The organism is Lichenicola cladoniae (assembly GCF_013201075.1).
Lineage (GTDB): Bacteria > Pseudomonadota > Alphaproteobacteria > Acetobacterales > Acetobacteraceae > Lichenicola > Lichenicola cladoniae.
In genome coordinates, this window is the sequence record NZ_CP053710.1 from 115,343 (window position 1) to 171,518 (window position 56,176).

Below are 56,176 nucleotides of genomic sequence, written 5' to 3' on the forward strand. Positions count from 1 at the left end.
CTGCTTACCGACCTTGCTGGACTAACGGCTGCGGCGCTCTCAGGTCGATAGTAGTGCTTGAACAGCTGTTACCTTATGGCTATAAGGTTAGCACACGTGGTGGTCTCAGTCACCACGCCGGTCTCCCCGGGGATCTGATGGGGAGACTGCGTCTGCGTGGCTGTTCTGGCGAAGGAATCGCAATGACCATACCTGAAGTCTTATCGAATGATCAGGGGCGCGGGCGTTTGGATCAGCTGTGAAATCTACCAGACGGGTCATCCATAGCAGTCTCGTGCCTGAAACAGTTCAGCTTCTCGGCGTAGACTGCGACGTGTTCGACCTAATGCAGGAGAGCGTGATCGCTTTCGATGCCAACGGACGGATATCTTTCTGGAACGCGGCATCGGAGCGTATTTATGGATGGCAACGTGCCGACACTGTGGGTCGACTCTTTCAAGAGGTTTTAGGCGATCAACCGTGGCAAGTCGACGATACGTCCGGAAATGCAAGCGATAACGGCGCTTGCTCCAAAGAGATACATCGAAGAACCCTTTGCGGCCGGGAAGTGGTCATCCAGGCGAACCTCGCTATACAAAGCAAATCGGCCGGGCGAGCCCAGAGAATAATAGAGATCGGCCTGGATGTGACGGTTCAACGGCAAGCCGAGTTGGAGGCCAGGGTTGCCCAAAGGCAATATCGTAATGTCTTTCAGGCAGTTGCTGCTTCGGCCTGGGAGATCGACTTTACTGCCGTTCGAGTACTTGTGTTAGGTTGGCTAAAGTCTATCGATGAGGATCCGCGGCAATGGCTTAAAGCGCGGCCGGCTTTAGTCCGCGAGCTCATTCGCGCAACTATTGTCACGGACGTGAACGACCGAGGGATCCAGCTTTTCAGAGCGTCCAATCGAGAGCAATTGCTTGGCAGCATCGATCGATATTGGCCGGAGGCAAGCACTGACGATTTCTGCGAGTGGATCGCGTCGGCATTAGCTGGCGAGACCTTCTTTAGTCGTGAGACCAGACAACGTCGGCATGACGGTGTAGAATTCGATGCTCTCTTTACCGCAAGTTTTGCCCCAGGCGCAACGGAAGATGATCGCTTAGTTGTCACGATTGTCGATTATTCGGACATCAAACGTGGCCAAGCGGCCGTACGAGAAAGTGAAGCATTCTACACTGATATGTTTCATGGCGCCGCATTCTCTGCTTGGCATCTCGATGCAACAGAGACACAGGCTATCTACTCAGGCTTGAGAGCACGCGGCGTCACCGATTTCCGGGCTTACGTAGCAGAAAACCCTGAACTCGTGTTCCAGATCATGGAAGCGATAAAGGTCGTTGATGTAAATGAGACCAGCGTCAGGCTCTTCGGCGCCATAAGTCGCGGTCAAATGATCGGCCAATCGGTGACGCCTTACTGGCTGCCCGATCGCCTAGAGACGTTCATTGGAAGTTTAGACGCATCCTTCAGAGGCTGCCCGACTTTTGAAAGTCTGGGGCGGATGCGTACGCTTGCTGGCAATGAAATAGACGTGCTCTTTACACGTTCCGCATCCAGCACCCTTCGCAATGCCGGGCAGCTCCTTCTCGCAATCGTTGACATGACCGATAAGGTGAATGCGCAGAATGCTTTGGCAGAGATGCAAGCGACGTTTGCACATGCGGCGCGGGTCTCATCGCTTGGAGAACTTACGGCTTCCATTGCGCATGAAATAAATCAACCTCTAGCGGCAATTGCTGCAAACGGCGAGGCCGCCTCTCGATGGCTCGCTCATCCAGTCCCGGATCTCGGACGGTTGCGAGGCTTGTCAGAGGATATCATTGCGGATGCCCGGAGGGCTTCCGATGTAGTCGGCCACATCCGTTCAATGGCATCTCCTCAGGTAGGTCAATATCGGCCAGTGTCACTAAATAGCCTTGTTGGTGACGCCCTGACGCTGTTGTCATCTCAGCTCAACAAGGTTGGGGTCCAAGCAACATGCGACTTTCAGCCTGACCTTCCGAACGTACTCGGTGATCCCGTCCAGCTGCAACAGGTCATCGTCAACCTAATCCTAAACGCAATCCAGGCGATGGAGGCTACGCCGTGTCGCCGCTTATCGCTGAACACTGTTTTACAAGGTGACCATGTCAGTCTCACTGTTATTGACACAGGTCTCGGTATTCGCACGGAGAACCTAGGTAAGCTATTCGGTAGTTTCTTTACAACCAAAACGGATGGTATGGGGATCGGGTTAGCGATTTGCCGTACTATCGTTGAGGCTCATGGTGGTACTATTGTAGCGGTAAACTGTGCGCCAAGGGGAGCATCCTTTACTGTTCGATTACCCGCGCAATAGATTTGCCGGGCATGCCTTTACCTACCCTCTCTCCAGTCGATATAAAGTCCGATATTGGTCCTTAAATAAGACTACAAGCTATCTCTTGGTATGATGGCTGTTTTCGGACCCGTATATTACTGCTTCTGGCATAGGCACCGTTCACCAGGTGCCAATTTCCTGATCTGGAGAAGCATGATGAACGCCACCGGACTTTCAACCTGGACCGGAACGTGGAAAGACGGATCCGGTACGATCTCGACAAAAACGGATACCTTGCGCAACGCGCCTTACAGTTTCTCGAGCCGTTTTTCGGGAACACCTGGCGCCAGTCCGGAAGAATTGCTGGCTGCGGCTCATGCGGGGTGTTTCAACCAGGCGCTTGCCAACAATTTCGGCATGATTGGACTGGCAGCGGACGCCGTGGAGACGGCCGTCACAGTCGAGATGGGAAAGGACGAAGAGGGGCATCCAGCAATCACCCAGCTGTTTGTGACCGTCGAGGCCAAAGTCCCCGGTATCACGCAGGCACAGTTCGAGATGTGTGCCGAGCGAGCGAGGACCCGGTGCAGTATTGCTAAGGCACTGCGTTGTGAGATCGGGATGTCCGCCACTCTAGGATAGCTGTCCTTCTCATCCGGCTCCCCAGGTCCGTGGCGCTTTGCAGCTACCTAGGACATCGACAGAAGAGCCGGTCAAGCCTGTCATTAGGAAGCGCGCATGACCCGTCCCAGCCAAATCCTGCTGCAAACAACGATACAGGCAGTCAGCGATGATTGGAATATCGGCCGCTTCTCTATGCTCAGAGACTATTTGTCCGATCTGACTGACGAAAACGGGGAGGCCCTTTTTCAAGTAACCGCTCGCGACCGGGCTGCGCCCGGCGCGCCGGACCCAGTGTTGTCCACGCTTGACGCGTCAGACTTCGACGCACTGTGGTTGTTTGCGGTTGACACTGGAGACGGCTTGGATACTGCGGACTGCGACGGCATCTCGCGGTTTCGGCGGCGCGGCGGGGGCCTGATGGTTACCCGCGATCACATGGATCTCGGGTGCTCAGTCTGCGTCCTAGGGGGCGTGGGGGCAGCTCACGTTTTTCACACCCATAACGTCAACCGAAAGTCTGCGGTCCCTCCTCCGGATGACAAGGATACCCCCGAGATCCTCTGGCCGAACTTCCATTCCGGAGCAAATGGTGATTATCAACATATTGTGGTCGCTGGAGCTCTTCATCCTATCCTTCGTGATACCGATGCCGCCGACGGCATTGTCCGCTTTCTGCCAGCACATCCGCACGAGGGTGCGGTCGTTGTTCCTGAGGGCGATCTCTCCGCGCGGGTTATAGCAACAGGAGTCAGCCAGACTTCAGGTCTTATTTTTAATATTGCGGTAGCTTTCGAGCCTTCATCGGAAGGTGGGCCGGCAATCGCCGAGTCGACTTTCCATCATTTTGCCGATTACAACTGGGATAAAGGACGTGGCTGCCCAAGTTTTGTGTCTGAACTACCCGGTATAAGCCTTAAATCGAGTCCGCCAGCCATGGCCTCAGTGCATCGATACGTCCGTAATGTAGCGCTGTGGCTTGTCGGAAGATTGTAGGATTAAAGTTTGTAATGTAGTGGTAGACGCAGTCGGCTTTGACATCAGGCAAGAATTCTGCTGCATGTAGACTTCGGTAAAACCCGCTCTGTTTTATGGTGCTTGTTAAGGCGTCATAGGCAGTGGCTCAGGCAGGGGTTCGTGGCGATCGAACAAGGGCAAGCCGCAGTCGTTGAGCTGGTGACATAGATAAACGATCGATGCCGGCCTTGATCTGAGTAAACACTCCATTCTCTGCCGAGTAACACAAATTCCGTGTCGTCTTAGATTAAGTACGAAGGTCTCCTGTCCCGAAGACTTATTACTTAACTTCGAACCGCAAGAAACGTCTGAAGGAGTTGACGATGCCGTTCGTACGCATTGATCTCATCAAAGGAAAGTCGGTCGACTACCGTCGTCATATCGGCGAGATCGTCTACGCCGCAATGGTGGAAGTGCTAAAAGCACCAGAAAATGACCGATTTCAGGTGATTACCGAGTACGACGAGGCCAACTTCGTCTTCGATCCAAGCTTCTTCGGAATTGAGCGGTCTTCTGACCTCGTTTTTGTCCAGATGGCGCTAGCTGAGGGTCGAACGTTGGAACAAAAACGTGGCTTCTACAAACAGCTGGCCGATGAAATGCATGCCAAGTTGGGCCTGCGACGGGAGGACATTTTCGTCAGCCTGATTGGCACCGGCCGCGACGACTGGTCGTTCGGAAACGGTGAAGCCTCTCTAATGGGATTGTGATCACGTAGTACTTGATAATCACGTCTAGATCGAACATTTGATAACGCTATTAATAACCTGCATAATTAATGTTGTGTCCTTTTTAGTAAACGGCCAGAACCCCTTTTAGTCATGTACGACAAGATACATTATCAGGCATACGTATCCTAAAGTAGATCCAGCTCACCTGATCGCATTGGCATTCTCAGCGCTAGGAACCGTTTTTATCAGCCTTAAGCATGGCTTGCCCCAATTGCAGTGGGGGCGCAAACGGGTTGCGCGGTCAACGTGTTGGCAAGACGGGCAAATGGCGGTCGTAGAGCTGAATCAGGATTTCGATCCATCCGATGTGGTAACAGCCGCAGCTATCACGCCTGTCGAATTGACGGATGCAGCGCAGTCGGGTCTGCCCGCCCCGCACAGCGCGGTGACGCGGCGGCTTTATGCGGCCGATTGGGGTGCATTTGTGGCCTGGTGCCGCCAGGAACATCAGACCGCTCTGCCGGCGACGCCGAGCTCCGTCGCGGCCTACCTCAGCAGCCTTTCCGCGTCCCTGGCGCCCGGCGCGCTTGGCCGACGTACTGCCGCCATCGCTGACCGGCATCGTCGCGCCTGCCATGCGTCGCCATGCACCGACATGGTCGTGGGGGATGTACTGCGTGCAGCGCGCGCTGCACGCAAATCCGACTCTGCACCGGCAAGCTCCCCAAAGGGAGCGAGATCCAGATCGCGCCCGCGCCGCCGGCGCCCGCACAGCAACGCGCTGCTTGAGCGGATGGCCGCCCGCTGTCCCAGCGACCTGGCTGGTCTGCGCGATCGCAGCCTGCTGCTGTTAACTGCGGCCGGTGTCAGCGGCGAGCGTCTGCTGGCACTCGACCGGGAGCATGTCCGCCTCGGCAGCCACCAGGTCGAGTTGGTATTGGTGATGCCGGACGGCGGGGCAGGCGAGGTGGTGGTCATCCACCGCGGTGCCCTGTCGACCACCTGTCCGGTGCGCGCTTTGGATCATTGGCTGAGCAGCTCCGACACCCGCTTCGGACCGCTGTTCCGCAAAGTGGACCGGTGGGGCAACGTCGAGCATCAACGGCTGCGGGCCGACGGCCTGCGTCGCATCTTCCAGCGCCGCGGCGTTGTCGGGCGACGCGCACGGCCAAACGCGGCCGACACGCCATGAGCACTGGCCTCAAACAGGTCCTGTCGGATCCACCGCTCCGCCTGCCCAGCACCGACTGGCTGCATTACCGCCTTTCCGTCGGCGGTCCGGGAGACACCGTGGCCACCTTTGCCGCGTCGGCACGCGATGCGGGCACCATCCCATGGCGGCTGGATCCGGAACGGCTCGAGGAGGATCTGTTTCACCAGTTGATCGCGCCGCCGGCGCCGCAGAAGCGCAGCCTCAGTGTGGAAGGGGCCCGGGCGCTGGCGCGTCAGCTGACTGAGGCAAGTGTTGCACGTCACGCGGCCGCCGTGGCGCGCGTCGGCATCAGCCCGGCCTGCCCGTTCGACCTGCACGCCCTGGTGCCGGTGCCGCCCGAGATCCTGCTGCTGGGTTCGGATGATCCTGCAGCGATCGCCTGGCTGTGGGCGAACTGGGGCACCACCGACGCGCTGCGCCACGTTGACCTGGAACCGGCCCCGCTGCTGCGGACACCGCGTCCGGCCGACACGGCTGAGTTGTGCTTCAGCTTCTGGTCGGCGGATTGGACACCGTGGCAGGTCTTCGCCGTGCTGCGGGCGCGGTGGCCGACGCTGCGCTTCGAGGTGCGTCCTACCTACGACAAGTCATGACCAGTCCGGTCGCGGGCGATGCGATGGCGATCGCGGCCGTCGACTGTTTGCCAGCGGATGGCTGGGAGGATCCGCCGCGGCGGCTGCCAGAAACGACGGCACCGGTGCTGTCGGTGGAAGGCTTCGAAGGGCCGCTTGACTGGCTGCTGGAGATGGCCCGCACGCGCAAGCTCGACTTGGCGCGGCTGTCGATCCTGGCGCTGGTCGAGGCCTTTGGGGAGGCGATGGACCGGGCGCTGATCCCCGGTGCGCCGGTCGCAGCACTAACCCGTTGGGCGGCCTGGACGGTGATGGCGGCTCAGTTGGCCGAGTTGCGGTCGCGGCTGATGCTGCCGGCCGATGCACCGGGCGCCTAGGCGGCGCGCGATGAAGCGGAGGGGCTGCGCCGGCAGTGGATCAGCCATTCCGAGTTGTCGGTGGCGGCTGACTGGCTCGAGCAGCAACCGCAGCTGGGACGCGACGTGTTTGCGCGTGGGCAGGCGGAGGTGGCATGGGAAGGCCAGGGCGCAAGACGCGCACTTGGCCTCACTGCTGACGACGACGAGATGCTCGACGCAGAGCTTGCAGATGACGCCGGTCGCGACGATCTGACGGCCCTGCTTAGGGCGTGCCTGGTAGCGCTGCGGCTGCCATCGTATGCGGACGTCTTCCAGCTGCAACGGTTGCCGTTCTGGACTGTCGCCGATGCTCGTGCCCGAATCACCCGGCTGTTGCCGGCGCAGACCAAGCCAGTATTGCTGAACTGGTTCCTGCCTGAGGATCGCGTAGAAGAGGCTGGGTCGTCTCAACCATTGCGACGCAAGGCGGCACTGGCCGCAACGCTGATTGCCAGCCTGGAGCTTGCACGCAGCGGGAGCCTAACATTGCAGCAGCGAGCATTCCTGCAGCCGATCAAGGTTGGAGAGGCCGGCCTGACGAAGAACTGGCATCAAGGTTCCGACTAGCCCTAGAATCAGGTCGGAGCGCGTCGCAACAGGGTAACCGCTGCGAGAACACCACAAGGCAGGATACTGGATCAGCGGTCCTTGAGTCGCTTTGGCATCCAGTAGTTCCGGATTTGTGGGATCACCAGCGGAATGTCGTGGTAGGCATCTCGTAGGAAGTCCTTGGTCTCTGATCCTGCGCGAGCCGGACCCAGCATGGGACTGCCATGTTCATCGAGGCAGTGGAGCAGGATCGGGAGCAGGAGGCCGTGCTCTGTGCGTTCCAAATCGCATAAGGTTTGCCACGCGTTGAGTCGCAGACGCATTGCCGAGAGAAACCCCATGCACCACGGGGCGGCGAGGACAGTGCCGTCATCCTTTCTCTTAAAGATCGGCGCATTCCTCTCCGGAGCCTGGGACAGTGTTTCACCGATCGTGTTGAACCTGTCGGCTATGGCCATCATGGCGGCGAGATGTTGGCCGGACGCAGAGCCGACAATTCCGTTAATCCCGAGCAGGTCGACGAACCACACGTCAGGCTGGATCGAGCACGGGCCGATAGCGATTGCCGTGAGGTATCCATCGAGCATGGAAACGCCGTCGACTTTCGGTGGCGGCTCGAGTTGCCGCAGCCAAATATCGAGTGTCTCCAGGTGCATGGCTTTCGGCGCGGCTGGTTCGCGCTTCTGCTTCATGCGGCGGCCGTTCGCGTGGCCTGTGCTGCCTTCCAAACCCACGGCAGCAATTCCCGCACGGCGTTGTTCTTCGTCTGGCCGGAAACCATTCGGTCCAGCACGTCGGCCAGGTAGGCGTGTGGATCCAGATCGTGCAGCTTGGCTGTGTTGATCAACGACGCCAGCACCGCCCAGCTTTGGCCGCCGCTGGCCGCTCCGGCAAACAAGGCGTTTTTCCGCCCCAGGGCGATCGGCCTGATCGTCCTCTCGACGGTGTTGTTATCCACTTCAACCCGGCCATCTCTCAGGAACATCGTCAGCCCGTCCCAATGGCCAAGCGTGTAGCGGATGGCCCGCGCCAGCGGCGCCTTGACGGAGATCTCCGCCAGACGGTCCATCAGCCAAGGCTTGAGGATATCGAACAATAGCCTGGTTTCCGCCTGTCGGATCGCCACTCGTTCGCGGGCGCTGGTGCCGCGGATGCGTGCCTCGATCGCATAGATGGCTGCAAACCGCGCGAGTGCTGCCGCGGCCACCGGCGACCCCGTTGCCTTGTGCACCTCGAAAAACCGTCGGCGCGCGTGCGCCAGGCAGAACGCCAGCGTGATGGCGCCACCGCTACGCTCAGGCCGTGCCAGCGCGGCATAGCCGCCATAGGCGTCAACCTGCAGCACCCCGTTGAACCCGAGCAGATGCTCGGCGACATGGCGGCCTTTGCGATCCTCGGCAAACAGGTAGACCACGGCAGGCGGCGCCGGGCCCTGCCAGGGTCGATCGTCCGTGGCATATGACCAGAGCCGGGCGATCCGTGTCCGGGTCCGGTTACGATCCAGCACCGGCAGCGGCGTATCGTCGCAGAACACCTTCGGCGCAGCGAGCACTGTGGCGACCAGCAACTCGTGCAGCGGCTTGAGCCACCAGGCCGCGCGGCTCACCCAATGCACCAGCGTCGAGCGATCCAATTTGATGCCATGCCCGGCCAGCATCTGGGTCTGCCGATACAGTGGCAAATGCCAGGCAAACTTGGAGACCACGATGTGCGCCAGCAGGGCCGTGGTCGGCAGTCCGCCATCAAGTGGGCGTGGCGGTGCGCTGGCTTGCACGATGGCTCCGGCGCAAGCCCGGCAGCCATAACGTGGCCTGCGGATCCTGCGGACGCGGATCAGCGCCGGAACGATATCGAGCATCTCGCTGATATCCTCCCCGACCAGGTGAAGTTTGCCCTGACAACATGGACACGCCGTGACCGTCGGCTCGATGATGATCTCGTCGCGCGGCAGATGAGTAGGCAGGTGGCCGATATTGCGTGTGGACCTGGGCCGTGTCCACTGATCCAGACTCCGCGGCTGGATCAGCTTTGGCAGCTCGACCGGGGCCGTGGAGAGATCACCTAGACCCAGCAATAGCTGATCAGATACCGGTTCCAGCTTCTCTGACCGCGCACCATACAGCGCACGCTTGAGCGTCTCGACCAGCGCGCGCAGGCTGGTATTCTCCTCGCGCAGTCCCGTCACCAGCGCGATCAGCGCATCAGGTTCTCGTGTCAGGGTTTCAGCAGCGGGCACGCCTGCAGCGTACCAAACTTATACGCCATTTCGCGAGAACGATCATGCACTGGCCTGCAGATTTTCCATCGTCGCCGCTGGGCGCATGGCAATTTCTGTCCAGTCCAACCCGGCGAACAGCATGCTGAGCTGACCCGTGCTCAAGGTGATGGATCCGTCGCGAACCGGAGGCCAGGTGAAGTTCTTGGCCTCGAGGCGCTTGGTCACCAGACACAGGCCCGAGCCATCCCAGATCAGCAGCTTGATCCGGTCCGCACGCTTGGCCCGGAACACGAAAATATCGCCCGCAAACGCATCCATTGCCAGCGCCTGGGTCACCAGCACCGCCAGGCCGTCCATGCCCTTGCGGAAATCTACCGGTTTGGCAGCAACCACGATCCGCAACCCCGGACGGGTTGGAATGCCCAGGATCAACGGATCTGGCCGATGATGGTCAGGACCTGGCGTAACGCCTCGAAATCAACGGCGCCGCGGACCCGCACACGTGCTCGACCGATCTCGACCTCGATCCATCCTGGCGGATCGGACGGCGCCGAGGCCGCCGACCTGGTCGCTGATACAGGCGATACAGGTGCTGCGGGGTCGTCGCAGCGAACAGGAACGAACGTCGTCCCAACCTGCCCAGGCGATTGGTGCATGGCTTGCCGCCGCCACGTCTGCAGCAATCCCCGGTTCAGATCGTGACGTCGTGCAACCTCCGAGACCTGCGCACCAGGCGTCAGGCTCTCCATCAGGATCTGGGCTTTCTCCGCCGCTGTCCAACGCCGACGGCGAACAGTGCCGGTGATGACCTCGATCCGACGATAGACATCTCCCTGATGCCTGCTCTGATCACTGCCTTGATGCCTGTCACTATCCAACGAATTGCCCGCCCTCATGCCAGGACAGTGTCACTCATCTCAATGTCATACCGCGAGGTGGGGTCCTCGCATCGGTTACGCAACAGGAGTGGTTATGCAGATCTCCGAGGTCACGGATCATTCGAATGCCCAGACCCGGCCGCAGGGCAAAGTGCGTCTTCCCCGTAAGCTCGGGACGATCCCGGTGACGGTACGGCTGGATCCACCCCGCTACGACCGGTTAAAACGGCTGGTGCTGCGCTATACGACAACCGGACAGCACATCATCCAGACAGCGCTTGAGCGCAGCATGGTGACCCTGGAACGGGAGCAGACGCTCAGGGTCGAGATCGCCGGGCAGAGCATGCTGTTCGAGCCAGCGGTCGACAGCCAAGCCAGCATCGTCCGTAAGCCGCGACAGGACAGCTTCGCCTTCGTGCGACCGGAACCGACGGTGGCACTGACCTACCGGGCGAGCGTGCCGATGCATCGCTGGCTGCACCAGCGATCGGTCGAAACCGGCCAGACCATCCAGGAGATCATCAATGATGCGATGAAGGCAGCCAGAGGCGAGGGCTAGCTTTCATGTGCAGGCAGCTTGTCAAAATACCGAACTTTAATTCCCTTGAGGCAACGCTCCACCCGTCATTGAAAGTCTGCCTAAAGCATCAGGCTCGCGGATAACGGCGAGAACTGCTGCTGCAGTATCGTCACAGTCAGTAGGGTCGAGCCCCCCTGATTGTCATCGTGGAGATGAAAATCTCCTTCACGCTGGAGCTGCTGTTGCAGGCCAAAGACCGTTTGGCGCAGTCAGGTCGGGATCGGCAGTGTAGCGCACAGTTTTCGGTTGCCTACGCCACGCATAGCAGCCGCTGGCACTCACATACAGCGCTGTGCATATGAGATAAATCGGGTAGACCTGCCGGTTATCCCCAATGAAGCAGAACCTCCTCTCGCTGGGATCGAGCTTGTACCGCTGGCTCATTTAAGAGCGTTGCGTTTCATCAGCGCGTTCTTAAGCTCATGGGGAAGCCGACGGATATCCAGCTGATCGGCAGACGTTATGAACTCGGAAGATGCCATAGTGAACCCGAATGATATATTTACGAATCTATCTTAAGGCCCCCAAAACCTGCAATATCAATGATTAAGAAGCAAACCGGCCTCGACTTCGACTAGCGGAAGTCAAGTTGACGCCGTCAACCAAACCCTCTTCCGTTCGAAGTCGTATGTCAACAAACGGCGCATTCTGCCCGTCATTATCACACCATGCACTTTCAGAAAGGAATTTGAGACCTTCAATAAAGTTCAGAAAGATCATTTCAGAGAGAATAGTTTTCTGCATCTTAGGCGCTAGTGTTGTTGACTATCCTCGCTAGCTCGCTTTCGCAACGCCGTCTGGCATCATGGGTCAAGCGGTTCCATGATTTGATCCCGCCCTCTTGAACGTCGCCCGCCGCACCCACAGTTCGATATTTATTGAAACAGAAGGATGATCCCCATGGCACAGCTCTCGGGCAAGGTTGCGCTAGTCACCGGCGCGTCAAAGGGTATCGGCGCCGCCATAGCAGAGGCGCTTGCCGCCGCCGGTGCCGCGGTTGCAGTGAACTACTCTTCAAGCCGCGAGGGCGCTGAAGCAGTCGTTGCGCGCATTGAGGAGGCGGGCGGTCGCGCGGTTGCCGTCGGCGGTGACGTCGGAAAGCCGGGCGAAGCAAAGCGCCTTGTGTCTGAGGCGGCGTTGGCATTTGGCGGTCCAGTCACCGTCCTGGTGAACAATGCCGGGGTATACAAGATGGCACCGCTCGCCGAGATTGCCGAGGAGGAGTATCGGCGCCACTTCGACACCAACGTCTGGGGCCTGCTCGCTGCCAGCCAAGCTGTTGCAGCGCAGATCGACGGGCAAGCTGGAAGCATCATCAACATTTCTTCGGTGGTCGCCCGCGGCACTTTCCCCGGCACGGCAGTGTATGCCGGGACTAAAGGCGCGGTGAATACGATCAGTGGCGTGCTCGCAAAGGAGCTTGGCCCCCAGGGCATACGGGTGAACTCGCTCAGCCCTGGCCTAGTCGCCACCGAAGGCACTCGCACCGCCGGCATTATTGGCAGCGAAATGGAGCAGGGGGTCGTGGCTACCACGCCGCTTGGCCGTGTCGGCCAACCGGATGACATCGCCGCGGTTGCGGTATTCCTCGCGTCCGCCGAAGCACGCTGGGTGACCGGGCAAATCATTGAGGCATCCGGCGGCGCCTAATCTGTCTACACGCGGCGGCGAGATCCGCCGCCGCCTTCACTGCATCGGCAGCAGCTTAACGGGCTAAACGATTCAGCACAATCCTCGGTGCCTACACATGTAAGACTGTTGGCCATGTCTGAGGCGACGGAATGGTTTATGTGGTTGGTTCCGAGATGTGGTGAGGCCGATTAAATCCGAACATCTCAGGCTTTGTTGTTCATGCCCGGTAGACAGCCTCGGAAAGTGTTCTCCAGCAAAGAGCTTTCAGATGCTGGCCAGCAGTTTACAACGCAGCGCTCGTAGGGGTGCCCAGTTTCTATCGCGCGAGCGATACACAAGGTAGTAGGCAAACTTGCTCACTACCTTTGAGGCTTGGAAAGCCGGAACAAGGCGGCCTGACGCGTATAAGCCTCAACCAGCGCCTGTACGCCGATTGAAACGCCCATTCCAGCCGCAGCCGCCTCAAAAACGATCTGGGCATTGTCATGGCGTTGGTGCATGGACCGGTCGGCTGACGCGGCTCTCCTGGCCTGATAGAGGTCTGGGATGCCCTTCAAGCACAACGCGTTCCGCCGCCACCACATCCCGAAGGCCCGTCGCCGGGTCATGAACTGGGCAGCCTATGAGGCTGGTCTGCGGCAACGTGGTGATTTGACGTTGTGGCTGGACACGGCGGCCTTGTCTGGATGGCATGCCCCGCGCCGGACGACACCAGGCGGTCAACCGGTCTATGCCGAGGTGGCGATCGAGCTGGTGCTGACCCTGCGATTGGTCTTCCATCTGGCTCTACGCCAGGCAGAAGGTTTCGCGCGCTCGGTTCTGCGCCTGCTCGGACTGGATCTTTGCGTGCCTGATCATTCGACCTTGAGCCGTCGGGGGCGCGCCTTTGCCGGACGTCAACCGCGTGCCGCCCGGCGTGACGAGCCCGTTCATGTCGTGTTGGACAGCACGGGCCTGCAGGTCTTCGGGCAGGGCGAGTGGGATGCCGAGAAGCATGGCTGCACACCCAGGCAATGGCGAAAGCTGCATCTGGCCGTCAATGCCGAGACTGGCGAAATCGTGGCGCACAACCTGACGGACAAGGATACCGGCGACATATCAGAAGTCGCGGGGCTGCTGGCAACGGTGGAGGGGAAGATCGCCAGCGTGATCGCCGACGGCGCCTATGATGGCACGTCCGTGTATGACGCTGCTGCTGCACGCCAGCATAACCCGCCACCTCATATCGTCATCCCGCCAAGAGCATCTTCGGTCATCAAAGCTGACGCCGACACCGAGACCGTTCGCAATCGTCATGTCCGGGACATTACCGAGAAGGGACGCATGGCCTGGCAGAAAGCCAATGGTTACGGCAGACGCAGCATCGTGGAGACGACGATCGGTCGTTACAAACACATCATCGGTCCGAAGCTCAGAGCGCGGTCGACCGCCGGTCAGAACGCTGAGGTTGCCATCGCCATCTGTGCCCTCAACCAAATGATCCGGATCGCCAAGCCCATCTCCGTTCCCACCGTCTGAAGCGATCACCGGGTAGGGCAAGCTCTTGCCTCCCGCCCGGTCCACGCAACAACGCCTCGTAGGCCGGCGAGTTCATGACCCGGCAACAGGCCTTCGGGATGTGGTGGCGGCGGGCCGCGTTGTGCTTGAAGGGCATCCCAGCCATCTACTAGCTCACGAAAGTCGCGTCAGCCGGATGGTCCATGCACCAATGCCCCATGCTCAAGCATGCCGCAGTCGCCAGTTCACAATAGCCTTTAAACAGCTCGTGCGGCTCGACTGCCGGCAACCATCCCCGATTGGAGCGCACAATGTAGGTCAGCTGGATAGGCAAAGATCAATTGGTCGGCATTGCCTGAGGTCTTGATCGCCGCATCAAAGCCGACCAAAAAGGCCATTTCCTCGCGTTCTGAAATATAAACAGGTGACGGCGAGACTTTGACAACCCAGTTGATCCAGACGCGAACCGCCAGACCGTGCATCCAAGTGACGGACTGAAGGATTAGAGGAGTTTTGGTAGCCCGGGATGTTTTCATAAAGCTATTCTCTGATCGAGGGAATTCTACGTACTATTATTAGCTGCCTTCAAAATATAAAAGGAGTGACTTCAACCATATTGCGATGCTCCCGCTTCGATTCACTTTTCACTAGCGTTCTTTGGTCACGGCATTGATACTTCAACGCACTTCAGCTTGTCGGCGCGCTTCCAGCATTCGGCAGCGACAGTTCCATTGCTGGTGCCGGTAATCATGAAATATTGCAAGAATCGGCGCATCGCATCAATACCTCCTGTTTTCCTGATCTAAGTCCTACGCGCTGAGCTTTGTGTTTGGTCAAGTTGAGAGTTTTTAGGCTGGATTAGACATCCTCAGATGACTCAAACCTTTAGGCTTTTTGTTGATGATTCTGCTAGCACTCAAATAGTAAGGGCGCGCCGCTCAGCATCGGCCCTGGAGATCAACACAGGCTTTCGGCCTTATACACATGTCGTTTTAAACTCCGCGGCGACTGGACCTTCCGATGTGGAACACGACATATGCATCAGCGGTCAAGTTGTTAATTCCCAATCTTCAAGGTGTTTGCCAAGGCTGCGTTTGCCTATACGTCCAGCAATCCTTATCAGGATGCTTACAATAGTCATTCTCGTCCGTTACTTGCGTTAGGATCACTCAGAATTCTCTTGTATATCATGCTATGCTTTATAACGACAGACCGGCCAGCCTATAGTTTTAACCTAATACTCAGACGTTTAAATAGAGCCAGAGGCTAGACCACATGTTCGCCTGAGACAGGGCGACCCGTTTCACAATATGCAGGTTGTCGAGGGTTGTGCTGGATCGTTCAGCGCAGAGCCTCATGCGTAGGGAGACGGGTCTTGGAAAAGCTTATCACCTACGTCGGGCTTGATGTTCACAAAGAGACAATCGCCGTGGCGCTTGCAGACGAGGGCAAGCGGGGAGATGTGCGTGAGCATGGCACGATCGCCAACACCGCTGCTGCTCTGACAAAATTGGTGAACAAGCTTGCAAAAGATGGTCGTGAGCTGAAGTTCTGCTACGAGGCCGGGCCATGCGGTTACGGTATCCAGCGTCAGCTGAGTGTGGCCGGGCACGAATGTATTGTCGTTGCACCCTCGCTGATCCCGATCAAGGCAGGCGACCGGATCAAGACGGACCGGCGGGACGCGATCAACCTCGCCAAGTTGCACCGGGCTGGCGAGTTGACGCCGGTCTGGATCCCCGATCAGGCGCACGAAGCTGTCCGCGATCTCGTGCGTGCCCGTTTGGCGGCTGTGCGCAGCTTACGCCAGGCTCGTCAGCAGTTGTCCGGGTTTCTGCTACGGCACAGCCTGCATTATAGCCGCCCGGCCTGGACGCTGATGCACAGACGCTGGCTGGCGGAGCTGCGTTTCAAACAACCCGTGCATTATCTGGTCCTGGAAGATTGTCTTGCCGTCATCGAAGCAGCGACGGCACGGCGAGATCGTCTCGAGGCTCACATTCGGGCGGCATTGGCGGACTGGTCGCTCGGCCCGGTCGTGCGCGCCTTGCAGGCTCTGCGTGGCGTCGCCCTGGTGGCAGCGGCAACCTTGGTGGCCGAGCTTGGCGACATGACGCGCTTTACCAACCCGCGCCAGCTCATGGCCTACCTGGGTCTGGTGCCATCGGAACATTCGAGCGGCGGCAAACGGCGCCAGGGAGGGATAACCAAAGCGGGCAACGGTGCAGCACGACGGATGCTGATCGAGGCTGCATGGACCTACCGGTTCCCGGCCCGGATCAGCCGGGATCTGCTGTTGCGGCAGGAAGGCGTGTCCGGGCCCATCCGCGAAACGGCGTGGAAGGCCCAGACCCGACTATGCGGGCGCTATCGCAAACTCTCTCATACCGGCAAGTCGGCAAAGATCGTGACCACGGCAATCGCACGTGAATTGAGTGGTTTTGTTTGGGCGATTGCCAAGCATGTCGAGGCTGCCGCCGCCTGATCTGTTTTATCTGATTGAACACGACGGTAAGGAGAACAGCAGCACCTCGATGCATCCAAAGCTGGGCAGGGCTGGAGGCACGGTCACGGCCAGGAGAACCCTCGGAAACATCTACAGCCGGATTTTTGTCCGACGCTGGTTTTCTAGACAGAGGACGCTCCGCGACGTATCCCCGGTCCGGCGGTAACCAACCCGCGTATCAGAGCATGATCAACCGTCGTTTCATGATCGTGCCTCCTGCCTTACCCAGCTGCGGCTATGCTGAACAGCCTGTCATACGGGCGCAGATTCACCATGCCTGCAGCTTGAAGTGGCGAACATTAGAGGTGTTTAGTCCCGGAGTGTGGTGATACGGCTTGAGTTTGAAGCGTTCAGGCTCTTCGGTCCAGATGCGGCAAACGTATTCGTACGGCGTAAGGCCTTTCAGGGTCTTGAGCCGACGAGCGTGGTTGTAGGCGCTCAGGAACAGTTCAAGGTGCGCCAGCAGCTGCTGATGGTCGGCGTAGTAGTATCGCTTGACGGTCGCGTCCTTGATGGTGCGGTTCATCCGTTCGACCTGGCCGTTGGTCCAGGGGTGGTTCGGCATGGTGAGCCTGTGCTCGATGCCGTGCTGGCGGCAGAGCCTGTCGAACAGATGCATGCTGAACTGCGCCGTGGGCCCAGAGCGGTAGCGCGGCGGATGGCAGAACTGGATGCCGTTGTCGGTCAGAACGGTGTGGATGCGATACGGAACGGCGTCGATCACGGCATCCAGAAACGCCACTGCGCTTTGTCGGTCTGCTGTCTGCGCTAGATGCGCGATAGCGAACTTCGAGGTCCGGTCAATGGCAACGAACCGATACAGCTTGCCCTCGCCGGTACGTACCTCGGCAATATCGACGTGGAAAAAGCCGATCGGGTAGATCTTGAACTTCCGCTTGCCGGGTTTGTCGCCCTCAACGTCGGGCAGACGAGTTCAGCGGCAAGTGACCGCTGAACCATGGCGCTGCAGGCAGCGGTGCAGGCTGGATCGCGTCAGATGGGGTAGCGACGGCTGCAGGGCATTCAGACAGTCGTCGAGCGGCAGTAGGGTGTGGCGCCGAAACGCCACCACCGCAGCCTCCTCTCCCAGCGTCAGCGTCGACGACCGGATCTCCTTGGGGCCCATGGCGGCGTCATGCACGTGATCCCGCTTACGCCATTTCTGGATCGTCGTGGGGCTGACCCCGTAACGAGCCGCCAGCGTCCTTACGCTCTCTTCACCACCCTGGATCGCGAGACGTACCGCCGCTGTCGTGCGGGCGCAGCCGTGTAGAAACTGTCCCATATCTATCTCGTGCAGCCTGATGATCCGTATCACCACACTCCGGGACTAAACACCTCTAATGTTCGCCACTTCAAGCTGCAGGCATGGTGAATCTGCGCCCGTATGACAGGCTGTTCAGCATAGCCGCAGCTGGGTAAGGCAGGAGGCACGATCATGAAACGACGGTTGATCATGCTCTGATACGCGGGTTGGTTACCGCCGGACCGGGGATACGTCGCGGAGCGTCCTCTGTCTAGAAAACCAGCGTCGGACAAAAATCCGGCTGTAGATGTTTCCGAGGGTTCTCCTGGCCGTGACCGTGCCTCCAGCCCTGCCCAGCTTTGGATGCATCGAGGTGCTGCTGTTCTCCTTACCGTCGTGTTCAATCAGATAAAACAGATCAGGCGGCGGCAGCCTCGACATGCTTGGCAATCGCCCAAACAAAACCACTCAATTCACGTGCGATTGCCGTGGTCACGATCTTTGCCGACTTGCCGGTATGAGAGAGTTTGCGATAGCGCCCGCATAGTCGGGTCTGGGCCTTCCACGCCGTTTCGCGGATGGGCCCGGACACGCCTTCCTGCCGCAACAGCAGATCCCGGCTGATCCGGGCCGGGAACCGGTAGGTCCATGCAGCCTCGATCAGCATCCGTCGTGCTGCACCGTTGCCCGCTTTGGTTATCCCTCCCTGGCGCCGTTTGCCGCCGCTCGAATGTTCCGATGGCACCAGACCCAGGTAGGCCATGAGCTGGCGCGGGTTGGTAAAGCGCGTCATGTCGCCAAGCTCGGCCACCAAGGTTGCCGCTGCCACCAGGGCGACGCCACGCAGAGCCTGCAAGGCGCGCACGACCGGGCCGAGCGACCAGTCCGCCAATGCCGCCCGAATGTGAGCCTCGAGACGATCTCGCCGTGCCGTCGCTGCTTCGATGACGGCAAGACAATCTTCCAGGACCAGATAATGCACGGGTTGTTTGAAACGCAGCTCCGCCAGCCAGCGTCTGTGCATCAGCGTCCAGGCCGGGCGGCTATAATGCAGGCTGTGCCGTAGCAGAAACCCGGACAACTGCTGACGAGCCTGGCGTAAGCTGCGCACAGCCGCCAAACGGGCACGCACGAGATCGCGGACAGCTTCGTGCGCCTGATCGGGGATCCAGACCGGCGTCAACTCGCCAGCCCGGTGCAACTTGGCGAGGTTGATCGCGTCCCGCCGGTCCGTCTTGATCCGGTCGCCTGCCTTGATCGGGATCAGCGAGGGTGCAACGACAATACATTCGTGCCCGGCCACACTCAGCTGACGCTGGATACCGTAACCGCATGGCCCGGCCTCGTAGCAGAACTTCAGCTCACGACCATCTTTTGCAAGCTTGTTCACCAATTTTGTCAGAGCAGCAGCGGTGTTGGCGATCGTGCCATGCTCACGCACATCTCCCCGCTTGCCCTCGTCTGCAAGCGCCACGGCGATTGTCTGCGTGTTCCGGCTGATCCTGATCACTGATTCCGTTTGATGGTGATCATTGAATCCGTTCGATCTCGATCATGCATTCCGTTTGATGGCGATCATCGGTTCCGGTGATCCTGATCATGCTGGAGATGACGATGCCGGTCGGCTGCCGCTGACAGTCTTCAACCGAGGGTAGTGTCGACCTGTTGCCGGGGAGCAAGGGGTCGGGATGCCAGGCGAGAGAGTGTCGATGCGCAAGATACGCGAGCTTCTGCGGCTGCGGTTGGAACAGCGGCTGCCGCAGCGAACGATCGGACTGAGCCTGCGGCTGGGCCAGGGAACGATCAGTGATTACCTGGGCCGGGCCCATCGTGCTGGCCTGGATTGGCCATTACCGGATGACATGGACGACACGCAGCTTGAGGCGCTGCTGTTTCCGCCACTGCCGGATGTGCCGCTGGATCAGCGGCCGGTGCCAGACTGGGCGGCGGTTCACCGCGATTTGCGCCGGCCAAACATGACGCTGGCCCTGTTATGGGAAGAATACCGCGCAGGATCGGCTCACGCGTTTGGCTACTCGTGGTTTTGTGATCTCTATCGCGCGTGGGCCGGACGGTTGAAACCGACGCTGCGCCAGGTGCACACGGCCGGCGAAAAGCTGTTCGTCGACTTCGCCGGTCAGAGCATGTCCGTCATCGACGGGGCAAGCGGGGAGAAGCATCAGGCCGAAATCTTCGTGGCTGTGCTGGGGGCGTCGAGTTTTGTCTACGTGGAGGCGACCTGGAGCCAGACGCTGCCGGACTGGATTTCGGCTCATGTCAACGCTCTGGCCTTCTTTGGCGGCGTGCCGCACCAGATCGTCAGCGACAATCTCAAGGCCGGCGTCACCAGGGCCTGTTTCTTTGAGCCGACGATCAATCGCACCTACGCCGAGATGGCGGCGCATTATCGCAGTGCGGTCATTCCGGCCCGGCCCTACAAGCCGCGCGACAAGGCCAAGGTCGAAGTCGGCGTGCAGGTGGTCCAGCGCTGGGTTCTGGCCCAGCTCCGTAACCGGCAGTTCTTCTCGCTGGCCGATCTCAACTTGGCGATCCGTGAGCTGGTCGAGCAGATCAACGACCGGCCGATGCGCGGCTGGGGCACGACGCGCCGTGCCCTGTATGAACAGCTCGATCGTCCGGCCCTGCTGGCGTTGCCAGAAGTGCCTTACGAGTATGCGGACTGGCGGTACTGCCGGGTTAATCTCGATTATCACATCGAGATCGCCCGGCATTTCTATTCGGTGCCGTTCCGGCTGGTCCGTCAGCCTGTGGAGGCACGCATCACAACCAGGACGGTGGAGATTTTCCACCGCGGCAGCCTCGTGGCCACGCATCTTCGCAGCGTGCGCCAGCATCAGCCAAGCACGGTGAGCGACCACATGCCGAGCACGCACCGGCGCTACCGCGACTGGACCCATGAGCGGATCACACGCGAGGCGATGGCAACCGGCGACGATACCGCGGCTCTGATCGAGATCGTGCTGCGCTCGCGGCCACATCCCGAACAGGGTTTGCGCTCCTGCATCGGTATCCTCGGCCTGCGTGGCCGTTACGGCCCGGAACGGGTGGACGCTGCCTGTGCCAAGGCCCTGGCACTCGGCACCCGCTCCTACGGCTCTGTCGCCGCGATCCTGAAGAATGCCCAGGAGAAAAAGTCCGCCATCACTGACCAGCCCAGCCTGATGCACGAGAACATTCGCGGTCCTGGCTACTATCATTGAAAGGAAAGACAATGCTGATCCATCCCATGGTGGACCGTCTGCGCGATCTTGGCCTGGCCGCGATGGCCGACGCATTCATCGAAATGAGCCGCCAAAGTGCGGCCGATGATCTGTCGCGCGAAGACTGGCTCGGCCTGCTGGTCGATCGCGAGGTGACCGCGCGAGACAACAAGCGGCTCGGCCGGCGGCTCAGCCATGCCCGGTTGCGCCAGAATGCGGTGGTCGAGGACACTGATCTGCGCACGCCCCGCGGGCTCGATCGTGGCCTGTTCCAGAGCCTGGCGGCCTGCGGTTGGATCCGCGACAGCCAGCATCTGCTGATCGTCGGCCCGACCGGCGTGGGTAAATCCTGGCTGGCCTGTGCGCTGGGACACAAAGCCTGCCGGGAAGGTTACGCTGTGCTCTACCGCCGTGCGCCGCGGCTGTTTGCCGACATCGCCACGGCGCGTGGCGAAGGGCGCCTGCCGCGCCTGATGCGGACAATCGAGCGCACACGCCTGCTCATCATCGACGATTGGGGCCCGGAGCCGCTGTCGGCTGAACAGCGTCGCGACCTGATGGAGATCGTCGATGACCGCGATGGGAAAGGCTCGTTGCTGATCACCAGCCAGGTCCCAACGAGCCGCTGGCACGAGATCATTGGCGATCCCACTCTGGGCGATGCAATTCTCGACCGCATCATTCACCGGTCCCATCGCATCGAGCTGAAAGGCGAAAGTCTGCGCAAGCGCCAGGTCCTGAACACGGCAGAAGGCTTGACGAGCGCCAAGGAGAAGTGAGACCTGTTCAACCGTCAGTGGTAGCTCACCGGCACCACGTCATGCTGTCCGCCATGCCCTCCCCAGGCAGGGTGAACACCGTGATCCGGATCACCATGAACGGTGATCACGATCAGCTGGAATGGCTGATCAGCATCAACGGAATACGCAGATTGTCTCTTTGTGAACATCAAGCCCGACGTAGGTGATAAGCTTTTCCAAGACCCGTCTCCCTATGCATGAGGCTCTGCGCTGAACGATCCAGCACAACCCTCGACAACCTGCATATTGTGAGACGGGTCGCCCTGTCTCAGGCGAACATGTGGTCTAGTTCAACTGTATTGCAGCAGCTCGCATGCCACGTGGTGTTGGTGCATGGACCGGTCGGCTGACGCGGTTCTCCTGGCCTGATAAAGGTCTGGGATGCCCTTCAAGCACAACGCGTCTCCCCGCCACCACATCCCGAAAGCCCTTCGCCGGGTCATGAACTGGCCGGCTTATGGGGCTGGTCTGCGGCTGCGTGGCTGGATGGCATGCCCCGCGCCGGATGACACGAGGCGGTCAGCCGGTCTACGCCGAGGTTGCGATCGAGCTGGTGCTGACTCTGCGGCTGGTCTTCCATCTGGCTCTACGTCAGGTCGAAGGTTTCGCGCGCTCGGTCCTGCTCTTGCTTGGGCTGGATCTACGCGTGCCTGACCATTCGACCTTGAGCCGGCGCGGCCGTGCCTTTCGGGACGTCAACCGCGTGCAGGACGGCGTGACGGGCCCGTTCAAGTCGTGCTGGACAGCACGGGCGTGCAGGTCTTCGGACAGGGTGAGTGGGATGCCGAGAAGCATGGCCGCCACACCTAGGCAGTGGCGCAAGCTGCATCTGGCCGTCAATGCAGAGACTGGCGAGATCGTGGCACACAGCCTGACCGACAAGGATACCGGCGATATCACCAAGGTTGCGGGGCTGCTGGCGACGGTGGAGGGGCATATTGGCAGCGTGATTGCCGATAGGGCCTATGATGGCGCGTTGGTCTACGACGCCGCTGCCGCACGCCAGTTCAACCCACCACCCGACATCATCATTCCTCCACGAGCTTCGTCGGTCGTCAATGGTGGAGACGGGGTCGATACCGTTCGCAATCGTCATGTTCGATACATCGCAGAGAAGGAGCGCATGGCCTGGCAGAAGGCTAATGGCTATGGCCGGCGCAGCATCGTGGAAACCACGATCGGTCGCTACAAATACATCATCGCCTCGAAACTCAGGGCACGGTCGACCACCGGTCAAAAAGGTGAGGTCGCCATCGCCATTCGCGCCCTCAACCAAATGATCCGGATCGCCAAGCCAATCTCCATTCCTGCCGTCTGACGCGATCACCGGGCAGGGCAAACTCTTGCCTCAAGCCCAATCCCTGCACCAACGCTATCGCCAGCGCAGATCGCCAGGACGTGGGCTTTGGAGATCATCGGGACGACCTCGAAATCGAAGCTGTCGAGGGTCTTGCCGGGTAGAAGTTGAGCCTCGGCGAGATGGCGTGCGAGGCGGTGGCGGTCGCGTTCGGCGATCTCGTGCTCGGCCAGCGCGGCGAGTAGCCCCGCCGCGGGGCGTTGGTGCACCGATCGAAGTGTTATCGAGATATCCCTTCCCGGTGCGCAGGATCAGTGCTGACGGACCGAGACGGGCTTGGTTGTTCGGATCATGCGATTGAAAACGCTGACGGCGATGGCGACTTCGCCCTGCTGGCGATCAGCTGATCTGGCTCGCAGCTTTGTGCCGATGCCGTGCTTGTAGCGGCCGATTGCGGTTTCCACGAGGCTGCGGCTTCCATAGCCGGTGACTGTTTGCCAGGCCATACGGCCTTTCTCGGCGACGTATTGGACATGACGGTCCCGGGCCGTCGAGGTATCAGCGTTGTCACCGCCGACCACCGAAGATGCACGCGGCGGGATGACGATGTCCGCTGGCGGATCGCGCTGGCGCAGGGATGCCGCCTGGTAGACGGACGCGCTGTCATAGGCGCCGTCGGCGATCACCCTGGCGATCGGTCCCTCCACCGTCGCGCCTCGGCATCTGTAGCAGGCATCTCGATGACCCGCTCCGCCTGCAGGTCGTCGAGGCAGGAGCAGAGGCTGATCAGTTCGGCATCGGCCCCCTGATCAGCATTGGCGGGTCTCTTCAGAACGACGGCAGCAACTCCGACTAGGGACGACATCGTGCCTGCTTTAAGAAACTCTCGGCGACTGGCGGCCATCACACCGATTCCCCGATCAGATCGTCGAGCAGCGACCACACGATGGCCTCGTGCGGAGCGAACGTCAGTTTCCAAAACACCGGCCGTCACATGTACGACCTTCATCTCATGACGAAGCAGGTGGGCCTTCGCGATCATGGCCTCACGACTGGACGCCCGCAGAACAACTGCATGGTCTGACAGTTCAGACAGCCGACTATCGATGGGAAGCATTGCTTCACCGACGGCCTGCGCGTCAGGCTTGGCGATTGCGATCGCGTCAACGCCGGTCAGGAAGGTGAAGATGCCAACGCCGGCACCGAGCAGGTCGCGGCGGGTGGTGCGGCCCATCAGATGCGCCCTCCTTCACGAAGGACGCGCTCGAGCGCGGTATAGGCCGCCTTCGTGCGGTCGTAGAAGTCTGCGGTCTCGCCGGCGGCGTGCGCCGTGCGTGCCAGACTGGCGAGCGAGGGCGCGACGACTGGAAGCTCATGAGCGGGCAGGTCGGCGACAGCCTCACGCAGGACGGCGAGCGACTTCTCGCGCATCGGCAGGGAGATGATGTTGCTGGGCGGCGGTCACAGCGTGGTAGCCTCAGGCATAGGGTGTCCCTACTCTGTTTGGGGTCAGGCACGGGCGGAGCGCAGTCCCGTTCGTGCCTACCTTGCCCAGCCGGTGAAGGCTGGACTCGCCGGGCTTAACCGCCCCGGCGCGGAAGGCTAGTATCTGGTCCAGACCCTGCGATGCGCGGCGACCTGGATCAGGCGAGCAATCTGGTTTTCGTCAGTTCTCCAGGCGGTGGCGGCGGTGCTGCACGTCGGCATCACGAGCCAGGAGCAGGGCGGTCTGAGCGTCACCGGCACGCGCGCAGGCCGATGCAGCGTCGCGCAGGAAGCGCTCAAGGGCTGCGAGGGCGAGCGGCGTGTAGGCCAGTGCATTTAGGGTCGCCGGCATTGGCGGGATGGCGATCGCGGGGTTCATACCGACGCTCCGTCCGTGTCCTGGCGGCGCTCGATGCCGTCCCATGGTGCTGTCAGCGCATCGATAGTCTGCCGGTCCTGCTTGGCCGCGTCGCGGAACCCGAAGCACCAGCCGATGACGAAGGTCGCCACCGCACCCACGAGCATGAGGAGGAGGCTGATCATCTCAGTTCGCCAGCGCTAGCAGAGCGGCCTTAGCGGCGAACGGCGCCTTGTGGGCCCGCAGAAAATGTCCGCTGCGGCGGTTCATGGTGCCGAAGGCCGCGCTACGGCGGCGGACGACGTAGCGATCCGACGAGATAGCCCGGTCGTGCCGGTCCTTGCGGCTGATGCGGTTGACCTCGCCTACGGCGGCCTTCGCTTCGCCGTAGGCCTTCCAAGCGTCGGCAATCTCGAAACGGGCGAGCTCGAGAGTACGAGCGGCCATCTGCCGGGCAACGCTCAGCGGGTCCTGCTTCGTCATGAGTGCAGCGACAAGGACGCTGGCCGGGCGGAACATCGGGATCGAGCGAAGCGGGTGGGCCGCTGCTTCGGGATGGCGGGTCTGGTAGGACATGAAGGTTTGCCTTGCCATCTAAAGTATCTTGAGATACTTATAGTGTCACCTTATATGAGATGCAACCTTTAATGGCGCCAGATATGGAAAGTGTCATGATAACAGCGGGTCAGATGAAGGCCGCCAGGGCCCTGCTTGGAATGTCAGGGGAGGGCCTGGCAGAACTGTCCGGCGTCAGTCTCGTGACAATCCGGCGGGCTGAAAGTGCGCGTGGTTTAGCCGGAATGATGCGGGCAAATGCTGACGCTATTCGTCGGGCGTTGAATGCCGCCGGTATTGAATTTATTCCTGAAAACGGCGGCGGTGCTGGGGTGCGGCTGCGGAAGCCTGGCGAGCAACATTGAATCAGCAAGGTCAAATTTGATGCGCTATTGGCTTCACGTGACTTATCAGTTCAGCATCAATGTCCGAGCTATCACTGCATGCCGGTAAGAGGTTCTGCAGGATCTGTTGCCCCTCGGCAGGTAACCCTTGAGCCTAAGCGCGCGCTGTAGCAGCTGCGCCTCCATCTACAACTTAGGAACCTACGCTTGAACTACCGCCAAGCAGCCAATCTGATGATCAAGAAGCACGGCAGAAATGCTAGACAGTTAGCAATGAAGCGGGCAGCTGAATTACGCGCCAAGGGTGAACTTGCCACCGCGGCCATATGGGTAAAGGTCAGCGATGAGGTCGCGGCACAGCAGGCTGCGCTGGATGGAGGGATAAGGGTTCTGATGGGACTATGAGGCCGTCAGCCACGCTGCCACTGCCGACTAGAAAGAGTCGACATGATCAGTGACCATGTCGACCAGCTGCCGTTCAACATCTCCGACCCAATGGTTGTTATCGCGCCTGAAGTTGCCGATCAGGCCTTTGCCGCCGGTGTCCAGTTCGCCCGTGCGCTGGCTGGTGCCGAAGAAGTAGCTTTCGTCTTGGCGCTGGGCGAGCAGGTGCTACTCATCCGCGATGCAATCATGGATGCCGGCTACCGGGCAACGAAAGCCCAGCTGGCAGGCGAGGCGTTCGGGGTCAAGTCCAAGACTGAATGGCGGCGGATCGTCAGTCCGGAACGGCCTGTGACGTGGGGGACGGCGTGACAGAAGCAGTCGATTACGCCGCCGCCATACGTGACGCCGACGCGATGCTCGACATGTCGCTGCAGACGATTCGTTTACCGCCGACAAGCTCAGCATGCAGGGAGATATGGGCTGTGCTGGGGTGGAAGCGGGAGAGATGATGGTGCAACCGAAGACGAAGCCTTAGAGCGCCTTTCAAAACCTCTTCTGCAGCGTGTTGAAGCAGATCAATGAGCAGGCGAGAGCGGTGAATGCGTGGTGGATATCGCTTCTGCGCTCGTAGCGCGTGACGAGCCGGCGGTAGCGGTTGATCCACGCGAAGGTCCGCTCGATGACCCACCTGTGTCGGCCCAGCTTCTGGCTGGTCTCGACGCCGCGCCGGGCGATGCGGGGTGAAATCCCACGGCGGCGGCAGGCCTGGCGGCAACGTCGGTGATCGTAGGCCTTGTCGGCGTGCAGCTTGTCCGGCCGGTGTCGTGCCCGGCCCGGCTTGCCGCCGATCGGCAGGATGCTGTCGAGCAGTTCCTCGAACGGCATGCTGTCGTTGGTGTTGGCGCCGGTCAGTATGAAGGCGAGCGGGATGCCGCTCCGGTCCGTGACGAGATGGCGTTTCGTGCCGAGCCTGCCTCGATCGGTCGGGTTTGGCCCTGTCTTGTCGCCCCCCTTTTTGCAGCCAGCGATGCGCTGTCCAGGCAGGCCCGGCTCCAGTCGATCCGGTCGGCCGCCCGCAGCCGACGCAGCAGTTCGCGGTGCAGTGCATCCCACACGCCCGCCTCTTGCCAATCCCGCAAGCGACGCCAGCACGTGATGCCCGAGCCGCACCCCACCTCAAGCGGTAGCATCTCCCACTGGATGCCGGTCCGTAGCACGAACAGGATCCCGGTCAGCGCCGCCCGATCCAGTACCCGCGGCCTACCGCCCCGCGGTCGTGGCGGAGGCACGGGCAGCAACGGCTCGATGATCGACCAGAGGGCGTCGGAGACGAGAGGAGAAGTGAGCTGCTGCCGGTTTCGTGGACACCGAGATTAGGGTGTTTCATGAGATTGGAGGGTGGGGATGGTACGGCGACAGTTCAGCCGAGAGTTCAAGCTGGAGGCGGTCCGGCTGGTCAAGGAGCGTGGTGTTTCGGTGGTGCAAGCCAGCCGAGACTTGGATGTCGGTGAAAACATCCTGCGGCGTTGGATCAAGGAGCTCACTGCGGATCCTGGGCAGGCCTTTCCGGGTCACGGCCAGGTCAAGCCCGAGCAGCAGGAGATCGATCGGCTGCGGCGTGAGGTCGCCAAGCTCAAGGCTGAGCGCGACATTCTAAAAAAAGCCGCGGCCTACTTCGCGAGGGAGTTGTTGTGAAGTTCGGCTTCATCGCGAAACATCGAGGGATCTGGCCGGTGCGGTGGCTTTGCGAGGCGCTCGATGTCTCGCGCAGTGGGTTTCATGCCTGGCTCTCCCGGTCGCCCAGTGCCCGGGCGCGCGGTGACGAGGTTCTCGGCGCCCAGATCAAGGCCAGCTTCGTCGGCAGTGACCGGACCTATGGCGCCCGGCGGGTCTGGCACGACGTGCTGGCCGAGGGGGCCGCATGCGGGCTGCACCGTGTCGAGCGGTTGATGCGTGAGCACGCCTTGCGGGCAAGGCCACGCCGCCGGGGTCTGCCTTCGGACAAGGGCACCCGGCACGAAGCGGCAGACAACGTGCTGGATCGCCAGTTCGACGCCACGACGCCAAACCAGAAGTGGATCGCCGACTTCACCTATCTCTGGACAGCCGAGGGCTGGCTCTACGTAGCGGCCGTCATCGACCTGTTTTCACGCCGCGTGGTGGGCTGGTCGATGAGCGCGACCATGACCGCCCAGCTCGTCGCGGATGCGCTGATGATGGCGATCTGGCGCCGCGGTAAACCAAACGCGCTGCTCCACCACTCGGATCAGGGAAGCCAATATAGCAGTGAGCAGTTTCAGAAGCTCCTAGTGGATCACGGCGTCACATGCAGCATGAGCCGGTCGGGTAACGTCTGGGACAATGCAGCGATGGAGAGCTTCTTCTCCTCGCTGAAAACCGAGCGGACAGCTCGCAAGGTGTATCGCACCCGGGACCAGGCCCGGGCTGACGTGTTCGATTACATCGAGCGGTTCTACAACCCGCGCCGACGCCACTCGACCATCGGATATCTGAGCCCTATGGAGTTCGAGCGTATCAAAGCGTCAGCTTAAGTTGTGTGTCCACAGAACCGGCAGCAGCTCACAATGAGCAGGCGGGAGCGGTGAATGCGTGGTGGATATCGCTTCTGCGCTCGTAGCGCGTGACGAGCCGGCGGTAGCGGTTGATCCACGCGAAGGTCCGCTCGATGACCCACCTGTGTCGGCCCAGCTTCTGGCTGGTCTCGACGCCGCGCCGGGCGATGCGGGGTGAGATCCCACGGCGGCGGCAGGCCTGGCGGCAACGTCGGTGATCGTAGGCCTTGTCGGCGTGCAGCTTGTCCGGCCGGTGTCGTGCCCGGCCCGGCTTGCCGCCGATCGGCAGGATGCTGTCGAGCAGTTCCTCGAACGGCATGCTGTCGTTGGTGTTGGCGCCGGTCAGTATGAAGGCGAGCGGGATGCCGCTCCGGTCCGTGACGAGATGGCGTTTCGTGCCGAGCCTGCGCCGATCGGTCGGGTTTGGCCCTGTCTTGTCGCCCCCCTTTTTGCAGCCAGCGATGCGCTGTCCAGGCAGGCCCGGCTCCAGTCGATCCGGTCGGCCGCCCGCAGCCGACGCAGCAGTTCGCGGTGCAGTGCATCCCACACGCCTGCCTCTTGCCAATCCCGCAAGCGACGCCAGCACGTGATGCCCGAGCCGCACCCCACCTCAAGCGGTAGCATCTCCTACTGGATGCCGGTCCGTAGCACGAACAGGATCCCGGTCAGCGCCGCCCGATCCGGTACCCGCGGCCTGCCGCCCCGCGGTCGTGGCGGAGGCACGGGCAGCAACGGCTCGATGATCGACCAGAGGGCGTCGGAGACGAGAGGAGAAGCCATGTCTCCTCATGAATCAGATCGCCGGGCAGTACAAGGTTTTGAAAGGCGCTCTAAGAGGCCTGAGCACCCATCATTTTCATCCTGACGGCCATGGTGGTGGCAGCGGCAATCCGAAAGTCACCATCCTGACGATGCGCCGCGTCCTCTGGTGAACCAGGACAAGCGGCCGTGGATCCGGTTTCTCGGCTGATGACTGTGCGATTTGTTCGTCCACGGTGAAATTGGCCACGGCATTCCATTGTCCGGTTGCGACGGCGAAGTAGAGCGCCAGACTCAACACCAGCATTAGGCGGGACAGGCGATCCGGTGTCTGCAATTGTTTCTGTTCGAGACCAAAGCCGCGCGACTGGAAATTGGCGAACATCGGCTCGATACCCCGGCGCGCGGCGCAGTCGCGGGTATTGAGATAACCGGGCTTGCCGGACATGGCGATGAACCATGGCTCGTCATGGCCAGGATCGTTGACGATGCCGATGCTCGTGGAGACGCGCCGGTGCGTCAGTTAAATGTTTTTCAGATATGGCCGTTTGCAGTCGGTATGCTGATCGAGGCAGGATTTGTGCCCGTCAATAAACACCGACAGGTTGCCCTTTATAAACCAGCATCCAATAGTGGCTCTGACTTAATGTTAGCGCGCCTGGCTACCCTCCGAGAAAAGGCTGCCTTGCTGGACACCTCAGAAATCCCCGATTTAACTGACATGTAGACTGCTCGCGTACGGACAGAACGCCCTTTGTGATGCAGACCAAGCCTAACTTAGACCTTGTTCAGAGAACTCGTCACACTCAACAACGACGCAAAACCGATCTGACAGGGTCGCGAGAGTTACAAAGTGCCACCGTATGGACGCTTTCGCGATGCGGTGGATGCGGATCGCATCAAGATTGCGCCAGAGCCCTTGCATGCTGTTTTTCACACGTGCCACGCTTGGCGCCGCGCAACGCTTCCGCTCCCCAGGCGTTTTGATAACTATACTGCGCAGAAGTTCTTGGAGCAACGCATGACCTCCGGGAACTTTTCGCTCAGCTGTTCGGTGGAAGGCGAAGCTATGCAGATTATCGCGCTCGAAGAACACATTGTGACACCTGAGATAATAGAGGCGTGGCGAACGCTAGACCCTAAGTGGCAGGATCTCAGCTTCAAAGGCGTGTCCAAGGGTGAGGTTGGGCGGCGGCTGATGGAGGTTGGCGCAGATCGATTAGCGGCGATGGACGCAAGCGGCGTTGACGTGCAAGTCCTCTCGTTGACTACGCCCGGCGTGCAGAACTTGAAAGTCAACGATGCCAGGCGTCTGCAGACGCAAGTCAATGACTTGCTCGCCGAGACCGTCCGGGCCTGCCCGGAACGTTTTCAGGCGTTTGCTACGCTCGCAACACCCGACCCGAAGGCGGCGGCGCTTGAGCTGGAGCGGGCGGTGACAAAACTTGGCATGAACGGCGCAATGCCGTTCGGCCGCACCCGCGAGAAGAACATGGACCATCCTGACTTCTGGCCTATCTATGAAGCGGCGGAGGCGCTCGGCGCGCCACTCTATATACACCCGCAATCACCACAGCCAACGGTACGCGCGGCCTATTACGATGACTTCGATACCCAGGTCAGCACGTTGTTCGCGATCGGCGGGATCGGCTGGCATTACGAAACTGGCATACAGGTCATTCGCCTAATCCTTTCGGGCGTGCTCGATCGTTATCCCAACTTGCAACTCATTCTTGGACATTGGGGGGAAGTAATCTTGTTCTATCTTGAACGAATCGATGACATAATGCGCACTTCTGCGAAGCTACCCCGGGCCTTGTCGGATTATGTCCGGGACCAAGTCCACGTTGCGCCGAGCGGAATATTCAGCCAGCGATATCTTCGCTGGGCAACGGAAGTCGTCGGCATCGATCGAATCCTGTTCTCTGTTGATTATCCATTTCTAACGGTGCCAGACGGGGGCGCGCGGCGTTTTCTCGATGAGGCAAATCTGAGTGACGCCGATCGTGTGAAGATAGCCAGCGGTAACTGGCGAAAGCTGGTTGCCGGCATCAAACGCTCCGCGACCTGATCCGGACTTTGGCTATTCAGGCTGCGTTGTTGCGTCGATCAAGCAGGAAGCAAGAGTTTGCCCTGCCCGGTGATCGCGTCAGACGGCGGGGACGGAGATTGGCTTGGCTATCTGGATCATTTGGTTGAGGGCGCGAATGGCGATGGCGACCTCAGCTTTCTGACCGGCGGTCGATCGTGCTCTGAGCTTCGGACCGATGATGTGTTTGTAGCGACCGATCGTCGTCTCCACGATGCTACGTCGACCATACCCATTGGCCTTCTGCCAGGCTGACCGGTTCTGTCAGCCCTCGCGCCAGTACGGATCTGTTGGCCGCTCGGTGGCTGACGTAGCGTCGCCAGCCGTGGCATTGGGCGGACATCGGGATGAACTGCGTGTGCTGTGGGTCTACGGCAGTGACGGAGCGGCCTGAAGTTACGGCTCGCGGCTACCGGCGGTTGCGGTGCCGAACCTGCGGGCGGCAGTTCAACGAGCGCAGCGGTGGCGTCCTCAACCGGACCTGCCTGCCCAGCGACATCATCGCCTTCGTGGTATTCTGCCGGCTGCGGTATCGGCTGACGCTTCGCGACCTGAGCGAGATCATGGCGCTGCGTGGGATCGAGGTCAGCTACGAGGCCGTGCGTGACTGGGAGGCAAAGCTGCTGCCGGCCATGGGCGATGAGCTGCGCAAACGCCGCCGCGGCACCGGACGGCAATCCGGCGCGAGCTGGTTGGTCGACGAGACCTACCTGAAGGTCCGCGGCCACTGGTGCTACCTCTACCGGGCGGTCGACCGGGACGGGAACCTGATCGACGCCATGTTGAGCGAGCATCGGGACATGAAGGCCGCCAAAGCGTTCTTCCGCTCGGCGCGGGCGGTTATGGGCCTGCGGCCGGACCGGGTGACGACGGACGGGCACGGCTCCTACCCACGGGCGATCCGCACTGTGCTAGGCAAGGCAGTCCGACACCGCACCAGCGCATACCTGAACAACCGTCTCGAACAGGACCATCGCGGCATCAAGGGCAGGATCCGATGTATGCGAGGCTCCAAAAACCACGATGCCGCCCACCGCTTCTGCCGAGAGCATGGCGAACTCCGCAACCTCCTTCGCCCTCGTCGCCGTCACAACCAGATCGTATCCGCCTCCCTCCGACGCTTCCGCTTCGCAAGGAGCGCTAAACTTGCGCTCGGGATCATGCAGAACGCGTGACCCCGTAGGCTGTTATGAGGAAAGCTTGGGACTCTGGCGCGAGTGCTGACAAAACCCGCGACCTGAAGGACCGCAGGCTGTAAGTCTTCCGCGGCCAGGCCGTTCCGGAGGTGCTGGCCGGCATGGTCGGCGGCATCGTGGACGCCGACCACGTGCGGGCGCACTAGGACGAGGCGCTGCGCCTGGTGGTGTCGGTCGGCTCCGGCCGCGCATCCGCGTCGGCCATGCTGCGCGGGCTGGCCGCCTACCCGCGGCAGAACGGGCTGGCCGTCGCCCTGCGGGAGATCGGCCGCGCGGAACGGAGCCTGTTCACGCTCGACTGGTTGCGCAGCGGCGAGTCGCGCCGGCGTGCCAACGCCGGGCTGAACAAGGGCGAGGCTCGCAACGCGCTGGCGCGGGCGGTATTCTTCCACCGCCTGGGCGAGCTGCGTGACCGCTCGTTCGAGAACCAGGCCTTTCGGGCGTCGGGGCTGAACCTGCTGGTTGCGGCCATCATCTTGTGGAACACGCGCTACCTGCAGGCCGCGTTCGACGCGCTCGCCGCCCGGGGCGCCGCGGTCCCGCCCGATCTGATGCGCCACGTGGCCCCGCTGGGATGGGAGCACATCAGCCTCACCGGCGACTACGTCTGGGCCGCTGACGCCCAGCCCGGCCCTGGCCTGCTCAGGCCGCTGCGGAAACGGCCGTCATTGCTGGCTGCGTAAGTTCCAGGTCCGTTTGCGGATTCCGATGAATGCGGCCACTGATTCCAATCGATGGTGGCCACCGATTCCAATCGAAGGCGCCCAGAGATTCCAATGATCCCGGCCGGGGTCGTCATCGACGTGGTTATGGGGTCAGGCGGTGACTTCGGCGTCAAGCATGATCGCCTTTGCGGCCTGTTTTCTGAGTGACTCCCCCTTCAGGATGAGGCGGTGGGCGTTGTGGACGAGGCGGTCGAGGATCGCATCGGCAATGGTCGGATCGCCGATGACCTCGTGCCAATGATCGACCGGAACCTGGCTGGTCACGATCGTCGAGCCTTTGCCATGACGGTCGTCCATGATCTCCAGCAGGTCGCGTCGCTGCTCGGCGCTGAGCGGCGTGAGACCCCAGTCATCCAGAATTAGGACCTGCACCCGGGCGATCGTCTTCAGCATGCGGGCATGGCGTCCGTCGCCACGGGCCAGTGCGAGAGCCTCGAGCATCCTGGGCATCCGGTAGTAGGCGACAGAGCGGTCGTCCCGGCAGGCCTTGTGGCCGAGCGCGTAGGCCAGCCACGACTTACCCACGCCGGTCGGCCCTAGAATCAGCAGGTTCTGCTTGCGGTCGATCCAGTCCCCAGCTGCAAGCTTTTGGAACAATGCCCGATCGAGTCCGCGTGCGCTGCGCAGGTCGACGTCCTCGACCACGGCCGCCTAGCGGAGCGCTGCGAAGCGCAGCCGGGCAACAAGTCGCTTGTTCTCCCGGTCGGTGCTCTCGCGATCGATCAGCAGTGCCAGCCGCTCCTCGAAGCTCAGTGCTGCAATGTCGGGCTGTCGTCGCTGGTCGTCGAACGCCTTGGCCATGCTGCCGAGGCCAAGGGCGATCAGGCGTTCCTGGGTTGGATGGGCAAGCATCGGGTTTTCCTTTGTCAGTGGTAGTAGCCGCGACCGCGGATGTTCTCGTGCAGCACGGGAGCGGTATCGGGGGCCGGATCCTCCTGGAATGCGCGGTCGAGGCCGTTGCGCAGGATTGAGGCGATCGAGCCGTAGCTGCGGGCACCGATACTGATGCCGCGTTGGCAGGCTGCCTCCAGGCGAGCGCTGCCATAGGTCTTGGCCAACTGTAGGATGCCGAGGCAGGCGCCGAAACCCTGCTCGGGATGCGGCTTGGCGCTCATGATCGTCTCGACCAGGGCGGTGGTGCCCGGACCGACCTCGGCAGCGAACACCTGGATCCGCGCCGGCGTCCAACTGGCGTAGCGGCGATGGGCGCTCGGCATGTGCTCAGGTGTTGTCGTGTGCCGCCGGCGCAGCGTCGACCGCAGATGCGCCGCGACCCGCTGGCCGGCGTGGAACACCTCGATCGTCGTATCGGTGATGCGGGCTTCGACCAGCTCGCGGATCAGACGCGACGGGACCGAGTAGAAGTGGCCGTGCAGTTCGACATGGTAGTCGGGTGCCACCCGGCAGCGCTTCCACTCGGCATAGGCGTAGGGCTCGGCTGGCAGCGGCATCAGCGCCGGCCGGTCGATGCTGTCGAAGAACTACCGCCGGCTGGCGCCAAGCTTGCGCATCAGTCGGGCATTCATGTCGCCCTGGACGGCGTGGATCGCCTCGTTAAGCTCGCCGAGCGACAGGAACCGCCGGTTGCGCAGCCGCGCCAGGATGAACCGCTCGACGATCAGCACCCCGGTTTCGACCTTGGCCTTGTCGCGCGGGTGGCGGACACGGGCTGGCAGCACCGCCGTGCCGTAATGCGCCGCCATCTCCTGGTAGGTGCGGTTGATCCCCGGCTCGTAGCGACAGGTGGCCGTGACGCCAGAGCGCAGGTTGTCGCAGACCAGGAGCTTCGGCACCCCGCCCAGGAACGTCAGCGCGTTGACGTGCGCGCCAATCCAATCCGCCAGTCCCTCGCTCCATCTGGCCTCGGCATACGTGTAATTCGACGCACCCAGCACCGCGACGAATATATGCGCCGGTCGCTCCTCCCCGGTCGCCCCATCGAACACCGGCACGGTGTCACCCGCGTAGTCGACGAACAGTCTCTCGCCGGCAACGTGCGTCTGTCGCATCGTGGCGCTGACACCGCGGCGCCAGCCGATGTAGAGCCCGCAGAAGCGGCTATAACCGTAGCCATCCGGATGCTCTGCTCTGTATTCTTCCCAGAGCAGCACCAGGGTCACACCCCGGCGGCGGAGCTCGGCATGGACATGGTTCCAGTTCGGCGCAGCCCGAATGAGGGCCGTATCGAACCCGGCCGGCGTGAACAGCCGCCGCTCCAGTTCGGCATCGTCCATCTCCGTCGGCAACGGCCAAGTGATCCCGATCACCGCTGTCCGCCGCAGATACTCGCCCACCGTCGTCCGGCTGATCCCCACCGATTGGGCAATCATCCTCTCGCTCGCCCCACAGGCGTGCCGCAGCCGTAAAACCTCGCGAACCTTGCGCATCGACACTCTCTCGGCTGGCATCGCGTCCCCCACTCGTCATGGGAGCCACGCTACCGGGCATCAGATCGTCGACTTCAAAACCAGCCCCAATGGGGTGGCCGCATTCGTTGGAATCAGTGGCCGCATTCAATCGGAATCACCGGCCGCTTTGCATCGGAATCCGCAGGTCCGTTCGCATGAACCGGACGCAGGGAGCACTTTCGTGTCCTGTCCCCGGACGGGCTGCACCGCGCATTGCTGCATCGGCTGCGGGCGGCAGGCGGCAGGCGGGATCGACTGGAGCCGCGCGTGCATCGACAGCGCGTCCCTCGCCGCCAAAAGGGGGGTGACAAGACGGGGCCGAACCCGACCGATCGAGGCAGGCTGGGCACGAAACGCCATCGTGTCACCGACCGGAATGGCATCCCGCTCGCCTTCGTCCTGACCGGCGCCAATACCAACGACAGCATGCCGTTCGAGAAGTTGCTTGACTGGATCCCGCCGATCGGCGGCAAGACAGACCGCGCCTGGCATCGTCCCGACAAGCTCCACGCCGACAAGGCCTACGACCATCGGCGCTGCCCACAGGCCTGCCGCCGTCACGGCATCGCACCACGCATCGCAAGGCGGGGCATCGAGACCAGCCAGAAGCTCGGGCGGCACCGATGGGTCATCGAGCGAACCTTCGCCTGGATCAACCGCAACCGCCGCCTCGTCACGCGCTATGAGCGCAGAAGCGACATCCACGACGCCTTCACCGCTCTCGCCTGCGCGCTTATCTGCTTCAACAAACTGCAGAGAAGGTTTTGAAAGGCGTTTTTAGTCTGATCGTCCGTCCCGGGCATCCTATCCCTCGATCCCATAGGAGAGGACCAGATCAGCGCGATCTCCGCACCTGAATGTCCGCAGCTTGCTAGATCATCGCGTCCCGGACAGACACGATGATCCGGTCACGGCCCTCGGCTTTGGCTTGATAGAGTGCTTTATCTGCGCGACCGACCAGCGACTTCCATTCGTCGCGTGCATGCTCATGCGCCATGCCGATGCTGCAGGTTACCTTGATAACCTCGCCATCCACGTCAAACGGCTCGCCGCAGGTCGCGATGTTCAAAAGGTGGATTCGATTGACCTCTGGGACCTGTTCAGCCTCGATCACGATCAGGATCTCCTCTCCACCGTAGCGGCCAGCATACTCACCCGGCTTCAACGCCAGCTTCAGGCGACGCCCCATTTCCTTGAGGATTTCGTCACCGGCCAGGTGGCCATAGCGGTCGTTGATTCCTTTGAAGTGGTCAATGTCCAGCAAGCCTATCGCGACCTGGGATGTTCGATCCGCCTGGGCGAGCGTCCTGACGAGCCTGGATTGTATCTCGCCCCGCGTCAGCAGCGTGGTCAGGCTGTCCGTCGCCTGGGCCTCACGGATTTCAGCTGTGCGCAGTTCGACCTCGCGCTTGAGTGCCTGCCTCTGCTGGACAAGAAGGCGGACCCTCAGCCGCAAGACGCCGTAGGCGGAACCTGCTCCGGCCAGGAAATAGAGGGCCAGCAGCGGCCACCAGAGCCACCACGGCTTCCTGATGCGCAGCAGGACGGATACGGGTGCCGAAACCTGATGCGCCAGCGGGTCGTAGGCAACGAGCTCGAACCGGTGATTTCCCGGGGGAACCGAAGGATACCGGGCGTAGCCGCTCGCGGTGTCAGCCCATCCTTTGTCGACACCATCAAGGCGATAACGAAAGCGGACGATACTGCCCGCGCGGAAGTTGAGCACGCCGAACTGGATGAAGAAGGCATCCCGCGTGTAGGGCACCGCCTGCTCGCGGAAAGCCGTTTCGCCAACGGTGACGGAAGTGATGACCGGCTTCAGGCTTTCCTTCATGAACAGCTGCATCGGATCGAGCAGGTGCGACAGTCCGTGGCTGGTAGCGATCCACATCGAGCCGTCGCTATCCTCCAGCAGGCCACCTTGGTCCAGATCATCCCAGATCAGGCCATCCGCAGTGGTGGCGGACGCCCAGCGCCGACCGTTGAAGACCGAAACTCCGTTGTCGGTCCCGGCCCACAGCCAGCCCCGGCTGTCGACCAGCAGCGAGACAATGCTGTTGGAAATAACGTCGGGTGGCTGGAACCGGGTGCTCGACACGATCCTGTCGCTGTCCAGCTGCAGCCGGTAGAGCCCGCCGCCGGCCCCTGCGACCCAGACCACTCCCGCCGGTCCGGCCGTCAGCGTCAGCGGCTCGAAGTCGGCCTGCTGCCAATGTAGAGGAATAAAGATGATCGAGCCGTCGGCGTGGCGGTGCAATAAATCCTGGCCGCGAAGCACCCAGAGGCTGTCGTCGGGAGCGACAACCGCCGTCGTCACGGACCCCGACAGGCCGGCGATCGGCTGTGGCGCCGTCGGTGCGGGAGCGCTGTCGACGATGTAGACGCCCTTCTCTGTGATGAACCAGAGCCGGGCCTTCGATCCATGCAGGATCTGGCTGACCTGCGGCAGCGGATATGTGCTGACCTGCCCGGTAGTGAGCGTGATGCAGGCGACGGCGGCCGACCCGACAGACCGCCAAAGGTGGCCGAACGCATCCAGCGCGATCGAGAATGCCGCCTTGTCGTAGTGCCGATGTGCCAGAGTCACCCCAGGCGGCCTGCCGATCGCGTCGATGCCGCCGTCAGAAGCAACCCAGAGCGGCCCGTTCGGCTGGCGAGCAATTTGCCAGAGCACGTCGTCGGCCAAGCCGTCGTGGTGGTCCAGGTTCTCCCACATGCCATAGCCAAGGGCTCGCATAAGCCCGCGTCCGAGTACGGCGAGCCATAGATCGCCCTGGCGGTCGAACATCAACGTCAGGATCGGCACCTGCGGCAGGCCGTTTTCGGTGGTGAGCGTCTTCCAGCCGGAGGGGCCGCGGATCATGAGGCCGGAAGAGGACTGGGTCAGCAGCTGACCGGACGGTGTCAGCGCCAACAGAAGGCTCTGTGGGTAGTTCGCGTAACGTCCGCCTTGGTCAGGCAGCAGCGACACGTCAACATGGCCCGTCCTGGGATCGATGTCTGCCAGGCGGGTGTCGGAGCGTGCCAGAACGTGACCGTCCTTCGTCAGCAGCAGTGCCACCCAGCTGTCGGCTGGCAAACCCTCGGCGGGACCGAAACAACGTGCCGAGGTTGTGCCGAATCCGCAGATCGACTCGTCCGATCGAACCACCCAGAGGGTTGAATCTCGGGCGGCGAGAGGGGACGGGTCTTGTAACGTAACCCCTGGCTGCCGGAGGAGCCCATCGGCGAACTCCACCAGGGGCCGTCCACTGCTGGTGTCGATCCGGACGCGATACAGTTTTCCTTTGCCGGCGAAAACAGCGCCGCCGTTCCAAGAGACTATTCCGCCCGCGCTGTCGCTAGGGATCGGCCCAACCCGTGAGATGGCGGCCTCAAAAGTCAGGGCGGTTGGCGGGGTGTGGGGTCCGATGGGTGCGGTTGAAACAAAGATGCTGTGCGGGTAGCGAACGATCAGCCGGCCGCGTGTATCAAATGTAAGGCCGCTGGCGATGCCGCCGTCCGGCAGCCCCTGTTTCGGACCGAAGTTGAAGAACCGCCGCCCGTCATAGACATAGAGCCCATGCTCGGTGCAGGCGAAGACGTATCCAGACCGGTCCTGTTGCAGGCAAGAGAACCAGGAATTCGTAAGCCTAAGCCCTTCCGCCTTGCCATAGGACTGGAACGCAATCTGTTGGGCCGTTGCCCGACTGCCAGTGTAGCCCCAGAACAAAAGGCTAAGCAGGAAAACGAGGTTATACCTATAGCGGGCCATATGGAAACCAAGGACCATCCGCATCGACAGTTTTCCACCCGGCGCTCAAATAGAAGACAATTCAACGGCGACGATCTCATTGGAAGAGCTAGAGTATCCACTGTATCAGCATTGAGAAAGCGCCTTCTCACCTTTCGGCGAGAAGGCGCAGTTCATACGACCGAGTTATGTTTGGTCCCGGGGTGCAATGAGGCTTCAGCCCCAGTGATGAAAGATCGACGAATCGATATCGGCGACTGTCACGGTCGCGTCCACGTTCGGCCAATGATGAAAGATCTTAGGATCTGCGTCCGCCACCGTTGTCGCCGCGTGAGGCCAGTGGTGGAAGATCGCAGGATCAACGTCGGCGACAGTCGTGGTCGCGTGCACGTTCGGCCAATGATGGAAGATCTTAGGATCAATGTCGGCGAGACGGAAGGCCTGGTGTAGACTTGCCTCACGGCTTGTCGGAGGAACCGACGATCCGGAAAGCAGTAGCCCCCCAGCAATCGTCAGCGACGCGCTAAGTGCTTGAAAGAATAATACGGTTCTGGCGGTCATAGTCCGAGTCCTTGTGCGGCTGCGGACCTGATGTCCGAGCCAAAGCAAGGTATAGACTATCGCGGGCCTGGATCGGTGGCGGCACGATGTGCTACCGCGCCGAAAACCTCTGGGTAGTGGCTGTGGTGGCGAACGCCCAACGTTCATCGGGCACTTTACAGGCGGGTGACACGATCAATTCGTGCATAGATCAAGTAGCTTAAAGTTGTTTTAGGCGAACGCCAAAAAACACTGTCCGACGATCTTTCGTCCGGCAGGATCCTGATTAGATGCCAAAACGCTTCGTTGTCGTTTCAGCAGCTGCGATCGTCGGGTCGACAACTTCAACTTCCTCACGACGCAGAGTGTCGTGAACCTTTTGGCGAACTCGTCTATATCCTTCTGCACCACGACGTCCTGGACCACGTGGGCCGATTTCGCAACGAAAGCTTCCTCGCCAGTCTCTGCCACGCTTACCTCGCAGGCACCGAAAGTATCGGCGTCAAATTCGGCGTTCGCCGTCTCCGGGGTGCGGGAGCCGTGAAATATGCATTATAATGCGCATGGCGCTCCTCAAGATCGCGACGCTCGTGATGCCCTATAAATTTGTCCACATCGCCGGCATCAGCCCGAAGAAGGCCGCCATCAAGAATCGCGTCCAAGCCCTCGAGACCTTTGGCGGCTTTCGAACCGGCATTGTATGCGCTTATCAAAAGCTCTCATCATGGTAACGCTGTTGCGAACCGCGGGGCGGGCAGGATTGAAGATGCGGTATTTATTCCGTCAAATAAACCATCTTCGGAAGGTGCTCAGTACATCCTTGGTTTCTGCGAGCGAAAACCGCTCACCGTTTGATTTCACTCACGCGTGATTGTGAACTTCTACTGGACATAATATCGTTCCTTTCGAACTAGGAAGATCCTGCATCAGGCATTGTGAACTGATCAGGCCACGGCAAGAGGCGAGCCTGTGCCGCGATTGACCTTCATCCGACATCATCCGGATCGCTTTGTCGCTGCATAAGCCGATGGCGCCCGTTTGGTGTCTGTCGGTGTCCGGCTCGGTCGTCCGACCGGCGGCTTCCACTCTCCGCGCTGACGTGCCGTCCAGGCGTAGCGTGGGTCGTCGTCTAGCAGGTGCAGATGCTCCTGCAGCTGATTGCGCTCGAGCCAGCCGATCGCCGCTTCCAGCTCGGCCAGCGTCATCTGCGCCCGGTTCTTGTTGCCGGTCATGCGCTTCAGCACCGCGTTGTAGCGGTGGTAGAGCCCGGGACCCGCCGTGCCGCCCTTGAACCCCGCTCGCCCGGCCTCGTCCTCAACCGCCTGCGCCGCCACCATCTCCCCCAACCGGGCCCGCAGACGCCGCTCGGCCACCGACGGCGCTTCCAGCAGCTCCGCCTGCGCCGCCTCCTGCTCGGGACGCTTCAGGGCCAGCTCCGGTCCAGGCCGCAGTGTGTCGAAGCGCAGCGCCAGCGCATTGCTCTCCAGCGGCGTGATGCCGTCCCGGGACGGCGGCAGCTGGTCGAGCAGCCACAAGGGCAGGGCGCTTTGCTTGCGCTTGGCCTTCGGCCGCGCCAGCGTGCCCTGCTCATACTCCATGCGTCGGCGGAACAGCGCGAACAGCGGATCATCGGGGTGGAACACCAGCGCCTGCTGCGTCTCGTAGGCACCGGCATGTGGATCCACCCGGGTGGCGCGGGCCACCATCTGCTCCAGCCAGGCGCGCGACCGGATGTGGGTGAGTGCTGCCACCACCGCCACGTCCGGTGCATCCAGGCCTTCATAGGCCATGGCCACCGTTACCAGGATCGACGGATCCGGCCGGAGCCGGAAGCTGGCCAGGATCTGGTGCGCGCGCGGCGTGTCGGAGGTGGCCAGCTGCGCCGTCTCCTCAGCCTGGGCGACCGGGATCCAGCGTCGGATCACGCCGAGATAGTGCTTGGCCGTGGTCTGGTCCGGCGCCACCACCAACAGCTTGCCAAGGCCACGCGCTGCGGCACCCGGCTCCAGGTCACGCTCCTGCCGCCGGCGGGCGCGCACGTCGCGGATGGCGATGAACGCCTCATGCAGCAGCGTTTCGGCAAAGCCGGTGCGCAAAGCCGTAAACAGGGCAGGGCGAGTGGTCTCGTCGGGATGCAGATTGGCCAGGCGGTGCGGCCCGATCTCGTTATCGTCCTCGTCGCGCCAGCGCGCTTCGCCATCCAGCGCGCCGAAGGTCACCGGCAGCACCGCGCGCTCGAGCAGCGCCTGGGCACGCGAGTAGCCGATGATCGCCCAGCCGGGTGCATCCAGCTCGATCTCGCGGGTGCGCGCCTTCACGCCCTTGCGGTAGGGCAGCCAAAGGATCGCCTTGCCGTCCGCCCGCTCCAGCGTACCTGACAGCAGCAGCCGGACGGCGGCACACTCCAGGAGTGGCAGGATCGCCTGTGACCAGGCACTGGCCTGCTCCTCGTCCGTGGCGGCTGCGTGGGCGGCGGCATCCGGATCGGTGTCGGCCAAAGCCGGCAGGTGATGCACCTCGTCGACCACGAGCAGGGTGCGATACCGGCGCATCTCGCGCAGGTGCAGGTCAGGGGCGGCGGCCACGCCCTGGTAGGTGGTGATGTAGCCGGCCAGTCCGCGGCTCGGATCAGCTGAGTTGTCGGCCGCCCGTACCGACAGGCCGTGGCCCAGGATGGTGCGCCAGACCGGATCGGTGAACGCCTCCTCGGCCTGCAGGCGCAGACTGTCGCGCGGCACTATCCAGCAGACGCGCTCGACGAGGCCCGCCTCGATCAGCCGGGCGGCGGCGATCACCGGCAGCAGCGATTTGCCGCCACCGGGTGTGACCGCGGCCAGGATGTCGGGGGCGGTGGTCTCGCCGGCCACCATCGCCGCAACCAGGTTGGCCAGACGCTGCTGGTGGGTGCGGAGCGGGCGGGGCAACGTCATCAGGGGAATCTTGAGTCACGCAGACTCTGCTGTCCAGCGTGACGATGTTGGTCCCCTTCGGGTTCAGATCGAGGACGCCGCCTGGCTCGCTGGATCGAGCCGGCGGCGGCCGGTGCAGAACGGCTAGACGGCCTTCTTGAGGTTCGGGCTGGCCTTGAAGCGGACGGTCTTGCCGGCCTTGACCTTGACCGGCTCGCCGGTGCGCGGGTTCAGCGCCTTGCGCGCCTTGGTCTTCCTGACGGTGAAGGTGCCGAACGAGGGCAGGGTGAAGCCGCCGTCCTTCTTCATTTCTGAGACAATGGCCGCGATCAGCTCGGCCGCCGCTAGATTGGCGGCAACGCCGGTGCAGCCGGTCGAATCCTGCAATGTCGCTGCAATGAAGGCCTTGCTCATCTGTTTGGTATCCTGATGCAAAAGACGCTGATAGATGCCCGGTCGGCATTGATCAAGTTACCAACCGTCAACTCAGCACTGCATCTTTCTATGGTGAAGTCGCTTAGACCTACAACATGTTTCGCTGGCGATGAACCAAAGAAAAAGGGGAATAGCGTAATGCCATTCCCCTTGCTTACCTTCCCGGCACGTTACCGCCGGTTGTCGCTGTGCCCGGTCAGATATCGGCGCCAGCACTTTCCGATGTGCTGTCAGCGGCCGATGCCGGCATCTCTGACTTCTTCTTAGTTGCACGGCGTGGCTTCGCGACCGGCGTCGGTGCCTCGGCAACGGCCTTTGCACGTCGGGTCTTCTTCACAGCGGCTTCGGCAGGAGCTGCGGATGGCTCGGCAGCCGGTGCCTTGGCAGCCTGCTTCATCTCGGCGCCCTGCTTGCGCAGCCGGTCGATGGTGCGCTCCAACTTGATGATGTGAGCTTCGAGCTCGGCCTTGTTGAGCTTCGGTGCAGCCGGCGCAGTCTTGCGCACGACAGCGCGCTTTACGGCCGCAGGCGCTTTGGCTTTGCTTGTCGTGCGGACGCCGTTCTTCGACCCGGGCGGTCGGCCACGCGGCTTCTTTGCAGCCTCTGTCGGTGCGGTCTTTTTGGAAGAGCGTGTTGAGGTCGCGGTGCGAGCCATGGATGATTCCGATTCTCGAGGGTGGAGCGAGCGATTCGCAGGGCGGGTAACCCACCATGCTGATTACGGGGCGACAATAGACAATGCACTACCACTACCACTACCGATAATGGCGGGGGAACTTTGTCGTGCGCTCTACCGACCGGGCTGTCGCCGTTCGATCTCTCGCCGCCCACAATAGATCACGTCAGCATCCATCTCGGTCTGCCGGACGAGCCATTGCAGATAATCGAGCGGAAGCTCCGACCAGGATAACCCACGATGCTTGCCGATCGGCATCAACGGCAGCAGCTTTGGCTGGCTGGTCCAGGCGATCATCTGCTCGATGCTGGCCAGCACCAACATCCGCAGCAGCAGATGCGCGGTAACATAAGCGTCGGGGCCGGCACGATGCGGCGGCATCGCCAGACCTGCATCAAGCGGCAGCCCGAGCCAGTAGCGCAGCACCTGGTTGGAATGCTTTGGTGCGTCCGGCCACAGCCGCAGCGCCACCTTGTAGGTGCAGATCCAGGGCAGGGCGTCGGTGTGCAGGACGTCGACGAACAGCTGCTCGAAGGCGCAGTTGTGTGCCACCAGAACATCCGGCGGATTACCGGCCCACACCGCCAGCCGCAGCCGTTCGCCGGTGCACACCGGGGTGTCCGCATTAAAATCGTGCTCGGTGATGTGATGCACCGCCATCGTTTCCGGCGGGATGCCGTGCAACGGCCGGTACAGCCGCGTCATCGGCCGGTCGATCTGCCAGGAGCCCGTGCTGTCGTGCAGGTCGACCCGGCCGAACTCGATGATCTCGGCCGGCGGCGCCGTGCCGGTGGTCTCGATGTCGATGACGCGCAGCCGCATCACAGTTGAGCCTGAAAGGCTGCGGTGTCGACGAACAGCGGCTGCGCCCGCATGTCCACCTGCACGTCCGCGCTCTCGAGGGTCGCCAGCAGCCAAGGCTGCGGCAGCCGCAGATACCGCACGAGCAGTTGCACGTAGATCCCGGCAAACACCGGGCCGTGCTGATCCGAGTGTCCGTCATGGGTGCTGGTCAGGGCATGCGCCAACTCGTGCAGCAGGCACCAGGACGGCGTCTGCGCGGGCAGACGGAGGGTAAGGCGGGATCCATCCGCCATCCGCGTCGTCGCCTGTTTCGGCAGAGGCTCGACGCGCGGCGGATAGCGCAGACCCAGCTCAGACCAGATCGCGTCCACCATTCCTTGAGCCGCGCCGTAGGCGATCAGGCTGGGATCGCGTGGCACGACCATCTCATCCTCCCACGCATAGACCCGGCTGCGCTGTTCATCGCGTCCCGTCATCATGCCAGACGGTTCTGGTCGTCCTGCTCAACCGGCCGCCTGAGGTTGACCCGCTCTCCGGCCAGGCGCCCGACGCGGAAGGCGGTGTCGTTGTGCAGCGTCAGGCCCGGCATGGCCCGCAACCTCGGCCCACTGGCTCGAAAGGCTGCCTCTACGACCTGGTGCCGCACGATCGTCAGGGCTGAGCCGGTCGGACGCTGCGTGGCCACGCTCGCCTCCCGATCATCGTGCATGTCCACCAACCGCTCGGCGATCCGCGCCGCCATGCCCAGCTGGAAGCTCGAGGTGGCGCGACTCAAGGCAGCGCCCGCAAGCGCTGGTCTTGCGGATCGGAAGGTCTGGCTGTCGCTGTGGATGGCGCGCTCGATCACCGCGTAGAGGTAGGCCACCAGAGCGGTGTCGGTCGCAAAGGCGAAGAACACATAGGACGGCGGATGGCTGTCACGGGACAGCCAGACCTTGCAGTCACAGAAGGCCGCAATTGCCGGCACGCAGGCATCGATTGGCCGGCGACGGGTTCCGCCCAGCGGAACCTCAATTTGTACGCAGGGCTCATCGCGGATGTCGATCTCTTCCATGTTGAGCGCGTAGCGCTCGAGCAGCCGCCCCACCATGTCGGCCGCCGCCATGGCCTCGGCCTCGGTGCAGCCGCGGGCAATCGTGCGCTCGGTGAGCGCCTTGACCCGCGCCTTCACCCTGGCGAGTTCTGTGTCCTGGCTCAAGCGTGCCGTCGTTGTGGCGTCAGCTCAGACACCATCATGACCCGTCCTGGGCGTCCGACTTACGGCCGAGACCGCTTTCCCGCGCCAGGTCGCTCCGGCGCTTCGCATAGTTCGGCGCCACCATCGGATAGTCCTGTGGCAGCTTCCACCGTTCGCGATACTGCGCGGGTGTCATGCCATAGGAGGTTTGCAGGTAACGCTTCAGCATCTTGAGCTTTCTGCCGTCCTCCAAGCAGACAATGTAGTCAGGGAAGACGCTCTTCTTGATCGGGACGGCCGGCGTCAGGGCCTCGGGACCAGCAGCCGCAGCGTCCTCTGGCCGACCGTCTATGCTGCTCAGCGCCGCAAAGACCTTGCGGATCAGGGTCGGAAGATCCTCCGCTGGCACTGCGTTCATGGCGCAGTGTGCGCTGACGATCTGGGTTGTCAGTTCGAGAAGAGATGCGGAAAGTTCAGTCAAGATAGTTCCATTTGTATTTTCGGAGTTTGTTCAAAGATTGTATTACATTAGCCATAAAGACGACGACCGGTCAGAACTCAATGGACGATAGCACAGAACGTTCGTCAGTGTAGTTGGTGGCTCTTGCCTCTGAGCTCGTCCTGCGGTGATTACGCATGGTTCATGCTTCAAGCCCGGGTAACGAACTCATCCAGTGCTGGAATAACCTTATCCTGATCGATGTCCGCCAACGTCTCCAGCGCCTCTGTAAAGCGGAAGGCGGGTATCGTCGCAGTGTCGAACGGGCATGCATAAACCGAGTGCCCGCGGACAACCAGTCGTGGGGTCAGGGGATGATCGGGCGGCGCGGAGCCTTTCACGCTGTTCAACGCCATCACCAACCTGCCAGGAGCATTTTCCAGTCGATCGGTCTGGATCTGGACGACAAAAGCACCTCTGGCTTTGAGCCAGGGCTCTTGAATACCGCAAACTGAGACATCGGGATGGCCGCTCAGAGGCTGGGAAACTCATCCGAAAGGTAGACATGCTCTGCATGGACTGCATTGACCGCGGTGATAACCGCAGCCAGCTGTTGGTCCTCGGCTCGTTTACGCGCTTGATCCTCTTGAACGAACCGAGCCAGAGGATCCTCAACGGTCGCTGACAGGTTGCTAGTTGCAGCCTTGGCACGGATCAACAAATCCTCGTTCAAAGACAGGTTGACGGCGGGGCGCGAGGCCGTTTTGTCGTACGCCATCGAATTTGAGTGCTTCATGGTGGGCCACTCTGCGCATGCTATGCGCAGAGTGGTGGCAGTCAGAGCTGGCTTGTCAATTAGAGAGCCCAGCTGAGCCCCCCACCCGCGTCTAAAGCCTGTTTGAGTTGGCATAAAAAGAATTATGCGGTGTCTAGATGTAAGCGCCCGATTAGAATGTCCGCAATGAGCCCGATAGAAATGTCCCCGACCACTTGCCTGCGCTCATGGTGAGGATTTCGGAGACCGGCCATGGGGTTGGTGCTGATGAGCGGACAAGAACTGCATCGCGTGGGCGTATTGGCCGAGATCACCGACGGCGAGCGCAGCGTGGCTTCCGGAGCGGCGCTGCTTGGCCTAACGACCCGACACATGCGCCGGCTGGTTGAGCGCTACCGCACGGAGGGCGCCGCCTCACTCGCGCATGGCCATCGCAGCCGACCCTCGAACCATCGCCGGCCGACCGAGCACCGGACGGAGGCATTGCGACTGGTCCGGTCGCTCTACCAAGGCTATGGACCGACGTTGGCCTCGGAGATGCTGGCGGATCGGCACAAGCTGTCGGTGCCACGGGAGACGCTGCGCTGCTGGATGCGTGCCGACGGTCTCTGGCTGACCCGTGCTCAGCGCCGCAGCTTCCACCAGAACCGGCCGCGACGCGAGCATTTCGGAGAGCTCATACAGATCGACGGTTCCGAGCACCGCTGGTTCGGTCCAGACCATCCAATGTGCACGCTGCTGGTATTTATAGACGACGCCACCAGCCGGCTGATGCAGCTGCGGTTCGTGCCCAGCGAGAGTACCCAGACCTACTTCGAAACGCTGCAGGATTACCTGATCGAGCACGGCTGCCCGGTAGCATTCTACTCAGACAAGCACACGGTCTTCCGCGTCGCAAAGCTCGATGCGATGCGCGGCGATGGCATGACGCAATTCGGCCGAGCACTGGCCGAGCTGAATGTCGAAATCCTCTGCGCCAATTCGTCGCAAGCCAAAGGCCGCGTTGAGCGAGCGAACCGGACCCTGCAAGACCGGCTGGTCAAGGAGCTGCAGCTTGAAGGGATCACGACGATCGAGGATGGCAACGGCTTCCTGCCAGGATTTATCGAGCGGTTCAATGGACGCTTTGCTGTGCCTCCTGCCCGGCCCGACAACCTGCACCGGCCGCTCAAGGTCACCCTCTCCCGCCTCAGCGACATCCTGTGCAAACGCGAGCTACGACATGTCGGCCAGCAATTGCAAATCTCATGGCAGCGCAAGCTGTTGATCCTCGAACGCAATGCGCTGTCCGAGACGCTGCCAGGCAAATACGTCGAGTTGTTCGACTTTGGTGGCGGTCGATTGGAGATCCGCTGCAACGGCGTCGCCTTGCCATACTTGGCGTTCGACAAGGACCAGCGGGTCACGCACACGGCAATTGTCGATAATAAGCGGCTGACCGAGGCACTGGTCTTTGTGCAGGAGCTGCAGGCGGAGCCTCGTCCCGCACCACGGATCAAGACCAACAGTGAAAAGATTGGCTATGTCTCGAACGGTCGCAAGCGAGGCCGACCTCGCGGGATTTGAACCAAGCCCTGCTGGCAAAAGTTTCCGCCGTTGCGGGGTCAAACCGCCCGGTTTGGCCCCTCTGTCGCCTCCGGCTCCGTCAGGGCCAAACCGGGCGAGAGGACATTTCTATCCGGCGCAGAAGCGGACATTTCTACCGGGTTGCAACACTAGATGTAAGCGGGCGGATTTTATTTTGAAGTGCGACTTTTGAGCCTATTCAGTAAGTTAGCTTCCGAGGGATCATTCGATGGGTTTATGTTACAGGCACCTCACCCTTGATGAGCGACGTCAGATTTACCTCCTGAGCGAAGCAAAGGTTCCCATCCGGCAGATCGCGGAACGCCTTGGCCGGCATCGTTCATCAATCCGTCGCGAACTCCAGCGCAACCGCTATGAGGAAGCCCCGTACCTGGACAGGTATTCTCCGGTCACTGCCCACGGTCTGATGGCAACGCGACGTCGCCGGCTCGGAAAATTGTATCGCTACCCCGAATTCGCCGCCTACGTCGTCGCCCGGCTCAACGACGCATGCTCTCCTGAACAGATTGCCGGCCGCTTACGGTGCGATGAAGAGATCAGCCACGAGCTCTGTCACGAGACGATCTACCAATGTGTCTACAGTCTCATTGGACGAACTGATCAGCTTTATCGCCTGCTGCCGCAGGGGCGCCGTCGCCGCAGCGTTTGCTATACCAGGAAACCACGTGGCCTGAACATTCGTGATGCAAAGACGACCGTTATCGGGCTTAGGGAAGTCATTGAATCTTGTTGTTACTCAGGCTGAACATACAATGAGACCGGACGATGGCATTAAGCTTGGCGGTCTCTTCCTTAAAAACTGTGCCGTCCTCGTCGTTGTTCGCTCGCAGCATTATGACGGCCGCCAGCTATCGGTCGTCGACAGAAACTCTCCAGCACTTCCCAATCGACCGGTTCGGATCTGCCAGTTCACGAGAGCGTTGTAAAATGCACCCAGCCCGAAGCAGGTTGTAATAGCAATCAGACCCGCCACGGTTAGCAAACGGGCATAGGAGCCTGGAGAAGCGATGGCCTCGTAGAGCCAGCTGACCCAAAGCACTATTGCGGCGCCGAGGTAGGCATAGACGGCAAGCCGCGTCTGCCGGCGCCGTGCCGACAGCCGCCTCTCAACCACCGAAATCGTCGTGTCCATCACATAAGCCATCTCGTGGAGGTCGAGTACGCGGTCAGCCCTCACCCTAACGCGGTCATCGGCCTGGGGTCCTTGGATAATCAGAGCAGCCATTTTCCGGATCGCCCGCCAATTCTCGCGGATCTGTGGGATGCCGGCTGCTCCTGCAGGGCTTCCGAACAGAGACCTGAACCCGCGCCGTATGGGCCCCCCACGCCCCGACTTTTCTGGTCGTTCTACAGTCATTGTTTAGCTCGCGATCGACGACAGTAGCGCTTCCAGGTCCGGCGGAACCCCAGCGCTCATGCCCTCGGTACCGTCGCCTTTCCGCCAGACGAAGGTCGGCGTGCCTTTGAGGTGCAAAGCGTCCGCAGTTGCCATGTTAGTGGCCAGTTTGACAATCGCAGCCGGATCCGGGCTCCCCGATAGCCGGCGGTCTTCCCAAGCTTGGACCATACCGCCGGCCGGTTGGCTGAGCATCATCTGGGCTGAACTGGTGCTCTTCCCTTGGTCTTCATAGTCGAGCACCGCGACGGGAATGACCGCCAGTTGCACCTTGCCGCTTGCGACGTAGGGCTTCAGTGCAGCCATTGCCCGTATTGAGAAGCTGCACATCGGATCGATGAACATCCACAAGCGTGGCGCTGTTGTCGTCCCGACGGTCCCATACGACGTATGCTCTGCAGCCTCGATTAGAGACGGTTCGCCGGCTACAGAGACAGGGAGGGGCGCAGTGGCCGATTGCTGCTTCTCAGGAATATCGGGGCCAATTGTCACGGTAGGAACCGTGCCAGGGATCCCGGCAACCTGCTGCCGGGTGACGTTCTTCCCCGAGGCGTCCCACATGACGCCGCCGATCACGGCACCGCCATCCGGAGATACGTAGAAGACCTGAAACTTACCTCCGTTCTGCGCGAACACAGTTCGGAGCCCATGTACCGTCCCAAGCTCCGTCAGTTTGGCGCCAACTGCTGCAATGTGCTGAAGTGCTAGCCCTTGAACGGGAGCCACAGTCTGATGCGCTGGCAGGTCTCTGTAAATTCGCGCTGGAGCAGGTATGGGAACGACAATAGAATCCGATGGCGGTTCAGCAATGGCGCAGCTTGGAGCGGCGAGAGCAGCTATTGGAACCAGCATCGTACCAAGGGTTAGGATAAACCGGGTCATGGGATTCTCCATTTCACCGCGCACTTTGTCGGATCGAGTTGTAAATGGAGCTAGGGGAACCAAGCCTTTGCGAATGGGTAAGCCGCTACTGAGTCTCGCAGGCATCATTCTACTTTCGAGTTTCCAGCCTGCACACGGACAGATTATAGAAAACCGAAAGTCCCCAGCAAACACTCCGGGCCTCGAGTGCCGATATGCCACGCAAGCTAATCCGACCGTCTACGCAAATCCGACGGCCAAGAGCAAAATGCTAGGCTATATCAGCAAGGGAGTTCTTGCCCAAGACGGCCCCGTTGTGGACGGCTGGGTGCCAACAGTTACCGGTGGGGGTATCCATGGTTGGGTGCCGGAGTTCATGACATATTTGAAGGGTGGACCTGGCTTCCCCCACAGATGTCATGTTGTACGCGAAGCGTCTGGGAGACTGGTGTTCTACTTAGGCGTATAAGACACAACTTCCGACCGGAGATTGGTCAACCCAGCATCCCGCTCTGATCCCGATCAGAACGTGCCCGCCGGGCCACCATATGGTGATGGCGCGGCTCCTTTCGCCCAGACCGATCCTTCATAATCCGGACGGTCCCAGGAAGTCGCAGCGTCCGATGGGCGCACGATCGTTCCATTTCTGTCGGCAACGGGCGGGTGCCATATAGCAGATGCTTTGCCATAGGGCATGTATGGCTGATAAAAAGAATGAGTGACTGGCAGTGGCCTGGGCGCATGATAATCGGCCGCAGTCTTAATATTACCGCCGCTTCCACATCCAGACAGGACAGTCAGACTTGCGACAGCCGTCCAAATCATCAAGGTCTTCATATCAGCCTCTATCTCGATAGAGGACAGTGTGACCCACTCGAATGAAAATCGTATGATCGATCTGCGTTCTAGGAGTTCTAAAGACGCTCCTGGGCAAGGGATCTGACTAAGCCCTCGGCATAAAGGACCCACTCATTCTTCTGTCGTAGAAGCTCGTTGTATGCCTCGGCAAGCTCGTTGTACTCGGCTGTTCTCTGTCTAAACGCACTGTCGGCGAGATCACGATCAGCTTCCATCAGATGAGCGCGGTCCTCCCACACAGCCGTATTATTCAGGGCGACGTCGAGATGAGCCCGTAGATGATCATTCTCGACACGAAGCTCATTGATAACTGCGGCTTGACTTAGCCGGTGTTGGCGAAGCCCGAGGCCGACCGCCTGCCCGACGCCATAGAACATATCGTGCGCGACGATAGAGGCCCGGACACCACAGTCGAACTCACTCATGATGCCCGCTCCGCCTATTTAGCCGGCGGCGTGACGCTCGAGGACAGCTGCAGCGTCCGATCGGGCGCCTTTTGCTGATCCGGAGCAGCCTCTGCCTTGCCGCCTTTGTCCTTGGCCCCCGATCCACCACGCCCCTCGTGGGTGAGGTGGTTCGCCATGCCGCTCAAGCCACTCTGAATTGCCCTGGTCGAGTTTGCAAGACCGACAGCCCCGACCTCAGAAGCAAAGCTGCCCATGTCGACCCGGTTCGCAGCCATCAGGCCAACCCAGCGCACGACGTGGTGGGGGAACAGTGAGATCATCCGGAAGGACATCATGGCAGCCGAGATCTGGAACAGGACAAACATACAGCAGAAGACGACAACACCGATAAGGTTGGTGAGCAAGGATCCGTTCATCATCACGAAGCCCGCAGCAATCCCGAAGCTCTGGGTGATCAAGCCCGACAAGGCAACAAAGATGTAGTAGCCGAAGAAGAGGCCGAGCAGCATCAGGATCGGTCTGAATAGGATGTTGAAGAGCATCGAGTAGCCCTCGAAACCCTTCCCGTGCAATCCATCTCCCTGGAAGGTCAGATGAGCGAACATCCATAGCGGGACCGCAACGACTGCCTCGCAGACCAGGATCAACCATCCTGCGACGCCGGCAATCCAATAGGCGTAAGGAACCATAGGCAGGATGAAGGCAAGGGTAATTCCTGGGATCAAAAGCGCCATGCAGCCGTAGAAGATCGGCGTGGCGAAGAATCCCATCAGGGCGTGCCCCCCGATCGCCGCCGCAGCACCGGAAAAGTTGAAGGTGAGCAGGCTGCCAGCGACCGCACCTGCGGTCCCCGTGGTTGAAGAGAGAAGCCCTGCGAGACCCATAGCGGCTAGGGATGCGGCGATGAGTATGTGACCAAGGTGGCTCAGGGCAACGAACGGGTCGTACCAAAGCGACTGGTTCGGGGCCAGCGCCGTGGTGACGGCGTTCAACAGGCGCTCGTCCAGGTGCAGCTTGCGGATTACCTGCTCGAGCAGGCTGGTGCCATCGGCGCCAGGTGTCGCACCGCTGTAAAGATCAGGCGTGCCACCAGGAACGTCCTGGCCGTCCTTCACGGCGACATAGTTCATGAGCTGGTCGTTGAAGCCCAAGGCTGCCTTGACCAATGGCGCCATGTCCTTCGACAGGCCTTCACCGAGGCCACTGTAACTCGGCTCCGTGACCTGGGGCGTCGCGCTGAGGATCGAAAGGGTCAACCCGTTCAGCTTGGCAATCTCAAGGTAGTAGGCACCGGCGGACGTCCAGCCAAGCGACGATAGCTGAGTGGCATTCGTGGTGGTGTTGTCCCAGCTCGACCCATTGCGGGCGTCCGCCACCCTGCCAAATTGGCTTCTGAGGTTGCTGGTCAGGCTCGTCGCAGCCGTTGTCAGCTGCTGGGTGTAGTCGGCTGTTGCGGTGGTCAGGATGGAATACATCGCCGTGAGATCGTTGGCGTTCCTGTCGCTCCAAAGCTGCTGCGCCAGCTGCTCCATCTGCGGCCGGATGTCGGACTCGATAACATAGCTCAGGATCGCGCGCTGCGTGCCGGCCATGTCGACGGAGGCGCCCTTCAAGTTGGAGCCAGTGCTGACACCGCGGACTGTGACGCCTCCGCAAGCCGGTGTATCCGAGCTATTTCCCGCTGCGAGGGCATACGGCCACGAAACATAACCGGTAGACCCCGTCGTCGCGTCTTCTTGGGATGTGAAGGGTGTCGGCACCGGCACCATGTTGGCGTTGTTCGAGGCCTGGTTGATCAGGGCGCGGCACAGCTCTGCCTGCATCAAGCCGGCCACAATTGTCTTTGTGCCCGGAATCATCGGCTGGGCAATTGGAACAGCATCCGGCCCGACCGACTGGATGGCGTATGTGTAGGCACCTCTGGCCATCCCGATGCCCCAGGTCGCGACCAGTACGATACCGCGCTGCCCGGCACTGAAGCCGTTAGAGACCGGGAACATCATGATCAGCGCAAAGGTCAGCCGGACCGGCACCCACGATGACATCGAGTTGCCTAGCACCCGACCGGTCTCGGCTGCCCGATGGATTTGCAGGACGGTTGTGTAGCCGACAAAGGCAGCGGCCAGGATCATCACGAAGCCGGTCAGCTCGCCCAGGAGTTGGCCGATGACGGTCTGCTCTGTGCCGATTGAGGCGTCGCCGGTTTGGGACGTTGACGGGAAGATGCTGTGCAGCACGGTGGCCGCCCAATCGTCTCCCGCACTCAGCGACGACCACGTCTGCGTGCTGCCTGTCGTGTTCTGGGCGTGCGCTACCGTGGCGCCGAGCATGAGAAGGGCAGCCGGAAGAAAAAGCCGGAACAGGCGCATTGCATCCTCGCGGGTATCGACCGCACGAGGATGCGACAGTGGGTTGTAAACGGAGTCAGCCCATCGACATGCTTGGCGCCGCCCGGGCTGCCTGTTGCGCCGCCGGCTCATCCGGACGGCGGAACACCGACGCGACCTTGTCGATGGCCTTCTGGAGCATAGCGGATGCCTTTTCCGCCAACTCCTCGAGCACGCTCTTTCCCTGAGCCCTGCCAGGAAGGCGGCTGGCCTCCTCACCGAGTGCGGCATCTGTGCTCTGCAGACGCTCGTCCGCCAGGGTTGTGCTAAGGCCCTTCGCCTTGAGCCGGTCGCTTACGGCAAGCCGACTCTTGCCGTAATCACCGACTGCATTTGTCGCTCCGCTGTAGGCGCTGGCAAAGGAGGAATCGGTCTTGAGCCGTTTGTCGAACTCCTGCCGTAAATCTGCATGCTTGCCGCCCAGCCGCATCTCCTGGAGCACAGCCGCCACGCCACCTGGCTCCTTCTGAGCTGCCGCTTCCAGCTTGTTCATAAAGGACCGACCTACCCCGGCAGTGAAGGTCTCGACAGCCTCGGCTGCGTTGCGCCCCGCTGTCTCGGCCTGCGTCATCAAGCGATCCGCCTGCCGATCCTCTCCGACGGATTTCTGATTGGCTACCCGGCCGCCAAACGGGACGTATGGGACCTGGGCGGCTCCCTTGGCGGCTGGCCCAGCGGCTTCCGCGATGCGACGGACTGCAGTTTTGAGGCTCGTTGCATGGCCGGTATCCCCGGAAATAGCCGCCTCCCCTTGGCCTTGGGAAAAGGAGGTAGAAGACCGTGTTGAGTTATCACCAGGAGACGGCGACGCACGAGTCGGTTCTGGTGTCGACCCTGCCGGCTTGACTTGCCTGTGTGCGACCGGTTCTGCAGGAGCTTGGCTTCTTGTAGCGCCCGCCTCACTACCGTCCGTCCGACCCGACGTAGTCGATGGCACGCCAGGGCTGACTTGATCGCTTGCTAAAGCCTCCGGCGAAGGACCCAATCGACCTACAGCCGGAATCTCGGCCGAAGACTTGCCCTGAGAACTGACCGGCGCGTCTACGCTCGCACGCCTCTGTGCCCTTTCAGCTCTCGGCACGGATCCGTCTCCGGGCTCAATTGAAGGGGCGGCCG

The 56,176-nt window shown here is 61.3% G+C and carries 55 protein-coding genes and 9 pseudogenes; 27 read left to right on the plus strand and 37 right to left on the minus strand.

All coding sequences use genetic code 11. The features are described 5' to 3' along the window. Positions 1-238: 238 nt before the first annotated feature. The 8 genes from HN018_RS24670 to HN018_RS24705 all read left to right on the plus strand — a co-directional run bounded on the left by HN018_RS24670 (position 239) and on the right by HN018_RS24705 (position 7,340). The gene (locus tag HN018_RS24670; RefSeq protein WP_171837582.1) at positions 239-2,320 is read left to right on the plus strand and encodes an ATP-binding protein; all 2,082 of its coding nucleotides are present in this window, start codon (positions 239-241) and stop codon (positions 2,318-2,320) included. 174 nt (positions 2,321-2,494) lie between these two features. Further along, complete coding sequence (locus tag HN018_RS24675) at positions 2,495-2,923, plus strand: OsmC family peroxiredoxin (protein WP_171837583.1); 429 nt, start codon at positions 2,495-2,497, stop codon at positions 2,921-2,923. Between the two features lie 96 nt (positions 2,924-3,019). Further along, entirely contained in the window at positions 3,020-3,898 is an 879-nt protein-coding gene (locus HN018_RS24680; RefSeq protein WP_171837584.1) for a hypothetical protein, read from the plus strand. 344 nt (positions 3,899-4,242) lie between these two features. After that, the gene (locus HN018_RS24685) at positions 4,243-4,629 is read left to right on the plus strand and encodes a tautomerase family protein (RefSeq protein ID WP_171837585.1); all 387 of its coding nucleotides are present in this window, start codon (positions 4,243-4,245) and stop codon (positions 4,627-4,629) included. A gap of 286 nt (positions 4,630-4,915) precedes the next feature. Next, the gene (locus tag HN018_RS24690) at positions 4,916-5,782 is read left to right on the plus strand and encodes a site-specific integrase (RefSeq protein WP_171837586.1); all 867 of its coding nucleotides are present in this window, start codon (positions 4,916-4,918) and stop codon (positions 5,780-5,782) included. Beyond that, complete coding sequence (locus HN018_RS24695; RefSeq protein ID WP_171837587.1) at positions 5,779-6,396, plus strand: hypothetical protein; 618 nt, start codon at positions 5,779-5,781, stop codon at positions 6,394-6,396. The genes HN018_RS24690 and HN018_RS24695 overlap by 4 nt, the downstream gene beginning before the upstream one ends. Then, complete coding sequence (locus HN018_RS24700) at positions 6,393-6,752, plus strand: hypothetical protein (RefSeq protein WP_171837588.1); 360 nt, start codon at positions 6,393-6,395, stop codon at positions 6,750-6,752. Before HN018_RS24695 ends, HN018_RS24700 begins: the two co-directional genes overlap by 4 nt. A 60-nt stretch (positions 6,753-6,812) precedes the next feature. Then, positions 6,813-7,340: a hypothetical protein gene (locus tag HN018_RS24705; protein WP_171837589.1), complete on the plus strand. Its 528-nt coding sequence runs from the start codon at positions 6,813-6,815 to the stop codon at positions 7,338-7,340. 71 nt (positions 7,341-7,411) lie between these two features. Here the strand turns inward: HN018_RS24705 and HN018_RS24710 are convergent, their stop codons facing one another. From HN018_RS24710 to tnpA, 4 genes are read right to left on the minus strand one after another with little or no spacing between them, the layout of a single operon-like run. Beyond that, positions 7,412-8,014: a UPF0149 family protein gene (locus tag HN018_RS24710; RefSeq protein ID WP_172443567.1), complete on the minus strand. Its 603-nt coding sequence runs from the start codon at positions 8,012-8,014 to the stop codon at positions 7,412-7,414. Continuing rightward, positions 8,011-9,558 (minus strand): IS66 family transposase, encoded by a 1,548-nt coding sequence (tnpC, locus tag HN018_RS24715; RefSeq protein WP_172443568.1) that lies wholly within the window; start codon positions 9,556-9,558, stop codon positions 8,011-8,013. The genes HN018_RS24710 and tnpC overlap by 4 nt, the downstream gene beginning before the upstream one ends. Positions 9,559-9,600: 42 nt before the next feature. Next, positions 9,601-9,969, minus strand: coding sequence for an IS66 family insertion sequence element accessory protein TnpB (gene tnpB / locus HN018_RS24720; RefSeq protein ID WP_408886849.1), 369 nt, complete (start codon positions 9,967-9,969; stop codon positions 9,601-9,603). Next, positions 9,969-10,436 carry an IS66-like element accessory protein TnpA gene (gene tnpA, locus HN018_RS24725; RefSeq protein ID WP_171837592.1) on the minus strand — a complete coding sequence of 156 codons (468 nt, stop codon included), beginning with the start codon at positions 10,434-10,436 and terminating at the stop codon, positions 9,969-9,971. Before tnpA ends, tnpB begins: the two co-directional genes overlap by 1 nt. Positions 10,437-10,512: 76 nt before the next feature. Between tnpA and HN018_RS24730 the strand changes: the two genes are divergently transcribed. From HN018_RS24730 to HN018_RS24740, 3 genes are all read left to right on the plus strand, one after another. Then, positions 10,513-10,977, plus strand: coding sequence for a hypothetical protein (locus HN018_RS24730; protein ID WP_171837593.1), 465 nt, complete (start codon positions 10,513-10,515; stop codon positions 10,975-10,977). A 921-nt stretch (positions 10,978-11,898) separates the two neighbouring features. Then, on the plus strand, positions 11,899-12,648 hold the full coding sequence (locus HN018_RS24735) for a glucose 1-dehydrogenase (protein WP_171837594.1): 750 nt from the start codon (positions 11,899-11,901) through the stop codon (positions 12,646-12,648). 528 nt (positions 12,649-13,176) lie between these two features. After that, complete coding sequence (locus tag HN018_RS24740) at positions 13,177-14,148, plus strand: IS5 family transposase (protein WP_171837595.1); 972 nt, start codon at positions 13,177-13,179, stop codon at positions 14,146-14,148. 34 nt (positions 14,149-14,182) lie between these two features. Here the strand turns inward: HN018_RS24740 and HN018_RS29585 are convergent. Both HN018_RS29585 and HN018_RS24745 read right to left on the minus strand, forming a co-directional pair. Beyond that, positions 14,183-14,284: pseudogene (locus tag HN018_RS29585) on the minus strand (IS5/IS1182 family transposase); the annotation flags it as partial. Between the two features lie 100 nt (positions 14,285-14,384). Further along, positions 14,385-14,663: a hypothetical protein gene (locus HN018_RS24745; protein ID WP_171837596.1), complete on the minus strand. Its 279-nt coding sequence runs from the start codon at positions 14,661-14,663 to the stop codon at positions 14,385-14,387. Between the two features lie 839 nt (positions 14,664-15,502). Here HN018_RS24745 and HN018_RS24750 point away from each other — a divergent pair. Further along, positions 15,503-16,612 (plus strand): IS110 family RNA-guided transposase, encoded by a 1,110-nt coding sequence (locus HN018_RS24750; protein WP_172443485.1) that lies wholly within the window; start codon positions 15,503-15,505, stop codon positions 16,610-16,612. Positions 16,613-16,901: 289 nt separating this feature from the next. On the opposite strand, the pseudogene HN018_RS24755 reads toward HN018_RS24750, so the two are convergent. Together HN018_RS24755 and HN018_RS24760 are read right to left on the minus strand one after the other, a co-directional pair. Next, positions 16,902-17,918, minus strand: a pseudogene (locus HN018_RS24755) (IS481 family transposase). Between the two features lie 379 nt (positions 17,919-18,297). Beyond that, positions 18,298-19,389 (minus strand): IS110 family RNA-guided transposase, encoded by a 1,092-nt coding sequence (locus HN018_RS24760; RefSeq protein ID WP_172443569.1) that lies wholly within the window; start codon positions 19,387-19,389, stop codon positions 18,298-18,300. A gap of 199 nt (positions 19,390-19,588) precedes the next feature. Here HN018_RS24760 and istA (HN018_RS24765) point away from each other — a divergent pair, with 199 nt between their 5' ends. The 3 genes and pseudogenes from istA (HN018_RS24765) (at position 19,589) to HN018_RS24775 (ending at position 23,218) form a co-directional block, all read left to right on the plus strand. Next, complete coding sequence (gene istA, locus HN018_RS24765; protein ID WP_408886729.1) at positions 19,589-21,100, plus strand: IS21 family transposase; 1,512 nt, start codon at positions 19,589-19,591, stop codon at positions 21,098-21,100. A gap of 11 nt (positions 21,101-21,111) precedes the next feature. Further along, positions 21,112-21,879, plus strand: coding sequence for an IS21-like element helper ATPase IstB (gene istB / locus HN018_RS24770; protein ID WP_171837390.1), 768 nt, complete (start codon positions 21,112-21,114; stop codon positions 21,877-21,879). Between the two features lie 402 nt (positions 21,880-22,281). Further along, positions 22,282-23,218, plus strand: a pseudogene (locus HN018_RS24775) (IS5 family transposase). Between the two features lie 53 nt (positions 23,219-23,271). On the opposite strand, the pseudogene HN018_RS24780 reads toward HN018_RS24775, so the two are convergent. The 7 genes and pseudogenes from HN018_RS24780 to HN018_RS24810 all read right to left on the minus strand — a co-directional run. Continuing rightward, a pseudogene (locus HN018_RS24780) lies at positions 23,272-23,454 on the minus strand (hypothetical protein); the annotation flags it as partial. Between the two features lie 54 nt (positions 23,455-23,508). Then, entirely contained in the window at positions 23,509-23,883 is a 375-nt protein-coding gene (locus HN018_RS24785; RefSeq protein ID WP_171837660.1) for a hypothetical protein, read from the minus strand. Further along, positions 23,880-24,431 carry a hypothetical protein gene (locus tag HN018_RS24790; protein ID WP_171837659.1) on the minus strand — a complete coding sequence of 184 codons (552 nt, stop codon included), beginning with the start codon at positions 24,429-24,431 and terminating at the stop codon, positions 23,880-23,882. Before HN018_RS24790 ends, HN018_RS24785 begins: the two co-directional genes overlap by 4 nt. Beyond that, the gene (locus tag HN018_RS24795) at positions 24,431-24,628 is read right to left on the minus strand and encodes a hypothetical protein (protein WP_171837658.1); all 198 of its coding nucleotides are present in this window, start codon (positions 24,626-24,628) and stop codon (positions 24,431-24,433) included. Before HN018_RS24795 ends, HN018_RS24790 begins: the two co-directional genes overlap by 1 nt. 235 nt (positions 24,629-24,863) lie before the next feature. Beyond that, positions 24,864-25,061 (minus strand): hypothetical protein, encoded by a 198-nt coding sequence (locus tag HN018_RS24800; RefSeq protein ID WP_171837657.1) that lies wholly within the window; start codon positions 25,059-25,061, stop codon positions 24,864-24,866. Continuing rightward, positions 25,058-25,225 carry a hypothetical protein gene (locus HN018_RS24805; protein ID WP_171837656.1) on the minus strand — a complete coding sequence of 56 codons (168 nt, stop codon included), beginning with the start codon at positions 25,223-25,225 and terminating at the stop codon, positions 25,058-25,060. The genes HN018_RS24800 and HN018_RS24805 overlap by 4 nt, the downstream gene beginning before the upstream one ends. 1 nt (position 25,226) lies before the next feature. Beyond that, entirely contained in the window at positions 25,227-25,634 is a 408-nt protein-coding gene (locus HN018_RS24810) for a hypothetical protein (RefSeq protein ID WP_171837655.1), read from the minus strand. A gap of 77 nt (positions 25,635-25,711) precedes the next feature. On the opposite strand from HN018_RS24810, the gene HN018_RS24815 reads away from it, so the two are divergent. From HN018_RS24815 to HN018_RS24825, 3 genes are all read left to right on the plus strand, one after another. Then, positions 25,712-25,960, plus strand: coding sequence for a helix-turn-helix domain-containing protein (locus tag HN018_RS24815; RefSeq protein WP_171837654.1), 249 nt, complete (start codon positions 25,712-25,714; stop codon positions 25,958-25,960). Positions 25,961-26,146: 186 nt separating this feature from the next. Next, entirely contained in the window at positions 26,147-26,344 is a 198-nt protein-coding gene (locus tag HN018_RS24820) for a hypothetical protein (RefSeq protein ID WP_171837652.1), read from the plus strand. 42 nt (positions 26,345-26,386) lie between these two features. After that, on the plus strand, positions 26,387-26,695 hold the full coding sequence (locus HN018_RS24825; protein WP_171837653.1) for a hypothetical protein: 309 nt from the start codon (positions 26,387-26,389) through the stop codon (positions 26,693-26,695). A 258-nt stretch (positions 26,696-26,953) separates the two neighbouring features. Here the strand turns inward: HN018_RS24825 and HN018_RS24830 are convergent. Continuing rightward, positions 26,954-27,615, minus strand: a pseudogene (locus HN018_RS24830) (IS5 family transposase); the annotation flags it as partial. 115 nt (positions 27,616-27,730) lie between these two features. On the opposite strand from HN018_RS24830, the gene HN018_RS24835 reads away from it, so the two are divergent. Further along, positions 27,731-28,878, plus strand: a protein-coding gene (locus HN018_RS24835) for an IS3 family transposase (protein WP_239478892.1) whose coding sequence is annotated in 2 segments (ribosomal slippage) — positions 27,731-27,992 and positions 27,992-28,878 — 1,149 coding nt in all. Because the reading frame shifts where the segments join, the coding sequence is not laid out codon by codon here. 28 nt (positions 28,879-28,906) lie between these two features. On the opposite strand, the pseudogene HN018_RS24840 reads toward HN018_RS24835, so the two are convergent. Together HN018_RS24840 and HN018_RS24845 are read right to left on the minus strand one after the other, a co-directional pair. Continuing rightward, positions 28,907-29,679 (minus strand): annotated as a pseudogene (locus tag HN018_RS24840) (IS5 family transposase). 76 nt (positions 29,680-29,755) lie between these two features. Then, the gene (locus HN018_RS24845; protein ID WP_171834383.1) at positions 29,756-30,106 is read right to left on the minus strand and encodes a hypothetical protein; all 351 of its coding nucleotides are present in this window, start codon (positions 30,104-30,106) and stop codon (positions 29,756-29,758) included. A gap of 21 nt (positions 30,107-30,127) precedes the next feature. Between HN018_RS24845 and HN018_RS24850 the strand changes: the two genes are divergently transcribed. Continuing rightward, on the plus strand, positions 30,128-30,385 hold the full coding sequence (locus HN018_RS24850) for a hypothetical protein (RefSeq protein ID WP_171834384.1): 258 nt from the start codon (positions 30,128-30,130) through the stop codon (positions 30,383-30,385). Between the two features lie 294 nt (positions 30,386-30,679). Beyond that, on the plus strand, positions 30,680-31,729 hold the full coding sequence (locus HN018_RS24855; protein ID WP_239479442.1) for an amidohydrolase family protein: 1,050 nt from the start codon (positions 30,680-30,682) through the stop codon (positions 31,727-31,729). A 78-nt stretch (positions 31,730-31,807) separates the two neighbouring features. Here HN018_RS24855 and HN018_RS29590 read toward each other — a convergent pair whose 3' ends face one another. After that, positions 31,808-31,960 carry a hypothetical protein gene (locus HN018_RS29590; protein WP_171834385.1) on the minus strand — a complete coding sequence of 51 codons (153 nt, stop codon included), beginning with the start codon at positions 31,958-31,960 and terminating at the stop codon, positions 31,808-31,810. Positions 31,961-32,094: 134 nt separating this feature from the next. Here HN018_RS29590 and HN018_RS24865 point away from each other — a divergent pair, with 134 nt between their 5' ends. Both HN018_RS24865 and HN018_RS24870 read left to right on the plus strand, forming a co-directional pair. Further along, positions 32,095-32,922 carry an IS6 family transposase gene (locus HN018_RS24865; protein WP_456307030.1) on the plus strand — a complete coding sequence of 276 codons (828 nt, stop codon included), beginning with the start codon at positions 32,095-32,097 and terminating at the stop codon, positions 32,920-32,922. A 44-nt stretch (positions 32,923-32,966) separates the two neighbouring features. Continuing rightward, positions 32,967-33,626, plus strand: a pseudogene (locus tag HN018_RS24870) (Tn3 family transposase); the annotation flags it as partial. A 132-nt stretch (positions 33,627-33,758) separates the two neighbouring features. On the opposite strand, the pseudogene istB (HN018_RS24875) reads toward HN018_RS24870, so the two are convergent. Next, positions 33,759-34,520 (minus strand): annotated as a pseudogene (istB, locus tag HN018_RS24875) (IS21-like element helper ATPase IstB). A 14-nt stretch (positions 34,521-34,534) separates the two neighbouring features. Further along, a pseudogene (istA, locus tag HN018_RS24880) lies at positions 34,535-36,076 on the minus strand (IS21 family transposase). Between the two features lie 213 nt (positions 36,077-36,289). Here istA (HN018_RS24880) and HN018_RS24885 point away from each other — a divergent pair. Continuing rightward, positions 36,290-36,844 (plus strand): IS5 family transposase, encoded by a 555-nt coding sequence (locus tag HN018_RS24885; protein ID WP_171834388.1) that lies wholly within the window; start codon positions 36,290-36,292, stop codon positions 36,842-36,844. Positions 36,845-36,947: 103 nt separating this feature from the next. On the opposite strand, the gene HN018_RS24890 is transcribed toward HN018_RS24885, so the two are convergent. Together HN018_RS24890 and HN018_RS24895 are read right to left on the minus strand one after the other, a co-directional pair. Then, the gene (locus HN018_RS24890) at positions 36,948-39,137 is read right to left on the minus strand and encodes a ligand-binding sensor domain-containing diguanylate cyclase (protein ID WP_172443570.1); all 2,190 of its coding nucleotides are present in this window, start codon (positions 39,135-39,137) and stop codon (positions 36,948-36,950) included. 888 nt (positions 39,138-40,025) lie between these two features. Further along, complete coding sequence (locus HN018_RS24895) at positions 40,026-40,370, minus strand: hypothetical protein (protein ID WP_171835762.1); 345 nt, start codon at positions 40,368-40,370, stop codon at positions 40,026-40,028. A gap of 542 nt (positions 40,371-40,912) precedes the next feature. Here HN018_RS24895 and HN018_RS24900 point away from each other — a divergent pair. Further along, a complete protein-coding gene (locus HN018_RS24900) occupies positions 40,913-41,080 on the plus strand; it encodes a hypothetical protein (protein ID WP_171835763.1) in 168 nt (55 codons plus the stop codon). A gap of 264 nt (positions 41,081-41,344) precedes the next feature. Here HN018_RS24900 and HN018_RS24905 read toward each other — a convergent pair whose 3' ends face one another. From HN018_RS24905 to HN018_RS24945, 9 genes are all read right to left on the minus strand, one after another. Continuing rightward, entirely contained in the window at positions 41,345-43,279 is a 1,935-nt protein-coding gene (locus HN018_RS24905; protein ID WP_171835764.1) for a DEAD/DEAH box helicase, read from the minus strand. Positions 43,280-43,402: 123 nt separating this feature from the next. Next, complete coding sequence (locus HN018_RS24910; protein ID WP_171835765.1) at positions 43,403-43,672, minus strand: HU family DNA-binding protein; 270 nt, start codon at positions 43,670-43,672, stop codon at positions 43,403-43,405. A gap of 217 nt (positions 43,673-43,889) precedes the next feature. Next, positions 43,890-44,198 carry a hypothetical protein gene (locus tag HN018_RS24915; protein ID WP_171835766.1) on the minus strand — a complete coding sequence of 103 codons (309 nt, stop codon included), beginning with the start codon at positions 44,196-44,198 and terminating at the stop codon, positions 43,890-43,892. 285 nt (positions 44,199-44,483) lie between these two features. Then, the gene (locus HN018_RS24920) at positions 44,484-45,191 is read right to left on the minus strand and encodes an exonuclease domain-containing protein (RefSeq protein WP_172443571.1); all 708 of its coding nucleotides are present in this window, start codon (positions 45,189-45,191) and stop codon (positions 44,484-44,486) included. Next, a complete protein-coding gene (locus tag HN018_RS24925) occupies positions 45,191-45,652 on the minus strand; it encodes a SprT-like domain-containing protein (RefSeq protein WP_239479398.1) in 462 nt (153 codons plus the stop codon). Before HN018_RS24925 ends, HN018_RS24920 begins: the two co-directional genes overlap by 1 nt. Next, positions 45,649-46,371, minus strand: coding sequence for a DUF7168 domain-containing protein (locus tag HN018_RS24930; RefSeq protein WP_172443572.1), 723 nt, complete (start codon positions 46,369-46,371; stop codon positions 45,649-45,651). Before HN018_RS24930 ends, HN018_RS24925 begins: the two co-directional genes overlap by 4 nt. Before the next feature lie 34 nt (positions 46,372-46,405). Continuing rightward, positions 46,406-46,834 (minus strand): MucR family transcriptional regulator, encoded by a 429-nt coding sequence (locus HN018_RS24935; RefSeq protein WP_408886850.1) that lies wholly within the window; start codon positions 46,832-46,834, stop codon positions 46,406-46,408. A gap of 164 nt (positions 46,835-46,998) precedes the next feature. Continuing rightward, positions 46,999-47,208 (minus strand): hypothetical protein, encoded by a 210-nt coding sequence (locus HN018_RS24940; protein WP_239479450.1) that lies wholly within the window; start codon positions 47,206-47,208, stop codon positions 46,999-47,001. Between the two features lie 113 nt (positions 47,209-47,321). After that, positions 47,322-47,567, minus strand: coding sequence for a type II toxin-antitoxin system CcdA family antitoxin (locus tag HN018_RS24945; protein ID WP_239479443.1), 246 nt, complete (start codon positions 47,565-47,567; stop codon positions 47,322-47,324). A 264-nt stretch (positions 47,568-47,831) separates the two neighbouring features. On the opposite strand from HN018_RS24945, the gene HN018_RS24950 reads away from it, so the two are divergent. Both HN018_RS24950 and HN018_RS24955 read left to right on the plus strand, forming a co-directional pair. Further along, positions 47,832-49,130, plus strand: coding sequence for an ISNCY family transposase (locus tag HN018_RS24950; protein WP_204259724.1), 1,299 nt, complete (start codon positions 47,832-47,834; stop codon positions 49,128-49,130). 229 nt (positions 49,131-49,359) lie between these two features. Then, complete coding sequence (locus tag HN018_RS24955) at positions 49,360-49,896, plus strand: helix-turn-helix domain-containing protein (RefSeq protein WP_171837605.1); 537 nt, start codon at positions 49,360-49,362, stop codon at positions 49,894-49,896. Positions 49,897-49,983: 87 nt separating this feature from the next. Here HN018_RS24955 and HN018_RS24960 read toward each other — a convergent pair whose 3' ends face one another. The 5 genes from HN018_RS24960 to HN018_RS24980 form a co-directional block, all read right to left on the minus strand. Further along, the gene (locus HN018_RS24960; protein ID WP_171837604.1) at positions 49,984-50,286 is read right to left on the minus strand and encodes a hypothetical protein; all 303 of its coding nucleotides are present in this window, start codon (positions 50,284-50,286) and stop codon (positions 49,984-49,986) included. Between the two features lie 225 nt (positions 50,287-50,511). Beyond that, positions 50,512-51,123 carry a hypothetical protein gene (locus tag HN018_RS24965; protein ID WP_171837603.1) on the minus strand — a complete coding sequence of 204 codons (612 nt, stop codon included), beginning with the start codon at positions 51,121-51,123 and terminating at the stop codon, positions 50,512-50,514. A gap of 1,199 nt (positions 51,124-52,322) precedes the next feature. After that, the gene (locus HN018_RS24970) at positions 52,323-52,691 is read right to left on the minus strand and encodes a hypothetical protein (protein ID WP_171837602.1); all 369 of its coding nucleotides are present in this window, start codon (positions 52,689-52,691) and stop codon (positions 52,323-52,325) included. A gap of 14 nt (positions 52,692-52,705) precedes the next feature. Further along, on the minus strand, positions 52,706-55,042 hold the full coding sequence (locus tag HN018_RS24975; protein ID WP_171837601.1) for a DotA/TraY family protein: 2,337 nt from the start codon (positions 55,040-55,042) through the stop codon (positions 52,706-52,708). Between the two features lie 55 nt (positions 55,043-55,097). After that, the gene (locus HN018_RS24980) at positions 55,098-55,631 is read right to left on the minus strand and encodes a hypothetical protein (protein WP_171837600.1); all 534 of its coding nucleotides are present in this window, start codon (positions 55,629-55,631) and stop codon (positions 55,098-55,100) included. Positions 55,632-56,176 lie beyond the last annotated feature (545 nt).

Bases quoted from the DNA above. Each gene is read 5' to 3' on its own strand.
- HN018_RS24795 (WP_171837658.1), bottom strand. From the start codon at position 24,628: ATGCGCGAGAAGTCGCTCGCCGTCCTGCGTGAGGCTGTCGCCGACCTG.
- istB (WP_171837390.1), top strand. From the start codon at position 21,112: ATGCTGATCCATCCCATGGTGGACCGTCTGCGCGATCTTGGCCTGGCC.
- HN018_RS24690 (WP_171837586.1), top strand. From the start codon at position 4,916: ATGGCGGTCGTAGAGCTGAATCAGGATTTCGATCCATCCGATGTGGTA.
- HN018_RS24975 (WP_171837601.1), bottom strand. From the start codon at position 55,042: ATGCGCCTGTTCCGGCTTTTTCTTCCGGCTGCCCTTCTCATGCTCGGC.
- HN018_RS24805 (WP_171837656.1), bottom strand. From the start codon at position 25,225: ATGATCAGCCTCCTCCTCATGCTCGTGGGTGCGGTGGCGACCTTCGTC.
- HN018_RS24810 (WP_171837655.1), bottom strand. From the start codon at position 25,634: ATGGCAAGGCAAACCTTCATGTCCTACCAGACCCGCCATCCCGAAGCA.
- HN018_RS24945 (WP_239479443.1), bottom strand. From the start codon at position 47,567: ATGGCGTACGACAAAACGGCCTCGCGCCCCGCCGTCAACCTGTCTTTG.
- HN018_RS24900 (WP_171835763.1), top strand. From the start codon at position 40,913: ATGGCGCTCCTCAAGATCGCGACGCTCGTGATGCCCTATAAATTTGTC.
- HN018_RS24815 (WP_171837654.1), top strand. From the start codon at position 25,712: ATGATAACAGCGGGTCAGATGAAGGCCGCCAGGGCCCTGCTTGGAATG.
- HN018_RS24970 (WP_171837602.1), bottom strand. From the start codon at position 52,691: ATGAGTGAGTTCGACTGTGGTGTCCGGGCCTCTATCGTCGCGCACGAT.
- HN018_RS24800 (WP_171837657.1), bottom strand. From the start codon at position 25,061: ATGAACCCCGCGATCGCCATCCCGCCAATGCCGGCGACCCTAAATGCA.
- HN018_RS24950 (WP_204259724.1), top strand. From the start codon at position 47,832: ATGAGCGGACAAGAACTGCATCGCGTGGGCGTATTGGCCGAGATCACC.
- HN018_RS24730 (WP_171837593.1), top strand. From the start codon at position 10,513: ATGCAGATCTCCGAGGTCACGGATCATTCGAATGCCCAGACCCGGCCG.
- HN018_RS24850 (WP_171834384.1), top strand. From the start codon at position 30,128: ATGGCCAGGATCGTTGACGATGCCGATGCTCGTGGAGACGCGCCGGTG.
- HN018_RS24695 (WP_171837587.1), top strand. From the start codon at position 5,779: ATGAGCACTGGCCTCAAACAGGTCCTGTCGGATCCACCGCTCCGCCTG.
- HN018_RS24790 (WP_171837659.1), bottom strand. From the start codon at position 24,431: ATGGGCCGCACCACCCGCCGCGACCTGCTCGGTGCCGGCGTTGGCATC.
- HN018_RS24675 (WP_171837583.1), top strand. From the start codon at position 2,495: ATGATGAACGCCACCGGACTTTCAACCTGGACCGGAACGTGGAAAGAC.
- HN018_RS24845 (WP_171834383.1), bottom strand. From the start codon at position 30,106: ATGTCCGGCAAGCCCGGTTATCTCAATACCCGCGACTGCGCCGCGCGC.
- istA (WP_408886729.1), top strand. From the start codon at position 19,589: ATGCGCAAGATACGCGAGCTTCTGCGGCTGCGGTTGGAACAGCGGCTG.
- HN018_RS24685 (WP_171837585.1), top strand. From the start codon at position 4,243: ATGCCGTTCGTACGCATTGATCTCATCAAAGGAAAGTCGGTCGACTAC.
- HN018_RS24980 (WP_171837600.1), bottom strand. From the start codon at position 55,631: ATGACGCAGGCCGAGACAGCGGGGCGCAACGCAGCCGAGGCTGTCGAG.
- HN018_RS24745 (WP_171837596.1), bottom strand. From the start codon at position 14,663: ATGAAAACATCCCGGGCTACCAAAACTCCTCTAATCCTTCAGTCCGTC.
- HN018_RS24700 (WP_171837588.1), top strand. From the start codon at position 6,393: ATGACCAGTCCGGTCGCGGGCGATGCGATGGCGATCGCGGCCGTCGAC.
- HN018_RS24865 (WP_456307030.1), top strand. From the start codon at position 32,095: ATGAACTGCGTGTGCTGTGGGTCTACGGCAGTGACGGAGCGGCCTGAA.
- tnpA (WP_171837592.1), bottom strand. From the start codon at position 10,436: ATGAGGGCGGGCAATTCGTTGGATAGTGACAGGCATCAAGGCAGTGAT.
- HN018_RS24910 (WP_171835765.1), bottom strand. From the start codon at position 43,672: ATGAGCAAGGCCTTCATTGCAGCGACATTGCAGGATTCGACCGGCTGC.
- HN018_RS24955 (WP_171837605.1), top strand. From the start codon at position 49,360: ATGGGTTTATGTTACAGGCACCTCACCCTTGATGAGCGACGTCAGATT.
- HN018_RS24710 (WP_172443567.1), bottom strand. From the start codon at position 8,014: ATGAAGCAGAAGCGCGAACCAGCCGCGCCGAAAGCCATGCACCTGGAG.
- HN018_RS24680 (WP_171837584.1), top strand. From the start codon at position 3,020: ATGACCCGTCCCAGCCAAATCCTGCTGCAAACAACGATACAGGCAGTC.
- HN018_RS24740 (WP_171837595.1), top strand. From the start codon at position 13,177: ATGCCCTTCAAGCACAACGCGTTCCGCCGCCACCACATCCCGAAGGCC.
- HN018_RS24920 (WP_172443571.1), bottom strand. From the start codon at position 45,191: ATGCGGCTGCGCGTCATCGACATCGAGACCACCGGCACGGCGCCGCCG.
- HN018_RS24855 (WP_239479442.1), top strand. From the start codon at position 30,680: ATGACCTCCGGGAACTTTTCGCTCAGCTGTTCGGTGGAAGGCGAAGCT.
- HN018_RS24735 (WP_171837594.1), top strand. From the start codon at position 11,899: ATGGCACAGCTCTCGGGCAAGGTTGCGCTAGTCACCGGCGCGTCAAAG.
- HN018_RS24905 (WP_171835764.1), bottom strand. From the start codon at position 43,279: ATGACGTTGCCCCGCCCGCTCCGCACCCACCAGCAGCGTCTGGCCAAC.
- HN018_RS24825 (WP_171837653.1), top strand. From the start codon at position 26,387: ATGATCAGTGACCATGTCGACCAGCTGCCGTTCAACATCTCCGACCCA.
- HN018_RS24895 (WP_171835762.1), bottom strand. From the start codon at position 40,370: ATGACCGCCAGAACCGTATTATTCTTTCAAGCACTTAGCGCGTCGCTG.
- HN018_RS24925 (WP_239479398.1), bottom strand. From the start codon at position 45,652: ATGATGACGGGACGCGATGAACAGCGCAGCCGGGTCTATGCGTGGGAG.